This window comes from Propionimicrobium lymphophilum DSM 4903 (assembly GCF_000423485.1).
Taxonomy (GTDB): Bacteria; Actinomycetota; Actinomycetes; order Propionibacteriales; family Propionibacteriaceae; genus Propionimicrobium; species Propionimicrobium lymphophilum.
On record NZ_AUIB01000001.1, the window covers coordinates 173,015 to 230,685 of the forward strand.

General features: G+C 59.5%; 48 protein-coding genes, 2 tRNA genes, 1 other RNA gene and 1 pseudogene (2 of these 52 running past the window's edge). 32 read left to right on the forward strand and 20 right to left on the reverse strand.

All coding sequences use genetic code 11. The annotated features are described in order from the left end of the window. The 3 genes in view from G556_RS0100760 to G556_RS0100770 are tightly spaced (at most 41 nt apart) and all read right to left on the reverse strand, a layout consistent with a single transcriptional unit that may run on beyond the window. Positions 1 to 1,224: the 5' portion of a 2-oxoacid:acceptor oxidoreductase subunit alpha gene (locus tag G556_RS0100760; RefSeq protein WP_028821409.1), read on the reverse strand. The gene continues 639 nt to the left of window position 1, outside the view; the window shows 1,224 of its 1,863 coding nt (coding positions 1–1,224); its start codon is at positions 1,222 to 1,224; its stop codon lies off the left edge, out of view. Positions 1,225 to 1,265: 41 nt separating this feature from the next. After that, entirely contained in the window at positions 1,266 to 3,092 is a 1,827-nt protein-coding gene (locus tag G556_RS0100765; protein WP_028821410.1) for an NAD-binding protein, read from the reverse strand. 11 nt (positions 3,093 to 3,103) lie between these two features. Continuing rightward, positions 3,104 to 3,487: a DUF6394 family protein gene (locus tag G556_RS0100770; protein ID WP_016456781.1), complete on the reverse strand. Its 384-nt coding sequence runs from the start codon at positions 3,485 to 3,487 to the stop codon at positions 3,104 to 3,106. 191 nt (positions 3,488 to 3,678) lie between these two features. On the opposite strand from G556_RS0100770, the gene G556_RS09700 reads away from it, so the two are divergent. Continuing rightward, a complete protein-coding gene (locus tag G556_RS09700; protein ID WP_051176506.1) occupies positions 3,679 to 4,311 on the forward strand; it encodes a TIGR03085 family metal-binding protein in 633 nt (210 codons plus the stop codon). Between the two features lie 37 nt (positions 4,312 to 4,348). Here the strand turns inward: G556_RS09700 and G556_RS09705 are convergent, their stop codons facing one another. Next, positions 4,349 to 5,875 carry an alpha-amylase family glycosyl hydrolase gene (locus G556_RS09705; RefSeq protein ID WP_051176507.1) on the reverse strand — a complete coding sequence of 509 codons (1,527 nt, stop codon included), beginning with the start codon at positions 5,873 to 5,875 and terminating at the stop codon, positions 4,349 to 4,351. 276 nt (positions 5,876 to 6,151) lie between these two features. Here G556_RS09705 and G556_RS0100785 point away from each other — a divergent pair, with 276 nt between their 5' ends. Next, complete coding sequence (locus G556_RS0100785) at positions 6,152 to 7,465, forward strand: M20/M25/M40 family metallo-hydrolase (protein WP_016456778.1); 1,314 nt, start codon at positions 6,152 to 6,154, stop codon at positions 7,463 to 7,465. A gap of 295 nt (positions 7,466 to 7,760) precedes the next feature. On the opposite strand, the gene G556_RS0100790 is transcribed toward G556_RS0100785, so the two are convergent. Together G556_RS0100790 and G556_RS0100795 are read right to left on the reverse strand one after the other, a co-directional pair. Continuing rightward, positions 7,761 to 8,075 (reverse strand): DMT family transporter, encoded by a 315-nt coding sequence (locus G556_RS0100790; protein WP_016456777.1) that lies wholly within the window; start codon positions 8,073 to 8,075, stop codon positions 7,761 to 7,763. 115 nt (positions 8,076 to 8,190) lie between these two features. After that, a tRNA-Ser gene (locus G556_RS0100795) sits at positions 8,191 to 8,278 on the reverse strand. 82 nt (positions 8,279 to 8,360) lie between these two features. Between G556_RS0100795 and ffs the strand changes: the two genes are divergently transcribed. From ffs to recR, 4 genes are all read left to right on the forward strand, one after another. Further along, positions 8,361 to 8,457: signal recognition particle sRNA small type (gene ffs / locus G556_RS11170), an RNA gene on the forward strand. A 243-nt stretch (positions 8,458 to 8,700) separates the two neighbouring features. After that, the gene (locus G556_RS0100800; RefSeq protein WP_036915334.1) at positions 8,701 to 11,052 is read left to right on the forward strand and encodes a DNA polymerase III subunit gamma and tau; all 2,352 of its coding nucleotides are present in this window, start codon (positions 8,701 to 8,703) and stop codon (positions 11,050 to 11,052) included. Between the two features lie 45 nt (positions 11,053 to 11,097). After that, entirely contained in the window at positions 11,098 to 11,406 is a 309-nt protein-coding gene (locus G556_RS0100805; RefSeq protein WP_016456775.1) for a YbaB/EbfC family nucleoid-associated protein, read from the forward strand. A gap of 3 nt (positions 11,407 to 11,409) precedes the next feature. Next, entirely contained in the window at positions 11,410 to 12,012 is a 603-nt protein-coding gene (recR, locus tag G556_RS0100810) for a recombination mediator RecR (protein ID WP_024111409.1), read from the forward strand. A gap of 60 nt (positions 12,013 to 12,072) precedes the next feature. Here the strand turns inward: recR and G556_RS10880 are convergent, their stop codons facing one another. The 3 genes from G556_RS10880 to G556_RS09715 are packed head-to-tail and all read right to left on the reverse strand — an operon-like array spanning position 12,073 to position 14,293. Next, positions 12,073 to 12,693 carry a DUF1707 SHOCT-like domain-containing protein gene (locus tag G556_RS10880; protein WP_028821412.1) on the reverse strand — a complete coding sequence of 207 codons (621 nt, stop codon included), beginning with the start codon at positions 12,691 to 12,693 and terminating at the stop codon, positions 12,073 to 12,075. A gap of 24 nt (positions 12,694 to 12,717) precedes the next feature. After that, on the reverse strand, positions 12,718 to 13,797 hold the full coding sequence (locus tag G556_RS11350) for a hypothetical protein (protein ID WP_028821413.1): 1,080 nt from the start codon (positions 13,795 to 13,797) through the stop codon (positions 12,718 to 12,720). Next, complete coding sequence (locus G556_RS09715; protein ID WP_036915345.1) at positions 13,790 to 14,293, reverse strand: RNA polymerase sigma factor; 504 nt, start codon at positions 14,291 to 14,293, stop codon at positions 13,790 to 13,792. The genes G556_RS11350 and G556_RS09715 overlap by 8 nt, the downstream gene beginning before the upstream one ends. 564 nt (positions 14,294 to 14,857) lie before the next feature. Between G556_RS09715 and ileS the strand changes: the two genes are divergently transcribed. The 8 genes from ileS (at position 14,858) to murJ (ending at position 27,378) form a co-directional block, all read left to right on the forward strand. Then, positions 14,858 to 18,046, forward strand: a complete 3,189-nt coding sequence (ileS, locus tag G556_RS0100830; RefSeq protein ID WP_028821414.1) for an isoleucine--tRNA ligase — start codon at positions 14,858 to 14,860, stop codon at positions 18,044 to 18,046. A gap of 236 nt (positions 18,047 to 18,282) precedes the next feature. After that, positions 18,283 to 19,791, forward strand: a complete 1,509-nt coding sequence (gene putP / locus G556_RS0100835) for a sodium/proline symporter PutP (RefSeq protein WP_028821415.1) — start codon at positions 18,283 to 18,285, stop codon at positions 19,789 to 19,791. Positions 19,792 to 19,808: 17 nt separating this feature from the next. Further along, positions 19,809 to 20,555: a GNAT family N-acetyltransferase gene (locus G556_RS0100840; protein WP_028821416.1), complete on the forward strand. Its 747-nt coding sequence runs from the start codon at positions 19,809 to 19,811 to the stop codon at positions 20,553 to 20,555. A gap of 89 nt (positions 20,556 to 20,644) precedes the next feature. After that, on the forward strand, positions 20,645 to 21,346 hold the full coding sequence (locus G556_RS0100845) for a succinate dehydrogenase cytochrome b subunit (protein WP_016456767.1): 702 nt from the start codon (positions 20,645 to 20,647) through the stop codon (positions 21,344 to 21,346). Further along, positions 21,343 to 23,394: a fumarate reductase/succinate dehydrogenase flavoprotein subunit gene (locus tag G556_RS0100850; RefSeq protein ID WP_028821418.1), complete on the forward strand. Its 2,052-nt coding sequence runs from the start codon at positions 21,343 to 21,345 to the stop codon at positions 23,392 to 23,394. Before G556_RS0100845 ends, G556_RS0100850 begins: the two co-directional genes overlap by 4 nt. After that, positions 23,391 to 24,140 carry a succinate dehydrogenase/fumarate reductase iron-sulfur subunit gene (locus G556_RS0100855; RefSeq protein WP_028821419.1) on the forward strand — a complete coding sequence of 250 codons (750 nt, stop codon included), beginning with the start codon at positions 23,391 to 23,393 and terminating at the stop codon, positions 24,138 to 24,140. Before G556_RS0100850 ends, G556_RS0100855 begins: the two co-directional genes overlap by 4 nt. Positions 24,141 to 24,439: 299 nt before the next feature. Next, positions 24,440 to 25,732: an aspartate kinase gene (locus tag G556_RS0100860; protein ID WP_036915539.1), complete on the forward strand. Its 1,293-nt coding sequence runs from the start codon at positions 24,440 to 24,442 to the stop codon at positions 25,730 to 25,732. After that, positions 25,729 to 27,378, forward strand: a complete 1,650-nt coding sequence (gene murJ / locus G556_RS09720; RefSeq protein ID WP_051176508.1) for a murein biosynthesis integral membrane protein MurJ — start codon at positions 25,729 to 25,731, stop codon at positions 27,376 to 27,378. Before G556_RS0100860 ends, murJ begins: the two co-directional genes overlap by 4 nt. A 59-nt stretch (positions 27,379 to 27,437) precedes the next feature. Here the strand turns inward: murJ and G556_RS0100870 are convergent, their stop codons facing one another. The 7 genes from G556_RS0100870 to G556_RS09725 all read right to left on the reverse strand — a co-directional run bounded on the left by G556_RS0100870 (position 27,438) and on the right by G556_RS09725 (position 37,163). After that, entirely contained in the window at positions 27,438 to 30,125 is a 2,688-nt protein-coding gene (locus G556_RS0100870; protein WP_028821421.1) for a Cna B-type domain-containing protein, read from the reverse strand. A 144-nt stretch (positions 30,126 to 30,269) separates the two neighbouring features. Then, entirely contained in the window at positions 30,270 to 31,226 is a 957-nt protein-coding gene (locus G556_RS0100875; RefSeq protein ID WP_028821422.1) for a DUF4272 domain-containing protein, read from the reverse strand. A 71-nt stretch (positions 31,227 to 31,297) separates the two neighbouring features. After that, positions 31,298 to 33,214 carry an OPT family oligopeptide transporter gene (locus G556_RS0100880; protein WP_211219424.1) on the reverse strand — a complete coding sequence of 639 codons (1,917 nt, stop codon included), beginning with the start codon at positions 33,212 to 33,214 and terminating at the stop codon, positions 31,298 to 31,300. Positions 33,215 to 33,580: 366 nt separating this feature from the next. Then, positions 33,581 to 33,654: transfer RNA gene (locus G556_RS0100885), tRNA-Pro, on the reverse strand. 108 nt (positions 33,655 to 33,762) lie between these two features. Next, positions 33,763 to 33,996 (reverse strand): hypothetical protein, encoded by a 234-nt coding sequence (locus G556_RS0100890; protein WP_028821424.1) that lies wholly within the window; start codon positions 33,994 to 33,996, stop codon positions 33,763 to 33,765. Between the two features lie 18 nt (positions 33,997 to 34,014). Continuing rightward, positions 34,015 to 34,917, reverse strand: coding sequence for a metallophosphoesterase (locus G556_RS0100895; protein ID WP_028821425.1), 903 nt, complete (start codon positions 34,915 to 34,917; stop codon positions 34,015 to 34,017). Then, entirely contained in the window at positions 34,917 to 37,163 is a 2,247-nt protein-coding gene (locus tag G556_RS09725; RefSeq protein ID WP_233418155.1) for a transglycosylase domain-containing protein, read from the reverse strand. Before G556_RS09725 ends, G556_RS0100895 begins: the two co-directional genes overlap by 1 nt. A gap of 343 nt (positions 37,164 to 37,506) precedes the next feature. Here G556_RS09725 and G556_RS11185 point away from each other — a divergent pair. From G556_RS11185 to G556_RS0100920, 4 genes and pseudogenes are all read left to right on the forward strand, one after another. Beyond that, a pseudogene (locus G556_RS11185) lies at positions 37,507 to 37,798 on the forward strand (WhiB family transcriptional regulator); the annotation flags it as partial. Positions 37,799 to 38,003: 205 nt separating this feature from the next. Further along, positions 38,004 to 38,177: a Sp36 family protein gene (locus tag G556_RS09735; protein ID WP_233418163.1), complete on the forward strand. Its 174-nt coding sequence runs from the start codon at positions 38,004 to 38,006 to the stop codon at positions 38,175 to 38,177. Then, positions 38,170 to 38,631 (forward strand): RidA family protein, encoded by a 462-nt coding sequence (locus tag G556_RS0100915; RefSeq protein WP_024111553.1) that lies wholly within the window; start codon positions 38,170 to 38,172, stop codon positions 38,629 to 38,631. The genes G556_RS09735 and G556_RS0100915 overlap by 8 nt, the downstream gene beginning before the upstream one ends. A gap of 6 nt (positions 38,632 to 38,637) precedes the next feature. Continuing rightward, complete coding sequence (locus G556_RS0100920; protein WP_051176509.1) at positions 38,638 to 39,276, forward strand: NUDIX hydrolase; 639 nt, start codon at positions 38,638 to 38,640, stop codon at positions 39,274 to 39,276. 70 nt (positions 39,277 to 39,346) lie between these two features. Here the strand turns inward: G556_RS0100920 and G556_RS0100925 are convergent, their stop codons facing one another. After that, positions 39,347 to 39,811 (reverse strand): phage holin family protein, encoded by a 465-nt coding sequence (locus tag G556_RS0100925; protein ID WP_028821427.1) that lies wholly within the window; start codon positions 39,809 to 39,811, stop codon positions 39,347 to 39,349. Positions 39,812 to 39,893: 82 nt separating this feature from the next. After that, positions 39,894 to 40,664, reverse strand: a complete 771-nt coding sequence (locus G556_RS0100930) for a class I SAM-dependent methyltransferase (RefSeq protein ID WP_155941705.1) — start codon at positions 40,662 to 40,664, stop codon at positions 39,894 to 39,896. Positions 40,665 to 40,774: 110 nt separating this feature from the next. Here G556_RS0100930 and ssd point away from each other — a divergent pair, with 110 nt between their 5' ends. The 7 genes from ssd to G556_RS0100965 all read left to right on the forward strand — a co-directional run bounded on the left by ssd (position 40,775) and on the right by G556_RS0100965 (position 45,734). Further along, positions 40,775 to 41,806, forward strand: a complete 1,032-nt coding sequence (ssd, locus tag G556_RS09740; RefSeq protein WP_028821429.1) for a septum site-determining protein Ssd — start codon at positions 40,775 to 40,777, stop codon at positions 41,804 to 41,806. Next, entirely contained in the window at positions 41,799 to 42,986 is a 1,188-nt protein-coding gene (locus G556_RS0100940; RefSeq protein ID WP_036915350.1) for a TadA family conjugal transfer-associated ATPase, read from the forward strand. The genes ssd and G556_RS0100940 overlap by 8 nt, the downstream gene beginning before the upstream one ends. Continuing rightward, positions 42,983 to 43,774 carry a type II secretion system F family protein gene (locus G556_RS10885; RefSeq protein WP_051176510.1) on the forward strand — a complete coding sequence of 264 codons (792 nt, stop codon included), beginning with the start codon at positions 42,983 to 42,985 and terminating at the stop codon, positions 43,772 to 43,774. Before G556_RS0100940 ends, G556_RS10885 begins: the two co-directional genes overlap by 4 nt. 128 nt (positions 43,775 to 43,902) lie before the next feature. Continuing rightward, a complete protein-coding gene (locus G556_RS0100950; RefSeq protein WP_162139738.1) occupies positions 43,903 to 44,469 on the forward strand; it encodes a type II secretion system F family protein in 567 nt (188 codons plus the stop codon). Between the two features lie 138 nt (positions 44,470 to 44,607). Beyond that, on the forward strand, positions 44,608 to 44,958 hold the full coding sequence (locus G556_RS11650; RefSeq protein ID WP_016456745.1) for a DUF4244 domain-containing protein: 351 nt from the start codon (positions 44,608 to 44,610) through the stop codon (positions 44,956 to 44,958). Between the two features lie 46 nt (positions 44,959 to 45,004). Beyond that, positions 45,005 to 45,340 carry a TadE family type IV pilus minor pilin gene (locus G556_RS0100960; RefSeq protein ID WP_051176512.1) on the forward strand — a complete coding sequence of 112 codons (336 nt, stop codon included), beginning with the start codon at positions 45,005 to 45,007 and terminating at the stop codon, positions 45,338 to 45,340. Position 45,341: 1 nt separating this feature from the next. Beyond that, entirely contained in the window at positions 45,342 to 45,734 is a 393-nt protein-coding gene (locus G556_RS0100965) for an Rv3654c family TadE-like protein (protein ID WP_028821433.1), read from the forward strand. Positions 45,735 to 45,744: 10 nt separating this feature from the next. Here G556_RS0100965 and G556_RS0100970 read toward each other — a convergent pair whose 3' ends face one another. Continuing rightward, the gene (locus G556_RS0100970; protein ID WP_036915354.1) at positions 45,745 to 48,000 is read right to left on the reverse strand and encodes a DEAD/DEAH box helicase; all 2,256 of its coding nucleotides are present in this window, start codon (positions 47,998 to 48,000) and stop codon (positions 45,745 to 45,747) included. Between the two features lie 188 nt (positions 48,001 to 48,188). Here G556_RS0100970 and topA point away from each other — a divergent pair, with 188 nt between their 5' ends. The 7 genes from topA to G556_RS0101005 all read left to right on the forward strand — a co-directional run bounded on the left by topA (position 48,189) and on the right by G556_RS0101005 (position 57,322). Beyond that, positions 48,189 to 50,864, forward strand: coding sequence for a type I DNA topoisomerase (gene topA, locus G556_RS0100975; protein ID WP_028821435.1), 2,676 nt, complete (start codon positions 48,189 to 48,191; stop codon positions 50,862 to 50,864). 83 nt (positions 50,865 to 50,947) lie between these two features. Next, positions 50,948 to 51,571 carry a dTMP kinase gene (tmk, locus tag G556_RS0100980; RefSeq protein WP_028821436.1) on the forward strand — a complete coding sequence of 208 codons (624 nt, stop codon included), beginning with the start codon at positions 50,948 to 50,950 and terminating at the stop codon, positions 51,569 to 51,571. Next, a complete protein-coding gene (locus tag G556_RS0100985; protein ID WP_028821437.1) occupies positions 51,568 to 52,740 on the forward strand; it encodes a DNA polymerase III subunit delta' in 1,173 nt (390 codons plus the stop codon). The genes tmk and G556_RS0100985 overlap by 4 nt, the downstream gene beginning before the upstream one ends. 97 nt (positions 52,741 to 52,837) lie before the next feature. Continuing rightward, positions 52,838 to 53,527 carry a DoxX family protein gene (locus G556_RS0100990; RefSeq protein WP_028821438.1) on the forward strand — a complete coding sequence of 230 codons (690 nt, stop codon included), beginning with the start codon at positions 52,838 to 52,840 and terminating at the stop codon, positions 53,525 to 53,527. A 109-nt stretch (positions 53,528 to 53,636) separates the two neighbouring features. After that, positions 53,637 to 54,308: a PSP1 domain-containing protein gene (locus G556_RS09755; protein ID WP_051176513.1), complete on the forward strand. Its 672-nt coding sequence runs from the start codon at positions 53,637 to 53,639 to the stop codon at positions 54,306 to 54,308. Further along, positions 54,309 to 55,904, forward strand: coding sequence for an alpha/beta fold hydrolase (locus tag G556_RS0101000; protein WP_028821439.1), 1,596 nt, complete (start codon positions 54,309 to 54,311; stop codon positions 55,902 to 55,904). A 62-nt stretch (positions 55,905 to 55,966) separates the two neighbouring features. Beyond that, a complete protein-coding gene (locus G556_RS0101005) occupies positions 55,967 to 57,322 on the forward strand; it encodes a flavin monoamine oxidase family protein (RefSeq protein ID WP_024111387.1) in 1,356 nt (451 codons plus the stop codon). On the opposite strand, the gene G556_RS0101010 is transcribed toward G556_RS0101005, so the two are convergent. Beyond that, positions 57,319 to 57,671 carry the end of a hypothetical protein gene (locus G556_RS0101010; protein WP_028821441.1) on the reverse strand. It continues 622 nt past the right edge of the window, so the window shows 353 of its 975 coding nt (coding positions 623–975); the start codon falls outside the window, past its right edge — the gene reads right to left on this strand; its stop codon occupies positions 57,319 to 57,321. The two genes, G556_RS0101005 and G556_RS0101010, sit on opposite strands and share 4 nt — an antisense overlap.

The window sequence follows — 57,671 nt, forward strand, 5'->3', positions numbered from 1 at the left end:
CACCAGCAGCACGACTGGCGTGCGCGCCTCGAGCGCCACCTTGCAGGCCTGGAAAGCAGCGCGGAAGCAGTCCGACGGGGTGCGCGCGGCGAAAACCGGCAACGGGGATTCGCCCGAGCGGCCCCACATCGCGTCCAACAGGTCGGACTGCTCGGTTTTGGTGGGCATGCCCGTCGATGGGCCCGCCCGCATGACGTCGACGATCACCAGCGGCAGCTCTGTCATGACGGCCAGATTCACGACCTCTTGTTTGAGCACGAACCCCGGCCCCGAAGTGGAGGTGACGCCCAGCGCGCCGCCGTAGCTTGCGCCCAGCGCAGCCCCCGCCGCGGCGATCTCGTCCTCGGCCTGGAACGTCATGACGCCCTGCGCTTTGCGCTTGGCCATGTCCTGCAGCAGATCGGTGGCGGGAGTGATCGGGTAGGCGCTGAAGAACAGCTGGCGGCCAGACTTGTTCGCCGCTGCCAATAGACCAAGCGCCAGGGCCTGCGTGCCACTGACCTGTCGGTAGCGCCCGGGCGGCAGATTGGCCTGCTCGACGCGATAGCGAACCGCGAAAGCCTCTACGGTTTCGCCGTAGGCGTGGCCGGCTCTAAGCGCGGCAACGTTGGCGTCCCTAACCGCCGGATTCTTGGAAAATTTTTCCCCAAGCCATGCTTCCGTTGGCTTGTTTGGACGACTGTAGAGCCAGTTGACCAGGCCAAGCGCAAACATGTTCCTGCACCGGTCCGCGCCCTTGCGGCCCAGCTCGAACTGCTCGACAGCGCCCCTGGTCAGGGAAGTGATGTCCACCTCAACCAGCTGGTAATTGGCCAACGATCCGTCGGTGCGCGGATCGGCGTTGTAACCCGCATTCTTGATGTTGCGTGCGGTGAACTCCGACTTGTCGACGATCACCAGCCCACCGCGCTTCACAAGGTCGAAGCTCTTCTTCAACGCCGCCGGGTTCATGGCAACCAGCGCGTCGGCGGTTTCACCAGGCGTCGAGATGTCGGTGCTGGCGAATTGAAGCTGGAAACTAGAGACCCCGCCGATCGTGCCGCGCGGGGCGCGGATCTCGGCCGGATAGTCGGGGAGCGTGACGATGTCGTTACCCAGCCTCGCCGACTCGACACCGAAACGGTTGCCCGTCAACTGCATTCCGTCACCGGAATCGCCTGCGAACCTGATGACTACGCGTTCGAGCTCCTTGGTGGGCTGCGCATCTTGGTAAGTCAAAACCACTCCCTACGTCACGACTATCAAGGGTAGCCGGTTACTAAAAGCTATTCGTCGTCCCTGATTACCCCGAGCTCCCCGGTGGTCAGATCTTCGTCGATGTCGATCTCGTCCTCGGTGTCCTTTTTGACCGTGTCGTTCTTTTTGGTGCGCAAGCCGGCGAGCTTGCCCCACAGCCAGCCGCCGGAGCGGTCGACGCCGGTTTGAATGTACGCAAGTTCCATCGGGTTAGTAAGACCAACTTCTGTGTCTATCTTCGCCCGCGAAGAGCCCGCCAGCAGAACGCGGTCGCCCGGTTGAAACTCGTAGTCGAATTCCGGAAGCACAATGTTCTGTGTGCCCCGGCGAACGAATAACACCATCGCATCGGAAAGTTCTTCTCGGTTGTGCGGGTCTGTGAGCAGGTGACGCACTGTGAACGGGCGGTCTTGTTGCATCGCCTCGAAGACAGCAGGGGTGCGACGGTTGGAGATGACAAGATCCCAGATTTCGGGGATCCTGCCGTGGTCGAGCAGAAGCAGCTTTTCCGTCAGCTTGTGACATTCGGCTTCGGAAAGCTGCGGGAAGAAACGCAGGAACCTGCTCAGCAGCGGGGTAGTGATTCTGGCCAGGAACTCTTGAGCGACGATACGGCTCGGCTCCATGACAACGTTCGTCGCGAACGCGTCGAAAAGCGGCTTGTTGGCCCGGAGATTCTGCCTGGTGACGATGAACAAGTCGTGTCGTAGCGCCCTGGCCGTCACACCGATCGCCAGGTTTCGGGTGTCCGAATCGCTACCGGCAACCAGACCGAGGGCGTGGTCAATACCTGCCTTCTTCAGGTCGTCGCTCTTGGTGCCGGTGCCGTTAACATCAACCCCGCCATCCTCGAAGTATTGGCTGTCGACGACGGTCACCGTCACACCAACCACGCGCAGGCTATCGGTCATCTCGCGGCCAAACCGTCCGTAGCTGCAGACGATCCAGTGGCCGGCGGGCGGGTAGTGGATCTGGCTGATCGGGTCGCCGGTTAGGCCTGTGAGTGTGGTGCGCAGGCGATAACGCTCGGGCGTCGTGATGGCGGACGCCAGATTGTCGCTGAAACGTTCGAACGGGTTGATGACCAGGTCGCCGCCGAACACACCCAAGTGCGTTTCGGTCTCGGCGTTGCGGATTCGAGCCAAGACGGCCACCTTCGGAGCCAAAAGGCGGACGGTGACGGCAATTGCCTGGTTAACCGAGTCGTCCTCCGCAAGCGCAACCACACCCTTGCAGTAGCGGCTCATCAGACCTGCCGAAACAAGCGCATCCGGTTTGGAGGCGTCGCCGGTCAAAGCAGGAAAATCCACGGAGAAATCCTCCAGGCGCAGCCGGCTAATTTTCTCTTCCTGCTTATCAATGACGACGAAACGTAGGTTCAGGTGGTCGAGGCCGTGCATCACCAGGATGCCGGTCTCTCCAACACCACAAACGATATAAAACGGTTCCCTAATGGCCTTTACCCTGCGGCTGAAACGTGCAGCCCGTAGCGTCTCGCCAAACGCCTTATCCTGCAGCAGCCCGATGATCGCAAACAGCGAATACGTCCAACAGCTAACAGTCAGCAACACCGTGAACAGCGTCCACATTCGCTGGGCCGCGTTGAACGGAATCGGGATTTCACCGAAGCCGATCGTGGTTGCCGTGTAAACCACGACGTAGAAGGCCTCGAACGGGTTCAGCGGATCCACCAGGTTGCCAAGCTCATCCGTGCTCGGAATGATCGTGTAACCGGCAGTGGCTACAGCAAAAGCTGCGATCAGCAACAGGATGGGGAATCGCATCCTGCGCATGACGAGGTAGAAAACGTCAGATATGACGCCCTGCTTCCTCAAATCGCGATCGTGAGTCTGCATATCTTTGAGCGCTACCTGCGTGCTTGCAACAATTCGCCGACCATCAAAACTACTGAGACCGCGTTGGCCAGCATCGCGCCTGCAGACAGCGAAACTACGACGGAGATGTGCGTTGACGTCAGACCGGTGGTGGTCATCTCAGAGCAGATCACCCAGACGATTACGCCAACAATTAGCTGCAGGTCGGCAACCAGGCTGGTTGACAGGTGCACCGCGCCGAGCTGGGTTCGATCGCCGAACTTGAGCACCGTGGCGATCAAGCTCGTCACCAAAGCGGCCATCAGCTCAGCGCCATTGTGCATCGCCGGCTCGGAAATCGGCCCGTACCAGAATCCGAAGTTGAGGGCCGCAGCCATAGTGATGAAGAAACCAAACACCACTTTTTCGAGGTTCATCAGATTGTCCTTGCTAATCGAAACTTCTCTAGCCGCTGGCCTTTCGTCCAGTCGGAACTAAAAGGGACACTAACCCTACTCTGGAGTCCCTGACTATTTAACATAATCTAGCCCTCTGACAATTTTTATTTCTCTTTGGGCACCTTTTGTTTTTCTTACGCCTCAGTTGCCCGGCTGGATAGCGTGGAGATATGAGTTTGGCGAATTCTGAACGCAAGAAACTGGCCGACACGCTGCACGCCGTCGGCCCGGATGCAGCGACACTTTGCGATGGCTGGTCTGCCCATGACCTGCTTGCCCATCTTTGGCTGCGCGAAACCGACCCGATCGCGGTTGTCGGCATGTTTTTTCCGCCGTTGGCCAAGCAGACCATCAGAAAAATGGAGGAGGTCAAAAGAAGCTACGACTTCGACGACCTCGTCGATAAGTACGCCGCTGGCCCACGCGGGGTCTTCAAGATTTCCAAGGTAAACGAACTTGGTAACACGCTGGAGTGCTTCGTCCACCACGAGGACTTGCGACGCGGCGACGGCGACAACGATCCCCGAACCTTGCCCAAAGATCTCGACGACGCGCTCTGGTCGGCAGTCAAAAAACTTGCGAAAGTAAGGCTCAGAGGTTTCAAGAGGGGCCTGATCCTGCACCGAGAGGGCCAGTGGGGAGGGGCCTCCGAGTCCGTTTCGCTTGGCGAAAACCCGATGACGATCTCCGGTGAGCCGGGCGAACTCGTCATGCTGTTCTTCGGACGCGGCCACGCGGCTAACCTCGACTTTGACCCAGAAGACACGAAGTCCGAGCTCGAAAAACTGAAACTTTCCGTATAGATAAAGGGTGGTGCCCAAAGGTCCCGCCCTTTATCCTTTAGTGGATTCGCTTATACGGCGAGTAGCCGTCAACCGGCTCGACCAGCGGCGTCAACACCGCAACCTGGCCCGGCTCCAACGTGATGTCGACCATCGAACGCATGATCTCGAGGCGCTGTCCGGTGAACTCGTCGAGCAGCAGCGCGTGATCCATCAGTTTCGAGTTGGCGAGCAGAACCGTCTCGGTAACCGTCTCCTTGCCGGGGTTGGCGATGACGAAGACCGAATCCTTAACGCGGTTCGTGCGGCGCTCGAAGCCCAGCAGCTTCTCGGCAACCAGCCAGTTCAGATCGCCGATGCGCAGCGCGCGGTGTTCGCGACGCAGTTTGATCAAGTCGCGGTATAGGGCGAGCGTCTGGTTGGAATCGTTCGCCAGATCCCAGCGCATCGGGGCTCGGGACTCAGGCTCTTCGCCGCCGGTCATGCCGAGCTCCGTGCCGTAGTAGAGGTTCACCGACCCTGGCAGCGTGAACTGCAGGAAAATCGCCAGGCGACGCTCCCGCTCGTTCGGCAACACGTGCGTGATGCGGGCGGTGTCGTGATTGTCCAGGTAAACCCACGACTTGAGCATGTGCTCGAAATCGCATTCGTCGAACATGCGCTCCATCATCCGCTGACCCTGTGCTGAGCTGATGCGACCGTCGGCAACGCGAATGATTATCTCGCGCAGCGGGAAATTCAGCACTCCGTCCAATTCGGGGAACCATTCGGCCGGCCAGTTAGGCATCTCGCCGAGAACCAGCGACTTTGGCTTTTCTTGGTGCGCGGCCTGGGTGATCTTGCCCAAGAAATACATGCCCAGCTCGTAGGACACATCCAGGCGCCACCCGTCCGCGCCCTCGCGCAGCCACGAACGCACCACCGAATCCGCGCCCGACCACAGATGCTTCGCAACCGCAGGATTCTCCAAAACCAGCTCCGGAAGGTTTCGCACATTCGCCCAGTTCCGTGAGCCATCGGGCAGGTTCGGGTCGATCTCGAACCAGCTGCGGCTCGCGTTATCGGGGTTTGGCTGTTCCTGAAAAGCCAGCGACTTGCGTCCCAAGTGGTTGAAGACGCCGTCTAGAATCAGCCGCAGATTGTTGTCGTGTAGATCTTTAGCCAGCGCGCGGAAATCGTCCATGGTGCCGTATTCATTGCGGACGCCCCGGTAGCTGATTCCGTCGTAGCCGTGATTGGTCCAGGCCGGGTTAATCGGGGTGGTGTAGAGGACGTCGACGTCCAAAAACTTAAGATAATCGATGCGGCTGCGGGTGCTCTGCAGGTCGCCACCCCAGAAATCTAGCTCGTGGTTCCACACCTCGTGCTCGTGCAGGTAGTGGCCCTTCCGGGGTTCCTCCGACCAGTCGTGCAGCTGCTTCGGGCGCTCATACAGATGCCTCTTGGCGTCAAGATTGGCCGCAGGGACGAACCTGTCCACGATGATCTGATAGATACACGCGCCGTTTCGCCAGTCCGACTCGCGTTCCTCAAATTTGCGCCAGTAGGTTAGATCCCGAGTGTTCGAGTAGTCCAGGAAAGACATCCGTAACCGCTTTCTGAAAATGCCTAGAAATGTGAATTTAATTTTATAGGCGAACGCTAATAAAACGCTCAAGGCGCATATGCCAGAGACTAAAAAGTTATGCGCACTAAATTGTGCAGACCGAACAAATTAACCCTCTTTGTTACGCTGGCTGCGCTCGTTCGACCCCCTTCTTCCGCTCAAAGCGTGAAAGGAAAACCTCAAAAAGCGCTAACAAAATTTTTTCCAGACGAAATTTTCGAAGAAGATGGAAATAGTCCAAACCGAAGGGATGAGATGGAAAACACGGATCTAATCGAATTATGCGAAGAGGCGATTCGCTTCACGCAAGAATTGATCAGGATTGACACCTCAAACTACGGCGACGGCACCGGCCCAGGAGAAGAAGAGGCCGCGCAATACGTTCTAGACCGCCTGGCGGAGGTGGGGCTGAGCGGAGAGACTTTCGTTGCAGCACCCAAACGCCACAGCGTCGTCGTGCAGATCGCCGGGAAATCCCGTGACGGTCTGCTCGTCCACGGCCACCTCGATGCGGTTCCCGCAGACCCGCACGACTGGAGCGTCGACCCGTTCAGCGGCGAAATAAAAGACGGTTGCATTTGGGGCAGGGGAGCGGTCGACATGAAGGAGATGGTTGGCATGATGCTGGCCATCGTCCGCAAAATTGCCCGTGACGAGATCGTGCCCAGCCGCGACCTCGTCTTCGCCTTCCTCGCAGACGAGGAGGCCGGTGGCTGGAACGGTGCGCGCTGGCTAGTGCGCAACCATCCGGAACTTTTCGCCGGCTGCAATCAGGCCATCAGCGAGGTCGGTGGCTACTCAGTTTCGCTGCCCACACCCGACGGCGACAGCAAACGTGCCTACCTGCTGCAGACCGCCGAGAAGGGTTTCCACTGGGCCACCATCAAGGCGACGGGCACCGCCGGCCACGGGTCCCTTAGGAACGACGACAACGCCATCGCCAAGCTGTCTCGCGCCCTGACTCGCATCGCCGAATACTCCTGGCCGCAGGAATACGTAACCACCGTCAGGTCCATGTTTGACGGCCTGACTGAGATAACCGGAATCGACGATCCCGCCCAAGTGCTCGGGCTTCTCGGTGCCGCCAAGCCGTTTGTCGAGGCCACGCTGTCCAACACATCGAACCTCACCAGTCTGAGCGCCGGCGACCTCGGAAACGTCATACCTTCTGTAGCCACCGCGCAGATCGACTGCAGATTCCTGCCCGGCCACCAGGAAAGCTCCCTCGACAAAATCCGCGAGCTATGCGGCGACGACGCCCAACTGATCGTCAACAAAACCGGCACCGCAGTCGAGGCGCCTATCGATACGCCATTTGTTCAAGAAATGGCCGACGCGCTTTCCGCCGAAGATCCCGGCGCCCGACTCGTTCCCTACTGCATGTCCGCAGGCACCGACAACAAGTCGTTCTCTTGGCTGGGCATCTCCGGCTACGGCTTCGTCCCGCTCAAACTGCCAGAAGGCTACGAGTTCGCGCGCATGTTCCACGGCGTAGACGAGCGCGTCCCCGTCGAATCCGTAGAGTTCGGCACCCGAGTGCTCTGGAACCTGATCGTCAAAACTGATTAACGGGTGCAGGAAAGTTCATAGTCGGACCTTTTGGTTCTCTTTAATTTCCGACGCATTAGCGGGAACCGAAAAGCTTGTAGTCAGATCTTTTGGTTCCCGCTAACTTGAGAATTTTTAACGGGTGCATAAAAGCTCGTCTACGGACTTTTCCGTCCCCGTTGTTTTTCGTCGACGTCGTTGTAGGTCTGGACGTTCTCGGTTGGTGGTTGGCCTGGACGTTCAAGGTCGGCTGCTGACCCGACTGCTTCGGGGCGGTTGCTGGTCTGGCAGCTAATGGAGGTTGTGGGATTCGGGATTAGTGGAACAGCTGCAGCCCGACGATTCCCGTCACAATTAACGCTAGGCACACGATGCGGGCGACGGTTACGGGTTCGCTGAGGAAGATGATTCCGACGAGGGTGGTGGTGATCGCTCCGCAGCCGGCCCAGACGGCATAGCCAGTGCCGACGGGGATCGCGCGGAGGGCGTAGGCGAGCCCGCCCATCGACGCACCGCAGGCGGCGAGAAAGACGGAACTCCAGAGCAGCTTGTTGCCTTGGGACAACTGGGAGAGCGCGGTGGCCCAGACGGATTCGAGCATTCCGGAGACGATCAGTATTAACCAGTGCATGATTTTCTTCTGCCTCGACCGTCGTCAGATCCGGGTACGGCGGGCCACTCGTCCGGTGAGGCGGACGCCTCGGCTAGAAAAAGTGAAAGCCCCCAGACGGGGGCTTCAACTCGAATGGCGGAGGATACGAGATTCGAACTCGTGAGGGCGTGAACCCAACCCGCTTTCCAAGCGAGCGCCATAGGCCTCTAGGCGAATCCTCCGCGGACCATCTTAACGGATAGGTGCGCGGGTTAGTCAAATGAGTGGATGCGGTAGGTATGTATTTGATGTGCTAACCTTTATCAAGGTTCTCCGCGCGGCGGAATCTCGCCCAACTCCCCCAGGGTCGGAAGGCAGCAAGGGTAAGTGAGCTCTACCGGGTGCGCGGGGAACCCCTTTTTATGCCTAAAACCCTCTGACTGTAGTCCTTTGAACTTTGGGTTTTATTTTGGCGGGTTCCGACAAGACGTGGTCTGTCAGGGCCAGTCTTTCTTGCTTCCTTTTGTAAAGTGCCTAGCCAGAAGGTTTTATTGCGCCGCATTGCCAGATTTTTATAGTTAGCGGCCATGTTTTGTCACACAGTTCGTGGGTGCCTACCTGGGCGGGACGGGATTTTGCCCAACTTTTCAGAGCGATATCGAAAATGTCAGTGGGGGACTCTAGGCTTTATGACGTGATTGACTCCGACCCCGAATACGACGACTACGGCACCCAACCGGAAGCCGAACTGCCCGATAATTTCTTTGAGCAGGACGGTCCGGGGCTTTTTGACGCCCCCCAACCTCCGGTGAACCACGAGCCGCCTGCCGAGGTTGCTCAGCTGTCGCAAGAAGAGCAGGTCGTCCCGATCGACGAGGACGAGGAGCCCGCTCCTCCGGATCAGGTGACCGAGATGGTCGAGAAAACCGAGCTGCAGAACCAGGTTGAGGCCGTCGCCGATGAGGAAGACGACGCACACTTGGCGCTGTATCGGCGTTACCGCCCGGACTCGTTCGAGGAAGTCATCGGTCAGGATCACGTCACCAAACCTTTGATGAGGGCGATCGAAAATAACAAGGTCAATCACGCATATCTGTTCAGCGGCCCCCGCGGTTGCGGTAAAACCACGTCCGCGCGAATCTTGGCCCGCTGTCTTAACTGCGAACAGGGCCCGACTGCGCACCCGTGTGGCGTCTGCCAGTCTTGTGTAGATCTGGCGACGGGCGGGCCAGGCTCCATTGACGTCATCGAGATCGACGCGGCTAGCCACGGCGGTGTGGACGACGCCCGTGAGCTTCGCGAACGCGCATTTTTTGCCCCGGTCGCCAGCCGCTACAAGGTTTACATCGTCGACGAGGCCCATATGGTCACGCCGCAGGGCTTCAACGCTCTGCTGAAGCTGGTTGAGGAGCCGCCGCCGCACGTCAAGTTCATTTTCGCCACCACCGAGCCGGAGAAGGTCATCGGCACGATTCGTTCGCGAACCCACCACTATCCGTTCCGGCTGGTTCCGCCGCGAATTCTGACCAGCTACCTTGAGGAGATCTGTGAGGCCGAGAACGTCCAGGTGGAGAAGGGCGTCCTGCCGCTGGTTGTCCGCGCGGGTGCGGGCTCGGTTCGTGACGCGCTTTCTGTGCTCGACCAGTTGCTCGGCGCTGCCGATAAGGGTGAGGTTAGCTATCAGCAGGCGGCGGGTCTGCTCGGCTACACGCCCGATGCCCTGCTCGATGAGATCGTCGACGCCTTCGCCGCCGGCGACGGTAAGGGCGTGTTCAAGACCATCGACAAGGTGATCGAGGTCGGTCAGGATCCCAGGCGGTTCGCCGAGGATCTGTTGCAGCGAATGCGCGATTTGGTGATCGTCGCTCAGGTGCCCGACGCCATCAGCTCCGGCCTTATCGACGTTTCCGACGATCAAGCCCAGCGGTTGACGTCTCAGGCGGGTGCGCTGGGTGCCGGCGAGGTGACTCGCGCGGCCGAGGTTTTCGCAACCGGTTTGACGCAGATTCGCGGCACCACCGCGCCCAGGCTCAACCTGGAATTGGTCTGCGCGCGGGTTTTGTTGCCGGCCGCCGATAACGACGACGCGGGAATCAACGCCAGGCTGGATCGCATTGAACGCAGGCTGGACATGCCGCAGATGCCGGCGCGCAGTGGAGGCAGGCACTCCGAGCCGCAGCATGCTCAGCAGGCGCAGCCAGATCAGAGGAAGTCTCCGCAGGGTGCCGCCCAGCCAGTGCAGCAGAGGCTAGCCCAGCACCGTCCTGCTCAACAGACCCCGGTTCAGCAAAGGCCCGCGGCCGCCGAAGGTTCCCAGCCACCCGCGCAGCAACGACCTGCCCAGCAGCGGCCAGCGCAGCAGCGCCCGGCCCCCGAGCAGGCGGCGCCACAGCAACGACCTGCCCCCCAGCAGGCAGCTCCGCAACCAGATTTGGATTCAGCGCACCGGGGCAATCAGGGTCAGCCTGCACAGCAGCAGGCTCCGCAGCAGCGTCCGGCGCCCCAACAGCATTCGGCAGAGCAGGCCGCTCAGCAACCATCTGGCGCTAGGCCCGACGGAGAGCCGCTGAGCGTGGTGGACGTGCGCCGGCTTTGGCCGAATGTCCTCGAAGAGGTGAAGCGCCGCAAGCGGTTCACGCACGCACTGCTGAGCCAGAACGCGTCCGTTGTGGCGTTGGAGGGTGGCGTTTTGACGCTGGGCTTCAACTCGCCGGGCACGCTAGAAACATACGAGCGTGGCGAGAGCCAAGAGGTTCTTCTCGAGGCGCTGAAGTCCGTCATCGGGGCGGATCTGCAAATAAAAACGGTCACCAACGACGGTCAGCAGCATTCGCCTAGGCAAGAGTCCGAAGAGGAAGATGCGGAGCCAGTCTCCGAAGCGGTCGTCGAAGGCGTGTCCCTAGACGACGAAGTCATCGACGACCCAACCGTCAGCGTCGACCAGCTGATCACCTCCAAGCTGGGTGGCAAGTTGATCTTCGACGATTCGGACCCAGACAACAACCAGGTAAGCTAAATAGCCGGCACGAAACCGCGCCGGAGAAGATTTTAAGGGGATTGGATGTTACCCGAAGGCATGGACATGAACGCGCTTCTGCAGCAGGCGCAGGCAATGCAGGCCCAGCTTGAGCAGGCCCAGCAACAGCTGGCCGAGTCGACGTTTACCGGCACGGCCGGCGGAGATCTCGTCATCGCAACCGTAAGCGGCCAGGGCATGTTGACCGACCTGAAAATTTCTCCAGAAGCAGTCGACGTAGACGATCTGGACTCGCTGTCTGACCTGATCATCGCAGCTGTCCGCGACGCCGCCAGCCAGGTCACCGAGCGCGCACAGTCCCTGATGCCGGACCTCGGCGGTATGGGGCTCTAAGACTTGTACGACGGACCAGTTCAAGACCTAATCGACGAGCTTGGGCGGCTGCCAGGCATCGGCCCGAAGAGCGCCCAGCGCATCGCCTTCTGGCTGCTAGACCAGCCCAAAGAGGACGTCGAAGCGCTAGCCAGCGCCCTTGTCGTGGTGAAGGAGCAGGTGCACTTCTGCGAGATCTGCTTCAACGTCACAGACCAGGAAGTGTGCCGAATCTGTCGCGACGACCGCCGCGACCGCACGAAAATCTGTGTGGTGGAGGAGAGCAAAGACGTCGTCGCCATCGAGCGCACGCACGAGTTCCGTGGGCTCTACCACGTGCTTGGCGGTTCCATCAGCCCGATCGACGGCCGCGGCCCCGGCGACCTGCACATCGCCGAGTTGCTCAAGAGGCTGTCCGACACTAACGTCACCGAGATCATTCTGGCCACCAACCCGAACCTTGAGGGGGAGGCAACCGCCACCTTCCTGACCAGGCTGCTCGCCGAAACACCCGGCGTTCAGGTCAGCAGGCTGGCATCCGGCCTGCCCGTTGGTGGCGATCTTGAATACGCCGACGAGGTTACGTTGGGGAGGGCGTTCAGCGGCCGCCGCGTCGCACAAAGCTAGCGATGGGCCTCGCACAAAGCTAGCGCTACTGCCGCGCTCTGTCCTTCGGGAACGTGACAGTTAACGTTCTTTTCGGATTACCTCGACGCCAGCCATCAAAGCCAGACCGGTGATCGTGATTCGGGGAGAGCCCTCCGGCGTTTCCCGCCACGGCGAGGCCATCTGCGGCTTCTTCCAGCCGAAACCGCCCATGATCCCGAAGCCTTTGATGCTGACCTGCATCTCCGGGGGAACCGTGATCTCTGTGCCACCCATCAGATTCAAACACGAAATCTCGACCTCTTGCGACTGAAACTTCGCGTAACGCAGGTCTATTTCGCAGCCGCCCATGACGGAAACCGTGACGTGCCTCGAAGGGCAAACCCAGGGCCCAACCATCTCTTGACCGCTTAAAATGCCAACAGAAAATTCCCTGCCGGCCTCACCAGGCTTCGAAGAATAACTGATAGGGACACCATAGTTTTTGCTAACAACCTCGTCGGCGCGGTGAGAATCTTGAACTAGCGGCCATTGATAGCCCTGGTTGAGGTCACTGATCAGAAACGCCAACTCGGCAGAGTCCTGCGTGCCCCAAACCCGTTCAACCCTGCGGTTGAAATCTTCGTCGCTTAACATTTTGTTCGCATAGGCGGCAGACAGTTTTGCCTGGGCGTCGCGGCGTTCATCTTCGCTGATTGGCATGGATAAAGAATAACAAGGCGAAGGCTAGCGGAGCGTAGTCGTGATCTCCGGATTCTTCCGGTCGTCGTCAGGCTTGGAATTGGTCCAGAAATAGGCCCGGAAATTGCTGGATTCTGCCGAATCGATTTTGCTGAAAACCAGGTCGGCGCGAAACTCGTATTCGCCACCGGCCGCCACTAGCGGTTTCTCGTTGACGCCTCGCCAGACCCTCTCGTGGCTGATCTGTCTATCGCCATCCGGGTCGTGACGCGTCCATTTCAGGTAAGCGCGAATGTTAGTGTCGATCACGCATTCGACGTCGGAATTGTTCTTGAACGTCAGCCCCCATTCAACCAGTCCGGTTTCGGAGTTATCCCTGATGAACGGCGAGAAAGCACCGTCAACCTCAGAACACGACTTGGGTGCGCTGGGCACGCTCGGCTTCGGTTCGGGAGTGGGCACCGGAGTAGGATCTGGCGTTGGTTTCGGAGTCGGTGTCGGAGTGGGCTCCGGTGTCGGCGTCGGCTTAGGAGTGACGGACTTATCCGGGCTCGGTGCCGGGGTCTGCTCGGTCGAGGGCTTTACGCTCGGCGCAGGCTTGTGGCTGGGTGTGGCCGCAGGCGTGGACGGCTGCTCAGGAGCCGCAGTCGGGACATTCACCCGGGAAGCAGCATCGGGCAGCTCGCCCGCATTACGCGGGGCAACGCGCGGGCCATCAGAACCGTTCGAGTTCCGCGAAGAATTCTGTGTATCAGAACCGCCCACGTCCTGCGGCCTGACGACGGGCGCAGAAGCTGCCGAAGGCTCGGCTCCCGAAGGTTGGGCGTCCGCAGAACTAGCGGACGGGCTCGGCGTTGGGGTGGCGCTGGGCGTCACTGATCGAGACCGCGAGGCGGTCGGGCCAGGAGTGATGGCGATGTCGCCGTCGGAATCGGGCTGACCGCTCACCAGACCGAAGGCCAAGGCTGCGGCGATGCAGACGCCGGAAACGGTGGACAGCGCAATGACAACGTGATGCACGAGGTGCGCGTGGGTGGCCGACTTGTAGGCATTCGCGGCGAGCGCGTCAGTGAAAGCGGGCGGCTGGGCAGGGGTATTTTTGAGTTCTTCAAGCTTCTCAAGCATTAGTCTCACCCGCCTTCTCTGCTGTGCTGTCTAGCGAATTCAACTTCTGGAGGCTTCTGTGCGCGCTGACCCGCACCCAAGCCTCGGACTTGCCGAGCATGGAAGCGATCTGAGCGACCGGGAGGTCGTCAATATAGCGGCCAATAACCACTGCGCGTTCCAGTGGACTGAGCGTCGCTAAAGCCTTAGCGACGCTCAACTCTGTGTCGATTGACTCCCAAGGATCGACTTCCTCGGGGACAAAAACATTAACCGGGGTCTCCTGGTAGCCACGTTTACGGGCGAAGGAGAGGAAGATGTTCGTAAGGATCTGCTGGCAATAAGCGCCCGGAGTTTCAGCTGCCGAGACCTTTTTCCATTGCCTCAGCATTTTCTCTGCCGTTTCTTGCACGAGATCTTCGGCGAAATGCCAGTCGTGGCAAAGCAGGAGGGCACGACGAAACAGAGCTGGCGTCTCTTCCGCCAGCAACTGTTGGAAGTCTTCCCTGGTTGCCAACCGCTGACCTTTCTAAGGAAAACAGGTACAGGAAATGTGTATACGCCTCGCGCTGTGCGAGTTTCACATTTTACCATGCAGGCACCCGTTCTCATTTTTAAGCAGTGCAACCGAATCTTTTTCGTCTGGCCTCGGCGTCCCCAACACCGAGGCCAGAAGAGCGAAAACTGATCGAATAGATCGTCGACGAAAAATTCCCCATATTCGTCGCAAAAGTCACCCACGAAAATACCCATCCGGTAATTCTGGGAGACCCAGGAAGACTGTTTTCAGCGGCCTTCATTAGTACCGATGCGGTGAGGGTGTGGTTTCGTTACACAAAATAAAAAAATTTTTTCAGTCCAGATCGTGGAAGCTAATTGGCCAGTTTTTCCACCTCGACATATTGTGTGTGTTGCAAGGCGCTGATGAGGCAATCACCTCGGAGCCGCCGGAAGAACGGCGAAAACCAAGTAGAACCGGCAGCAACAATAAAATTAAGCGGGCAGCTATCTGCCAATTAAGGGTGGTACCGCGGCGGTGACGTCGTCCCTTTCGTTAGTGACAATCGCTAGAGAGGGATAAATGAGCGAAACGCCTAAGGCCCGCACCTATGCCGAGGTCCCGGCGCAGATCGATCTCGCCGAGATGGACCACGAGGTTCTCGACTTCTGGGCTAAAAACGACACATTCACGAAAAGCTGGGAGGCAACCTCCGACGGCCAGACGTGGACATTTTTCGAGGGCCCGCCGACGGCCAATGGACACCCGGGAACTCACCACATTGAGGCCCGCGTATTCAAAGACATTTTCCCTCGCTTCAAGACCATGCAGGGCTTCCGCGTCGACCGCAAGGCCGGCTGGGACTGTCACGGTCTGCCGGTTGAGCTCGCCGTAGAGAAGGAGCTCGGCTTCGATCACAAGGACCAGATCGAGGAATACGGCATCGAGAAGTTCAACAACAAGTGCCGCGACTCGGTTCAGCAGTACGTGGGCGAGTTCAAAGACCTGACCGAGCGCATGGGCTACTGGGTCAACCTGGACGAGGCATATTGGACCATGAAGCCCAGCTACGTCGAGAGCGAATGGTGGGCGCTGAAGAAGATCTTCGACGACGGCCGCCTGGTGGAGGACTACCGCGTTACGCCGTACTGCCCAAAGGATCAGACAGCGCTCAGCGACCACGAGGTTTCGCAGGGGTATAAGGACGTCACCGAACCGTCCATCTATGTGCGCATGAAGCTCGCCAGCGGCCCGTGGGAAGGCGCGGACCTGATCGTCTGGACCACCACGCCCTGGACACTGGTTTCCAACACCGCTGTTGCCGTGCATCCCGAGGTCGAATATGTGCTGGCGCAGCGCGGCGACGACCGCGTCGTGGTTGCCGAGCCGCTGGCAGAAAAGATCCTTGCCGTTGGTGAGGACGAAGAGGCATGGCAGATCGTCGAAAAGACGGTCGGCGCAAAGATGGAGCGCTGGAACTATCAGCGCCCGCTGGAGCTGGTCGATTTCGCCGACTACTCCGATGAGCCGGCAAACTACATTCTGCTCGCCGATTACGTCACCACCGAGGACGGCACGGGACTCGTCCACCAGGCTCCGGCCTTCGGCGCTGAGGACATGGCAACCTGCCGCGGATACGGGCTGCCGTTCGTTAACCCGATTGGCCCCGACGGCGTTTTCGACGCTTCCTTGGACCTCGTTGGCGGCCTCTTCTTTAAAGACGCCGACAAGCCGGTCATCGACAACCTGCTCGAGCGCGGGCTGATGTGGAAGATTCAGAACTACACCCACTCGTACCCGCACTGCTGGCGCTGTGACACCCCGCTGATCTACTACGCGCAGCCTAGCTGGTACATCCGCACCACCCAGATCAAGGATGAGTTGCTGCGCGAAAACGAAGCAACCAACTGGTTCCCCGAGCACATCAAGCACGGCCGCTATGGCGACTGGCTGAACAACAACATCGACTGGGCGCTGTCGCGTAACCGCTACTGGGGCACGCCGCTGCCGATCTGGCGCAACGACGAGGACCCGACCAAGTTGATCTGTGTCGGTTCCCGCAAGGAGCTCGGTGAGCTGGCGGGCAAGGACCTCACCGATCTGGACCCGCACCGCCCGTTCGTCGACGACATCACCTTCACCATCGACGGCACGCCCGGCACCTACCGCAGGGTTCCGGAAGTCATTGATGCCTGGTTCGATTCGGGTTCGATGCCGTTCGCGCAGTGGGGCTACCCCTATGTCGAGGGCTCGAAGGAAGCCTTCGAGGAGCACTACCCGGCGGACTTCATCTGCGAGGCAATCGACCAGACCCGCGGCTGGTTCTACACGCTGATGGCGGTCGGCACACTGGTGTTCGACCAGAGCTCATATAAGAACGTGCTCTGCCTCGGCCACATCCTCGCCGAGGACGGCCGCAAGATGAGCAAGCACCTGGGCAACATTCTCGAGCCGATCCCGCTGCTGGACAAGCACGGTGCCGACGCGGTTCGCTGGTTCATGGCCTGCTCAGGTTCGCCATGGGCGTCTCGTCGAGTCGGTCACACCACGCTGCAAGAGACTGTCCGCAAGGTGCTGCTGACCTTGTGGAACACGGTTTCTTTCCAGGCGCTCTATGCGCACGCCAACGACTGGACCCCGGCTGAAGGCCAGGCCCCCGAGCTGGCCGATCGCCACGTTCTGGATCGCTGGCTGAAATCCGCCACCCAGCGTCTGGTTAAGGACGTGACCGCAGACCTCGAAAGCTTCGACACTCAGCACGCAGGCATCCTGATCCAAGAATTCGTCGACGACCTGTCCAACTGGTACGTGCGTCGCAGCCGTCGCCGCTTCTGGGCCGGCGAGCCGAGCGCGTTGTGGACCCTGCACGAGACCCTCGAGACGCTGGCGCGCGTCATGGCTCCGATCACCCCATTCATCGCAGAGAAGGTCTGGCAGTCGCTGATCGTGTCGACCAATCCGCAGGCGGCCGAGTCCGTGCACCTGACCAGCTGGCCCGTCGTCGACGAGTCCGTCCTCGACGACAAGCTCGAGTCGGCCATGAAGCTGACCCGCACTCTCGTCGAGCTGGGCCGCGCGGCCCGCGCCGAGGCGCAAATCAAGACTCGTCAACCGCTGTCTCGCGCCCTGGTCAGCTCCGCAGCCCACGATCAGCTGACCGACGAGTTGGTTGGAGAGATCCTGGCCGAGCTCAACGTTCGCGCGGTCGAATCGTTCCGCGCGGCGGGGGATCTGGTTGACTACAGCGCCAAGGCCAACTTCCGCGCGCTGGGTAAGAGGTTCGCCAAGCAGACCCCGATCGTCGCCAAAGCGGTTGCCGAGGCGGACGCGTCCGCCCTGGCAGTCAAGATCCACGCGGGACAGAGCGTCACAATCGACGTCCCCGAGGTGGGCGCTGTCGAGCTCGGCCCCGACGACGTCTTGATCACCGAGCGCCCGCGCGAGGGCTGGAGCGTCATGGAGGGTGACGGACAGACGATCGCCCTGGACCTGAATCTGACCGACGATCTGGTTCGCGCAGGACTTGCCCGTGACGCCGTCCGCTTCATCCAAGAGACCCGCAAATCTAGCGGGCTGGACGTCTCCGACCGCATCTCGCTGCGCTGGGAGGCCGCCGATCGCATGCTGAAGCAGGCCATCGAGGAACACTCCGAGATGATCGCCGGTGAGGTGCTCGCAGTTGAAATGCGCGAGGCCGAGGCCGGAATGGATTGGGCCTGCGACGACGACCTGGGCCTCCAGGTTGCCGTAGCGAAGGTTGATACAAACTAGCCCTTGGCAAATCATGGTTAAAGAGGCTGGCCAATCGGCCAGCCTCTTCTATTTTGCCTAGTCAGAGCGTCTTGTTGCTTTTCGCAAAGGAGCTTCCGGGCTCGCCGACCACGTTTGTCACGGCTTCGCTTTTCATGCCGCTCGCGAATATCCTGAAACGTCCACGAAATAGGACGCTTTTTCGACCGCCTCTTGTTGTGCCAATATTTGAGCCGAGTTTGAAGGCGAGGCATTAATTGAGCGATACAAACTGGCAAGCCATTGCCATGATCGTATATTTCGTGGCGATGATCTCGATTGGGCTTTGGGCCTACACGCGCACGAAGAATCTTGACGACTACATGCTTGGCGGTCGAGACCTGAATCCGACGGTCGCCGCGCTGTCTGCCGGCGCCGCTGACATGTCCGGCTGGTTGCTTATGGGGCTGCCTGGCGCCTTGTACCTTTCCGGGTTGGTCGAGGGCTGGATCGCTGTCGGCCTAACCATAGGCGTGTGGGCGAACTGGAAAATCACCGCGCCGAGGCTGCGCTCCTACACACAGATTGCCGGCAACTCGATCACTCTGCCGTCGTTCTTCGGTAATCGAATGCATGATGAATCCAAGTTGCTGCGCGTCGTAGCGGGGCTGATCATCTTCGTCTTCTTCACTTTCTATGTTTCCTCCGGAATGGTGGCCGGCGGCACATTCTTCGAGACGGCGTTCGGTGTCGAATACCACGTCGGCATGACGATCGTCGCGGGCGTTGTGGTGCTTTACACGCTAGTTGGCGGATTCTTGGCCGTATCCTGGACGGACATGGTGCAGGGCATAATGATGGTTTTCTCACTGGTAGCTGTTCCAATCTTCGGCGTGATCGCCCTCGGCGGACCGGCCAAGGTGGTGCAGGGCGTTGCTGCGGTGAACCCCGATTTCATTTCGCCTTTCGGCGGGGCGACGGTGATCGGCGTGTTAAGTTCGCTGGCCTGGGGCCTCGGCTACTTTGGTCAGCCGCACGTCATAGTCAGGTTCATGGCTATGCGCAGCCCGGAAGAGGCCAAGCCAGCGCGCAGAATCGGCGTCGGCTGGATGATCTTCTCTGTGCTCGGTGCCTGCGGCACGGCCATCGTCGCGATCGCCGCAAACTGGGCGGGAATAATCAATGTGGGCGAGAACCAACACGAGTCGGTCTTCATTTTGATGGGGCAGTCGCTGTTCCCGGCAATCGTCGCTGGCTTCATGCTCGCCGCGATTCTTGCCGCGATCATGTCGACGATTTCTTCCCAGCTGTTGGTTACTTCGTCGGCGGTGGTCGAGGACATCTACCGAGGTGTCAGCAGGCGCGAGCTGACCGATTCCGCCGGCGTCAATTTAGGGCGTTTGGCCGTACTCTCGGTCTCCGTGCTGGCGGCGATCTTCGCCTGGTTCCGCACGGATTCGATCCTGGCACTAGTTAGCTTCGCATGGGCGGGCTTCGGTTCGTCATTCGGCCCGATCGTCATCCTGTCCCTCTACTGGAGAAAACTGACCACCCAAGGAGCGCTGACCGGCATGCTCGTGGGAGCTGTGACGGTGGGCGTCTGGGGCACCGCGGGCTGGTTCGGCCTCTACGAGATCATCCCCGGTTTCGGGCTTTGCCTGCTTTCGGCGATCGTCGTCTCAAAGCTCACCTACAAGCACAACCCGGCGATCGACCGTGAGTTCGACGCAGCCGCCCGTCTTGCGAACGCTTCGCGCGAGGAAATCGACGAACACTGCGCCAGCTAGGGGTAGCCTGGAAAATCATGAAGGTCATCAATCGTGCTCAGCTGTTGGCGGAGGTTGGCGACCCGCTCGTCGCCTATCAGGCGGGGCCCGACGATATCTGCCTGCTGGCAGACAACTATTGGGCGACTATTTCAGCCGAAGACGGGGTGCTTTCCGGCGCGCTTGCGGTGCTTAAAGGTTCGGTTGACGGCGCCGAGCTGATCGGCGAGCTCGAGTCGGTCAGCCAAGAAAATGGCCTGGAGCTAAGTTGGCTTTCTGTCGACGGCAAGCTCGACATCGCAGCCAGGCCGGAGTGGAAATATCGTTCCGATTGGGTCTGGATGTGGGCCCAGCGCGTCGTGGGCGGCGAAGGCTACGACCTGGTCAATCTCGACGATCTGTCCGACGCCGAAGAAATCAACAATTTCGCAATTCCGCTCAATCCGCTTTTCGAGGGCTCACCGGGGCACGGCATGAATCTGTTTTGGGTCGGCGCCCGAGGCGACGACGGCGGTTTGATCGGCTGCGGCACGGTTCGCGAAACCCAGGCTGGCTTCGGGCACATCGCTGGCGTCATCGTCGATCCCGAACACCGTGGCAGGGGATTGGGCAGCGCGATCGTCGCCGAGCTCAGCCGCAAAATGCTCGAGCGCGACCCGGCCGTAACCATCAGCGCCTACGCGGAAAATGAAAATGCCATCTTCGTCTACGAAAAGCTCGGTTTCAAGCTGGCCCACAGGTTCTCGGCGTGGGCGACTAATCCGCGTCCGGCCGAGCCCAAGTAAGACCTTGAGACGAATTCCTTGGGCGAACTACTTCCTGAGAAATAGGGGTTGGGCGCGTGAGCTAGTACCGCAGCCGGTATCCTAGCCACATGACTGTCGCGTTAGTAGAGAGCGGACGGACAGCCAAACGGCACCGTCTTTCGTCGATCCTGCTCAAACAGGTGATGGCTATCACGGGGGTCATCTTTGTCTCTTTCGTGTTCATCCACATGTTTGGCAACCTCAAGGTCTATCAAGGCCCCGAGGCGTTCAACCACTACGCGGGCTGGCTGCGCGAAGTCGGCTACCCGCTGATCCCGAAGAAGGGCGTGCTGTGGGCCCTGCGAATAACGCTCGCGGTCTCTTTCGTCCTGCACATCGTCAGCGGTCTGATGATCTACTTCAGGGGCCGCAAGGCGCGCGGCAAGAAACGGCTGCGGCTTTCCAGGATGGGCAATAACGCCCGCCTGATGGTGCCGACCGGCTTGATCATCGGCGTCTTCGTCATCGTGCACCTGCTCGACCTGACCATCGGCAAGGTCTGCGCGCCCGAAATGTTTGTCTCCGGCGACGCCTATGGCAACCTCGTGCGTAGTTTCTCGCGCCCAGGCATGGCCACCTTCTACGTCTTCACAATGCTTTTGATCGCGCTGCACATCGGTCACGGCGCGCGCACAATGCTGCAGGACTTCGGTGTGACGGCGCTGCGCACCAGGAAGGTCTGGGCGCTGATTGGTTCGCTGCTAGCCATTCTTATTTTGCTCGGCAACGCGGCCATCCCCGTGATGGTTCAGGCAGGAGTTGTGTCATGAGTTTTCTGAAGAAGCTGCAGGCAGTTTTTGCCCAGGCCGAGACGCTGGAAACCGAACCGGACAAGCCTGTGACCGCCAAACGCGCGCTGAACGTTTCCGTTACTCCCGAGGCGTCCAAGCAGCGCACCAGCCACGAGGGGCTGGACGCGCACGTGCCCAACGGCGATCCCCGCACGGCTTGGCAGCGGCGCAAATCCGAGTACAAACTGGTCAACCCGGCCAACCGCAAGAAGATGAAGATCATCGTCGTCGGCACCGGCCTGGCGGGAAGCGGCGCGGCTGCCGCACTCGGCGAGCTCGGCTACCAGGTGGACGTTTTCACCTTCCACGATTCTCCGCGACGCGCCCACTCGGTTGCTGCGCAGGGTGGCATCAACGCGGCCCGCGCCCGCAAGGTGGATGGCGACTCCATCAAGCGCTTCGTCGTCGACACCGTCAAGGGCGGCGACTTCCGCGCCCGCGAGGCCGACGTGGTTCGGCTTGCCGAGGAATCGATCCGCGTCATCGACCACATGCAGGCCATCGGGGCGCCCTTCGCCCGCGAATATGGCGGTCAGCTCGCCACCCGTAGCTTTGGTGGCGTGCAGGTTTCGCGCACCTATTACACGCGCGGCCAGACCGGTCAGCAGTTGCAGATCAACAGCGCCCAGGCGCTGCAGCGTCAGGTGTCTCGCGGCACGGTCAAGCTGCACACGCGCACCGAGATGCTCGACCTGATCGTCGCTGATGGCAAGGCCCAGGGCATCGTCACCCGCAACCTGGTGAGCGGCGAGGTGAAAACCTGGACGGCGCACGCCGTCATCCTGGCCACGGGCGGCTACGGCAGCGTCTTCTTCCACTCGACGCTGGCCATGAACTCCAATGCCAGCGCCACCTGGCGCGCGCACAAGCGAGGCGCCTACTTCGCTTCACCCGCGTTCGTTCAGTTCCACCCGACGGCGCTGCCCGTCTCCAGCTATTGGCAGTCCAAGACCACCTTGATGAGCGAATCGCTGCGTAACGACGGACGAATCTGGGTGCCCAAGGACGCCGACGACGCCCGAGCGCCCAACGATATTCCCGAGGTGGACCGCGACTATTATCTGGAGCGGCGCTACCCGGCCTACGGCAACTTGACCCCGCGCGACGTCGCCTCCAGAGCTGCCCGCGTCGAGATCGAGGCTGGTCGAGGCGTCGGACCACTGAAGAACTCGGTGTACCTGGATTTCCGCGACGCAATTGCCTCGCTCGGCAAGGACGTCATCGCGGAGCGCTACGGCAACCTGTTCGACATGTACCGTGACGCCACCGGCGAGGACCCGTACGTCCAGCCGATGCGCATCGCCCCCGGAGCTCACTTCTCGATGGGTGGCCTGTGGGCGGACTTCGATCAGATGACGTCCATCCCCGGCCTGTTCGTCGGCGGCGAGGCCGGCAACAACTACCACGGTGCCAACCGCCTGGGGGCCAACTCGCTGCTTTCCGCCTGTGTCGACGGCTGGTTCACGCTGCCGCTTTCGGTGCCAAACTACCTCGCCGACCTGGTTGGCCAGGACGTGCTCAGCCAGGACGCACCCGAGGTGGCCCAGGCCAAACAGGAGACGGTTTCCCGCATCGACAAGCTGGTGAACAACCCGGGCAAGACCCGCCCGGCCACTTTCCACCGTCGCTTGGGTGAAATTCTTTATCAACACTGCGGGGTTTCGCGCAACGAGGCGAGCCTTCGCGAGGGCCTGACCAAGGTGCGAATTCTGCGAGATGAGTTTCACCGCGACGTTCTGGTGATGGGCGAAGACAACCGCCTAAACCAAGAGCTGGAGAAGGCCGGCCGCGTCTCGGACTTCCTCGAGTTGGCAGAACTGATCATCCTCGACGCACTCGAGCGCGACGAATCCTGTGGCGCCCACTATCGCGAGGAATACGCGCTACCGGACGGCGAGGCCGCAAGAAACGACGAACAGTGGTGCAACGTCTCGGCGTGGGAAACCACCCCGAACGGCAACCACATCCGCCACAGCGAGGAGCTGCGCTTCGAGCTGGTTCCGCTACAGGTTAGGAATTACCGATGAGGATCGAGCTAGAGGTCTGGCGCCAGGCCGGGCCGAACGAAAAGGGCCGTTTCGAGAGCTACGTGCTCGACGACGCCACCCCCGAGATGAGCCTGCTTGAGCTTCTCGACAGGCTCAATCAGAAGCTATTCGACGAGGGTATCGAGCCCATCGCTTTCGAGTCGGACTGCCGTGAGGGTGTCTGCGGCGCCTGCGGCGTTAGCGTCAACGACCGCCCGCACGGGCCTGTACCCAACACGCCGAGCTGCCGCCAGCACCTGCGCGCATTCGGCGACACGAAGAAGCTTCGCATCGAACCGTTCAGGGCTGCGGGATTCTCGGTGGTTCGCGACCTGATCGTCGACCGCAGCAGGCTCGATGACGTCATCCGCGCCGCCGGCACCGTTTCTGTAGATGCGGGCACCGCCCCCGACGCCGACGACCTGCTCGTCTCGCACGAACAAGCCGAGAAAGCGCTGGACTTTGCAGCCTGTATCGGCTGCGGGGCTTGCGTCGCGGCCTGCCCGAACGGCGCAGCCTACCTGTTTGGGGGAGCGAAGCTGACGCATCTGGCGATGATTCCGCACGGCGTCAAGGAGCGCGGGCTGCGGGCCAAGAAGGCGGCCCAGGTTTTGGACGCCGAGTTCGGCCCGTGCTCCAGCTACGGAGAATGCGTCGAAGTCTGTCCGGCCGGCATCCCGCTGACGGCCGTAGCCGCGGTCAATAAGGAGCGGCTGCGCTCGTTCTTCCGAAATAAAGCAGATTAAGCATTTTTTCGGGTTAACCCCACCCCCGTGCACGGACGTAAAACTTCGTTGGTATAAATGGCTTCATAACCGTTTGAATCAGGGGTGGGTCAGACGGGATCGCGAAAGCGACTGGGGCGAGTTCAACGGCGAACTCGCCTCGTTCATTTTGTCGGTTTCAGCAGTATTGGGACATTATGTGACAACTAAGGCTGTTCGACTAGAGTAAACGCGTCGAATGAAAGGCGTTAATGGTGAACAACGACACCTCATTTCAATCCACACCGCTGGCTCACTCTTGTGCGAAAGATCGCGAGCTGGTGCCTAACCGCATAGTCGCCAAATTTGGTGGTTCGTCGGTCGCGGACGCCGAGTCGATTAAGCGTGTTGCGGCACGCATTGCTCAGGCTCAGCGCAGCGGTAAGCAGGTCGTTATCGTTATTTCTGCGATGGGTGACACCACGGACGATCTGATGGATCTGGCTCTGCAGGTCAGTCCCCAGCCCCGTCCGCGCGAGTTGGACATGCTGCTGACTACGGGTGAACGCCAGTCGGCCGCGCTGCTGGCCATGGCGCTCAACGATCTGGGCGTGGAGGCCTTGAGCTACACGGGCTCGCAGGCTGGTGTCATCACCACCAATACCCACGGCGACGCGCGAATTCTGGATATCACCCCGCGTCGAGTTGCGGAATCCCTCGAGGAGGGCATGGTTGTCATCGTCGCCGGTTTCCAGGGCGTCAGCTACGACACCAAGGACGTTACTACGTTGGGCCGTGGCGCATCAGATACCACGGCAGTTGCTCTTGCGTCCGCGCTGGGCGCCGAGGTCTGCGAGATCTACACCGACGTTGACGGCGTTTTCACCGCCGATCCGCGCATCGCTAAGGGTGCCCGAAAGATCGACGAGATCACCTACGAGGAGATGCTAGAGATGGCGGCTAACGGCGCCAAGGTGCTGCATCTTCGCTGCGTCGAGTACGCCCGACGCGAGAACGTGGCCATCCACGTCCGCAGTTCTTTCACCGACAAGCCAGGCACGATTGTGCGAGGAAGTATCGAAGACGGCGATTTGACCGCCGCAGAGGAGCAACGAATGGAACAGGTTTTAATCAGCGGCATCGCGCACGATCGCTCCCAGTCGAAGATCACCGTGCAGGGCGTGCCCGACCAGATCGGCAAGGCCGCGCGCATCTTCTCGCTGATCGCGGCGAATAACATCAACATCGACATGATCGTGCAGAACATCTCTGAGGTGTCCACGGGCGCCACGGATATCACCTTCACGCTGCCCAGCGAGGATACTGATCGTGCGATGAGCGCTCTCAAGGATGCCCAGGAAGAGATCGGCTTCACCGGTCTGCTTTTCGACGAGCAGGTCGGCAAGATCTCGGTGATAGGCGTCGGAATGCGTTCGAACCCAGGGGTGACCGCGAAGTTCTTCGAGGCGCTCGCTGACAACGAAATTAATATTCAGATGATCAGCACTTCCGAGATTCGCATTTCGGTTGTCGTCGACATCGACCAACTCAACGACGCGGTCCGCGTCGCACACTCGGCCTTCGATCTGGACGCCGACACGGAAGCTATCGTCTACGCGGGGACTGGCCGTTGAATAAAGGCGGGTTCAGCGCTGAGGCCGACGATTCGGAACGCCATAGCGTCGGCCGAAATAGCGCGGTGATGGCGTCGGGCACTCTGGTTTCCAGGGTGCTCGGCCTGGTTAGGACGTCCCTCACGGGAGCCGCTATCGGCCTCGGCGTCGTTGGTGACGCGTTCAACGGCGCAAACCAGCTGCCGAACTACATCTATCTGCTGATCTCCGGCGGCCTGTTGGAGCCGGTTATCGTCCCGCAGATCGCTAAAGCCGCCAAGCGCGAGGATTCCAAGAAGTACATTGATCAGCTGGTGACGATTTCCCTGCTGATGCTGGCCGTGGTCACCATCGCGGTGACGGTCGCCGCGCCTTGGTTGTTCTCACTGCTACAGCTGACACCCGAGGCGCAAAAGCTCGGCACGATATTCGCGTTCATCTGCCTGCCGCAGGTGTTCTTCTACGGTGTCTACACGGTGTTGAGCCAGGTGCTTAACGCCAGGGGTTCCTATGGGGCTCCGATGTGGGCGCCCGCGCTGAATAACGTCGTTTCGATCGCCGGTCTGGCTGCGTTCATTGCGCTCTATGGCTTCGGACAGAACGACGCGGGCACGTGGACGTCCGCGATGATTTGGCTGTTCGCAGGCACGGCGACGCTTGGCATCGTGGCTCAAGGCCTGATCCTGATCCCACCGCTCATCATGGACGGCTTCAGATGGCGCCCGAGGTGGGGCTTTCCGCGCGCGGAGTTCGCCCATCTTTCTAAGTACACGTTCTGGACGTTCCTGGCGCTCGGCGTCTCAACGATTTCCGGTCTGGTCATTTTGTCCGTGACGTCGATGATGCCTACCATCGCCATAGAGCACGGCATCGAGGGTTTTGTCGCCGGAAACAACATCATGAATTACGCGTTCATGATCTTCATGCTTCCGCAATCCATCATCGGGGTCAGCGTCATCACCGCGCTGTTCCCGCCGATGACGCGCGCCTGGCAGTCGAAGAACATGCCGGCCATGCGCAGACTGCTGAAGCAGGGCCTGGAATTGCCCGCGGTGTTCATGATCCCGGCCACCGTGGCCATTATGGTTCTGGCTTCGCCGCTGGTTCGGGTCATTTTCCCCGGCAACACGCCTGAAGAGCTGGACGCCTTGGCGCCGGTCCTGATCGTCATGGCCACAGGCATGTTCCCACTGGCAGTTATGACGCTGCAGCAGCGCTACTGCTTCGCTTCCGAGCAGGGCAAGACGAACCTGGTGTTCCAAGCGTTCGTCGCGGGAGTGCAGCTTTTGGCGGCGCTGTTGGCCGCCGAGTTCGCAGACCCGCGCTACGGCGTGTTGATCGTCGCCCTCGGCCAGTCGGTCGCTTACGTGCTGGGCACGATCTCGTTCGTGCTGTTTGCCCGCCATCAGGTGCGTCAGCTTTCGCTCGGCGGCACGTTTCGTCTATACGTGCGGCTGCTGATCGCTTCCGCGCTGGCCGGGTTCTGCGCCTGGGGCAGCGCCGAGCTTGTGCTGATGATCGGCACCGGTTGGCTGATGCAGGTCGTCGCGCTGGGCATTGGCTGCCTGGTTTTCATCGCGATCCTTACGGTGTGCGCGAAGGTCATGCGCATCACCGCTTACTTCGATCTGGTGACGAGCATAATCGGACGTTTCCGCAGGAATTAATAGAGCAAGAAGAGAGGGGCGGGGGAGTGTGAAGTGTTCCCCGCCCCTCTCTTTCACATTTAGTTCTTTCTCCTTCGGGCCGCCAGCACGGTAGCCGTAACTGCTGCCAGTCCAATCAGGGCCACCAGGCCGCTGCCGTCGCCGGTTCTCGGAAGTCCGGGCACCGGGGGCTTAGACGGGGTAGGAGTAGGCGTGATCGCCGGAGGCGGAGGCGTCTCGCTCGGCGTGGGAGTGGGCGTAGGTGTTGGGGTAGGCGTCGGCTTTACCTTGGTGTTCTTCGCCTTCACAACCAACCCGGCGTCGGTCTTTTCGTAAGCCACTTCCGAGGTGAACCCGTCAAGCGCGGTCTCTTCGACCGTGTAGGTGATCTCGTTTCCGTCGACGTCTGTCTTCGGCAGCCCGGTGAATTCGTGGGCCCAACCGTTAGCTGCGTTCAACTTCACCGGATCTGAGACCTTGATCTTCTCGCCGTCCTTGATGGCAGCGAAAAGCTGGAAGCTGACGTCTGCCACGGGAATCTTGTCGTCGGCAAGGGGAGTTCCCTCGTGGTCCACCCACTGCTTGCTGAGGGACACGGAGACAGTTTCGGGGTTGATCTCGTTGGACAGCGAAGTCGAAATCTTCTCGAGCTGATCGTTCGCAGTGAAAGCATCGGTGTACTTGTACTCTGGCTTGTCCGCGGTGCCGATGTTCTCGCGGATCTTGTATGTGATCGGGTTACCGTCGGAATCCTTTGCCAGCAGCCTCTTGAAGCTGGCCTTCCAATCGGTCTTGGCGCTCATCTCGGCCTTTTCCAGGACGAATTCGTCACTGTCGTTAACCCGAACTAGCTCTAGGTCAATCACCTTGTCCTTGGTTAGCTTTGCCAACGCGTCGGGGGAGTTGTAGCCGCCGATTGTCGTGTTGTTGAAGTCCTCGGCGAACACCCAATCCTTGGTCAGGTCGACGTCGAAGGTGCCGCCTTCTTCGCCAAACACGACATTGCCGTTAGTTCCGACACCGCCGCCTCGCTGAGCTGTGTTCTTCCTAATGATCAGCTTGGCATCTTTATGCGCGGTGGCCTTACTGTCATCGGTGTAGTCCGAAATCATTCCAGCGTTGCTGAGCTTTATGGTTTTTCCTGCGTGGTTATCCCCAGGGTTAGCTGCGTCGTAACGCGGCTTTTGTGGGTCGCCGCCGTCGTCGAACCAGTCGATTTTGCCGCCGCCAAGCATCCGGGGCTCGAGCTTGAATTCGGGAGAGCCGGCGCTGCCGTAGTTATCGTGCGCTATCGCGTCGCCGTAGCGCTTAGCCTTATTATCGGCGAGAACCGCCACACCCTTATTTATGTTTATTTTGACCGAGCCGGTGGGGCAGCTCCAGATGCCGCCGCCGATATAGCTGGAACTGTTCTCGGTTAATAGGGCGTTATTGATGTGCGCGGTGTATGTTGCAGTTGCGACGTAGACGCCGCCACCTTGGGGCGCGTAGTTTCCTTCGATCAGCCCCGCGTTAAGAACCACCTTGTTGGAAACTACGTTCACACCACCCCCTGTGTTAGATGCGGTGTTGTTGACTATCTCTCCGCCGTTCATGGTGAAAGCGGCGGGTACGTATTCGCCCCACTCTTGATCCGAGAGCTTAGCTTTTTGATTCTCCCCGGGTTTTTTATCATCTGGGTAAGCGCCGCCAAATACATTCGTGTCCATCGCGTTAACGCCGCCACCATTAGGTGCGCTGTTGCCTGCGATTTTTCCGCCATTCATTGTGGCTTCCGTGTCGCCAAAAAGGCTGATCGCGGCACCACCAAAACCGGCCTGGTTGTTGGAGATCTCTCCGCCATTAACCACCAGCCTTGCGCGATTAACGAATCCGGCTTCTTTCTCCTTCTCAAGTTCTTCAAGAGAGGGACTCCAAAGCCAGCGCATCAAAAGGATGCCACCTGCCCAGCCTTGGTTCTCGGAGATCTTGCCACCATTGATCTCTGCGGTCCCGCCTTCGCCGACCCTGATGCCGCCGGCCTCACCGTATGATGCCCCGCTAGTAGCGGAACCACGTCCGTGTGTGATTTCTCCGCCGTTCATGACGAGCTTGCCGCCATTCGACACGGCCACGTTTCCTGCGCCGTATTGCGTGCTACCGGGGTCCTGCCGGCGCCAGTTATCGGTGATCTCGCCGCCATTCATGGTCAGCAGACCGCCGTTAGTAACGGTCACCGCGCCTACATTGGAACCGCTCAGGCCCCGTGCACCGCTGATGGACGAGCCGTCATTAAGCGCCATTTCGCCCTGCACCAAAACAACAGGCGAGGAACTCGGAACCCATTCCCCGCGGCTAACAATTAGCATGTCTCCGCCCTGCGTTCCGCTCAACGTAAGTTTCGCGCCCTTCTCAACGTGGACCATAGTCCCCGTGAATCCGTCTTCACGGTTCAGACGACCGTCGCCGAGCCAGTCTTTGTACTTGGTGCCGTCGACGAGCTCGATATCCGCACCTGCGGGAATCACCAGTGTCTTGGTGAGCAAGGTTTCGCTACCCAAGTGAATACGAGTGGGCGTGGTGCCCGCCTCATTTATGGTCTGGGCAAGCTTCTCTTCCGGGCAGGTCAGGTCGTTCGGCAGATTCATGCACGTGGTCTCTTGCCTGTTCTCTTCCGCCTTAGCCGCAGACAGCCTGGGCAAAAAAGTGATGCACAAAACCATGGCAAGCAGAACCGCCAGCCACTTGGCAAAAACAGAATTTTCGCGCAACCGGATACGCTCAAACATTAAATTTCGTCCTTATATGTGGGGGTGAAGGCCGTAAAATCCGAACAAATAGCCCGGAATGTCTTCAGCTTATCTGAATCTAGACGTTAATGGATAAAGGTATTAGACCCCTCGGAAAACCGTTGCCTGGGCGAGGCAGAAAGGTTAAAACGCCAAAGACGGGTTCAGATAGATCTCGTCCCAGCCGTATACCCGATTGAGCAGCCAGGTGATGGTTGCGAGCCTGGGAAAGACGATGGTCTCATCCGCGCCAATCTCCTGCTCATTACTCATGGCCCAAGCCAAAGACGCCATGCGCTCTTGCTCGTCTAAAAGTTCTTCGACGCTGCGTAGCTTGGTGTTGGCGACGAACTTATCCTCGCTACCCAGCAGAAGCGGGCCGGCGAGTTCAAGCCCGTCGACGGGGCTGTCCGGCCAGTCGATGTGTACACGCCTTGTCGCCCACAGCAACTCTTTGAGCGCTTCCGCAGAATCTAAAGGTGCTGACTTAGGGTAGTTTTCGCGTTCGCCCTGCGTCATCGCGGCGATCGCCCTGGGAAACAAGAAGTTGTCGGGGGCGTCCAGATTCTCGGACGTCAGGTATTCGCCCATAACGCACAGCGCGAGTGAGAGCGTGCGTAGCCCAACCACCTGATCTGTCTGCGGGGTTACCTCGCCGGCAGCGCGAACCGGACGAACAGTGTCGGGCACTTCGACAGACCTGGTCTGTAGGAATTTCCGCCATTTCTTAGCTCGCTCCAAGCGCTCATCCAGAACTGGCACCGATGCCTCGTCGGATGCCAGCGAATACCCGCTCGGGTCCAGCAGCTTTCCGCCGGCAAGCAGTATCGAACTGGTCTGGCGCGCCCAAGCCTCCAATTGCCCGGCCTCTGATTCCGACACTTCGATAAAGTAAACCCGCTGCACGGAACGCAGGTGGTCGAGCACGTCGGCACGGTTAGTTCCGAGGGTCGATGACGCGGTCACGGAAAGATCGTGAATGTTCTGAAAAATCTGGGTGTTTTTAGCTTCGCCATCCCACACCGTCAAAGACTCTTGAATCGTGGTAGCAAAGTTCGGTTCCACGAGGCTTCGGCGGGTGGCATAAGCAATGACGAGCATGGATAAAAGATTAGCCAAAAAAATTTGCCCGCAGCAGGACACGTCTGGTGCGGGCATATATCTATGAGAAATTATTTAACAGTCTCGGTCTTCTTACCGGCCCAGCGGTAGAGGGCGACGATCATCGCGATGAACACGATCACGCCCAGCCAGGGGGCAACCGGCGCAAATCCGTCGGGCATGATCGCCAACGGATCGTCAGTGCCGGAGGTGCCTACGATGGCAGCATAAGCCACGCCCCACAGGCTCTCGCCGACGATCAGGCCGGTGGCCAGCAGCGTGCCCATTCGCTTCGCGCGCTTGGGGTCGGACAGCTTGTCGCACCAACGGTTGTAAATGGTGCCGATTACCGCGCCGAGCGGAATCATGATGTTCAGAGAGATCGGCAGGTACATACCCATGCCAACCGCGATCGGGGGCAGCGACAGGCGCTTCGTCTTGCGACACAGAACCTCGTCGATGGCTATGACCACAGCGCCGATCAGCGCGCCCAGACCCAACAGGCTCCAGTCGATCGAACCGCCGAAGACGCCGGTAACGAGCGACGAAATCAGCGATGCCTGGGGTGCAGCCAGCGCGTTAGGGCCGGCGTTCGGGTCGCCCATGAAACCGAATGCGTTGTTCATCAGCTGCAGCACCGGAGGAATGACCAGGGAGCCGAAGATAACGCCAATGATCAGAGCGACCTGCTGCTTCCACGGGGTGGAGCCGACCAGCTGGCCGGTTTTCAGGTCCTGCAGGTTGTCGTTCGAGATCGTGCCGATGCCGAAGACGACGGCTGCGGTGAACAGCGTGTAAGCGATGAGCGTGGCGGTGTCGCCGGAGCTCGAGTAAACGGTCTTAATCAAGAGAGCCGTGGTGATCGCGACCAGAATTCCAACGCCGGAGATCGGGGAGTTGGACGCGCCGATTAGACCAGCCATGTAGCCGCAGACCGAGGCGACGGCCAGACCGACCAGTAGCACGTAGAGGATGCTGATGGCCACGAGACCCATGGTGTGGTGGGCGAGGGGAGTGTCGTGCAGGAACAGCCAAAGCAGCACACCGATCGGCAGCATCGATGCCAGCGTGACGCCAACAACCACCTTCATGGACAGGTCGCGTTCGGTGAGCGGAACCTGGTTGCCGTCGTGACGGTTCTTGCTGGCCGCCAGCGATTCGCGCATGCCCTTGACGATCGGGCCGATGATCATAAGGAAAGTCCAAATAGCCGCGATAGCGATTGCGCCTGCGCCGATGAAGCGAACCTCGTTCTGGAAGATCGAGCTGATGGTATCGTCGGCGTCGGCACCTTCTAGGCGTCCGAAGGTGCGGATAGGCAGCAAGATGCCGTGGCTGATCACCAGTCCGGTGAACATGGCGATGCCGACGCTCAAACCGACGAGGTGGCCGATGCCGATCAATGCCATCGACAGGCTCGAGCCGAAGAGCGTGCCGGCCTTACCGAATTTAAAGAACGCCGAGATCGAGTTGGACACGACCTTGAGTGAGGACAGCAGGCTCATTCCTGCGGACGCGATGCTACCGAAGATGATGACGTGCAGGCCGTGCTTGTTCTCCTCCGCGCCAGCACTGGTATCCCCAACCTTCAGCACCTCTGCGGCGGCCACGCCTTCCGGGTAAGGCAGGTCGGAGCCGGTCACCAGAGCGCGGCGAAGCGGAATCGAGTAGGTGACGCCGAGGATGCCGCCCAGCGCACAAACCGCCACGGTGGTCCAATACGGGAAGCCGCTCCACCAGCCGATGATGATCAGGCCGGGAAGTACGAAAATGATCGCCGATAGCGTTCCTGCTGCAGACGCGATGGTCTGGACGATGTTGTTCTCCTGAACCGTGTGGTTCTTAAAGTAACGCAGAATGCCCATCGAGATGACGGCCGCCGGAATCGACGTCGCGAAAGTCAGTCCCACCTTCAGACCGAGATAAACATTGGCCGCGGTGAAGATTAGCGTGATCACGCCGCCAATCAGAACACCTCTAAGCGTCAACTCACGCACTGGTTCTCGAGTCTTAGGCATAAATTTCCCCCATTATATTTACAGATCCACGGTGAGGATACGCCTAAAAACTCTCAAAGGATAATAAATATCGGCTTGGGGTGAAAGAAATCGAAAAAATGTCTATGCATGCGACAAACTGTCGATATATTCGGGAAACGGTGACGGGCGACTAGAGAAAGCGAGACGGGCAGCTGGGCTGGCAGGGCATAGCACTGGAGGGCTGCACAAGTGGGTAAACAAAAAGCGGAGATGTTTGCTCCGCTAACTCTTAGTCGGGGTTATCGCCCTTACGGGCTACACAACCTCTACATAAATTTGGTGGGTACGCAATGCTGCGTACCCACCAAATACTTGTCGGGGTGACAGGATTTGAACCTGCGACCTCTTCGTCCCGAACGAAGCGCGCTACCAAGCTGCGCCACACCCCGAATATGTAATTTTCCCGACCGTTTTAAGGGCCGACGCCTATATTAACTCAACACCAGTCCAATCTGGCAAATCGGTGACTCAAACCACCGATTTGCCAGCCAAAAGACTTAAAGCTCGGGGTCTTTCAACTCGACGGTCGTCGCATCCATCTTTTCCGCCTGAGGCCTCAGCCTGAATAGGAAGAAGCAGGCGAGGAAGATGATCACATCAAGCGCGGCGCAAAAGATCAGGTGACGGTTGATGTTTGCTGGCATGTTCGCCAAGGTCGTCAAAACCTGGCTAATGATGACGATCAGCGTGACCAGGAGAGCCGACGGGAGCGCCTTACGGTAATAAAACATGATTCTCCTAAAGATCGATTATTTTTTAGCGACCAGCGTCAACAGCGTCGCCTCTGGTCTACAAAACAGCCTAATAGGTGCATAGGGGCTAGTTCCCAGACCGGCAGAAACATGCAGCGGAACGGTCTTTCTGTTGTTGGTCCACTCGCTTACGCCGCTAGCCTGTGATAGCGGAATGTCGCAGTTAGCCACCAGCGCCCGGTTCACGGGCAGGCAGATCTGTCCGCCATGGGTGTGGCCGGCGAAGATCATGTCCATGTCGTCGTCTACGAAGCTGTTCAAAACTCGCTGATAGGGTGCGTGGGTGACGGCGAAACTCGCGTCGCAATCGTCATTTCGGGGCCCCGCGACGAGATCGTAGCGGTCGATGTTCGCGTGTGCGTCCGCGGTGCCCCGAAGTTCGATCGTGCGGTTACCGACCTTCACCGTTCCTGACGCGTTATCCAGATCCACCCAGCCGTGATCCTCGAATTCCCTGCGAAACCTGCGCCAGGGCAGCGGATCGCGCTGCTTGGGTTGATCTGTGCTCGAATCCCTGACCAAGTACTTAAACGGGTTCGTGGGGAGCGGCGAAAACATGTCGTTGGTGCCGAAAACGAAGCCGCCTGGCACGTCCATCAAAGGCCCGAGGGACTCAATCAGCGGCTCGATCGAATCGGCAGATGAGATGTTGTCTCCCGTGTTAATCACGAGGTCTGGCTTAGTCTCGTGCAGCCTTGAGATGAAGCTCAGCTTTTGCCTCTGGTAGGGCATCAGGTGGATGTCCGAGATATGCAGAATGCGCAGCGGCTTCTGGCCAGGTTTTAACGCCTCTACTTCCGCCTCGCGGAGGACGAAACCCATTCCGGCCTCAAGAATCGCGCCACCCAAAAGTCCGATGCCCAACCCAGTGCCGAGCTTAAGGCAAGTCGTCAATCGCATTACTCTTCTTCCTCCTCGTACTCTTCCTCTTCAACTTCCTCGGCCGGTTCAGCACGTCGCTGAGGCGGAGGAGCAGGACGGGCCGTCGAGTTGTTCCAAGTAGGAATTGGCTCAGTCGGGGGAACCCAGGGCTCGAACTTGGACTTCGGCATTCCCTCCATCGCTGTTTCCATCATCGGACGCCAAATGTCTTGGCCATTCGTCCAGCCGAGCGCCCTGCCAAGCGGAGACGCGTGATAGGTACGCATGTTTCTGGCGGCTTCGGGCGTCGACTTCCAGTGCTCAGACTCGCGGTCAGCGGCAATAACGACGGCCGTGGAGAGATCGGGGGTGTAGCCGGCGAACGCGTAAGTACCGCTCGAATCGTCGGCAGTACCGGTCTTAGAAGCCTGGTCGATACCGTTCGGAATGTTCGACCTAGCCGAGAGGCCATCGGTGTGCGTCTTGTGCAGTACATAGTTAACGCCGTCGGCGATCTTCGGGTCGATCTTCTGCTCGCACTCCGCGCTCGGCACCGCGATGTCCTCGCCCGTCTTCGTTTTAACGCTATCCAGCAGAATCGGCTTGCAGTGCGTGCCCCTGTTAGCGAAAGTGCCGTAGCTTGAAGCCAAAGAAAGTACCGTGACGAAAGGTGCACCAAGAACCAGGGAGGGAGCCGAACCCCAGTCTTTCAACTCATCGCCGAAGCCGTTCTTGTCAGCGACGGGATTGGCCAACTCGATGCCCGACAGCTCCGCCATCTCGGCGGTCTTGCAAGGGCCGTTGTCCAGGTTCAGGTTCACCCAGTAGTTGTTAACCGACCACATCATGCCGGTGACCATGTTGAACTGGCCCGCGGTGTGTCCGGTTGTCACGTTCTGGGTCACCCAAGGCGGATTGTCATTGATTATGCGGGTATTGCCCTCGCAGTCCTTATAAGTTCTGCCGTTCCAGTTCTGCGACTGGCCGACCGTGTAATAAGTGGTATCCGGATATCTGCCCTCTGCGATTCCGGCTGCCGCTGCGAAGGTTTTGAACGTCGAACCCATCATGAAACCGTCGTTACCGCCGTATGCCAGCGGAACCGAGTAGTTCCAATAGGTTTCGCCCGCCTCTTTGTTGTCGCCCATGACTGGACGGCTCTGCGCCATTGCCAGAATCTTGCCGGTCTTCGGGTCGACGGTGTCTGCCACCGCGATCAGATCGTCTGTAGGGGCAACTACGCCCTCGATCGCCTTCTGGGCGGCATCCTGGATTCGCGGATCGATGTTCAGCTTGATGGTTAAACCCGCGCGTCGAAGCGTGTCCTCTCGTTCCTTAGGCGTGGAACCCAAGCCTGGCATCTGGTCGCTAGTCAAAATGTTTTCTGCGTACTGGCAGATGAACGGGTACCTGGTGCCAACGCAGCCGTTTGGCTTGACGGAAACCTTCGAGGCGTCAAACGGTGTTTCAGAAGCCTTATCGGCCTCCTCCCGGGGCAGGCCCTGGTATTCGACCATTGCGTTCAACACCGCGTCGCGACGAGCCAGCGCCGCATCGAGGTTGTTGACCGGGTCGCTCGTCGAGGGATTCTGCACCAGGCCGGCAAGCAACGCGGACTGGGCTAGGTCGAGCTCCGATGCGTTGACGCCAAAGTAGTGTTGGGCGGCAGCCTGTATCCCGTACGCGCGATCTCCGTAATACGCGATGTTCAGGTAGCGCTCGAGGATCTCCTTCTTGGAGAGTTTCTGCTCCAGTGCAACCGCGTAGCGCATCTCTAAAATCTTGCGGTCGAACTTCGGGGCGGTCACCTCGGCAATACACGAAGGCTCGTTGTTGCACATTTGCTGGCGGACTAGTTTTACGTATTGCTGGGTAAGCGTCGAACCACCGCCGCTCACGCCACCAGCCGCGGCATTACCGAGCGCCGCGCGCAAAACGGACTGCAAATCTAGAGCGCCGTGTTCGAAGAACCGGTGGTCCTCAATAGCTATCTGGGCTTGCTGCATCGTTTCGGAAATCTGATCCAGCGGGACGTACTGCCTGTTCTCCTCAAAAAAGTCCGTGAGGATGGAGCCATCAGCAAGCAGAACTCTGGAACTTTCGCGCTGTGGCGGCACCGTCAATTCTGCCGGCACCTGGCTGAGCGCAGCTGATGCCGTCTTTGTCAATCCGATACCTAACGCGCTTACGGGCACGGTTATGCCCGCGACCAACACACCCATCAGGGCGCTGATCGTCACGAACATCAGGATCGAAACCCTGTTCTTAGGACGAGGAGAACGCATGACTACAAGAGTACGCGAGGCAACCGACAAAAATGGATATCACCACTTGGAAGAAAGCAAAACTTTGGGACAGAGAAAAAATTTTGGCTCCTCCGCGAATCTGCTAAAAACCTCAAACCGGAGGCTTTTGGGCTAGTAGGGGAAAGATTTTCTCCGCTTGGGGGCAAAAAACTTTCATGATAGCGACTCAATTGATGGGAGGGGGGGGGCTGTTGTAAATTTTAGTTAGGGTGTAATTTGGGAAGCGGTTGTCAGTGCTACATCTGGCTGTGGACAAACAGGGGTCCAAGCGATGAACCTTTTTATGAAAGGTTTCACCGGCGTAGCCAAGGAAGGAGCGGTGATGATAGCCACCCTGGAAGATTGGCAGCTACTTGCTAAATGCCGAGGACTAAACGACGCATTATTCCCCGAAGGCAAAGATCAGAAACGCGCGAAAGCCATTTGCAGCGGATGCCCAGTGCGGATGGAATGTCTAGCAGAGGCGCTAGATAACCGCATCGAGTGGGGCGTCTGGGGCGGAATGACGGAGCGCGAGAGGCGACAGGTTCTGCGTGCCCGGCCGGACATCAAATCCTGGTCTAAGGTGCTGCAGGCTGCGGTCGATGCTCAGCAAGGCGGCGTTCGCGTCATCGATCGACGCTTCGACCGTCCCGACGGTTCAAGCTACATCGAGACACACGTCGCGGTCATCGGAGAAGAGTCCGAATCGACGTCAGTAAAGTCAATTACTGAATAAAATTGATGCCCGGAGGCCCCAGGTTTCCGGGCATTTTCATGTTTGGCATCGGCTAATAATTGTCAGTGCTAAGTGCGATACTTGAAGGCATGAGTCAACAGATCACCAAGTGGGAATATTTCACCGCACCTATTCTGAGCCACGTTGCCCAGCAGATTCTGAACAATTTCGGGGCAGAGGGCTGGGAGCTAGTTCAGCTCGCGCCCGGTCCCAACCCGGATTCTCTCGTCGGCTACTTCAAGCGTCCGCTAGTTGATGAGGGCTCCAATGACTAACGCAGTATCTTCAAAGCTCTTAGAGCTCGGCATTGAGTTGCCCGAGGTCATCAAGCCGTTGGGCTCGTACGTGCCTGCCAAGGCATTTGGGGCGCAGATAGTAACTTCCGGCCAGCTACCCATCTTCGAGGGCAAACTCGTCGAGGGACGTCTGGGCGAAGATTTGGATGTGGCTCAGGGGTGCCAGGCGGCCAGATACGCTGCAATCAATGCCCTTGCAGCCGCTGCCGATGTCGCAGGAGGCGTGGACAAAATCGCAAGCGTCGACAAGGTGCTGGTCTTCGTGAACAGCGCACCGACATTTACTGGGCAGGCCGATGTGGCCAACGGCGCATCCGACGTGCTGGGCGAAATCTTCAGCGAGGCAGGCCGACACGCCCGCAGCGCAGTAGGGGTGGCCGTGCTTCCTAAGAACGCTGCCGTCGAGGTCGAATTGACCGTTACGGTGGCCTAGCCAGGCGTGTTCGACGAGCTAGTTTCAAATCTGCTTGCGCCTAGGCAGTGCTCCGCAGCACACGAGACAGCGAAGAAGCACGAGTCTAAGCGGTTCGCTGCGGTGATGGCGCTCATTAGCGACCAGCCTGAACCCGATCTGCTGTTCACCGAAAGATCCTCGAAGCTGAATAACCATGCCGGGCAGATATCTTTCCCGGGAGGCAGCAAAGATCCCGCTGACGGAAACCCGTTAGTGACGGCGCTCCGCGAGACCGGCGAGGAGATCGGGCTAGGCTCGGAACTGGTCGAACCGCTGGGCGCGCTGCCCGCGGGCGACGTCCCTGTAAGTTCTTTCCACGTGTGCCCGATCGTCGGGCTCTGGTCTGGTTTCGAGACGCTGACGCCGAACCTGGCCGAAGTCAAGGCCGTATACCGGTGGAAGATAGAAGATTTGCGGAATCCTAACGATCGCGTAACCTGGGCTCTCGACGGTCGGCTAGGTGGGCCGGCATGGGTATTTGGGGAGCTATTTTTGTGGGGCTTTACCGCTGGCGTTGTTGACGCGATCCTGAAGGCTGGCGGTTGGAGTCAGCCCTGGGATGACGGGCGAGTCATGGAGGTGCCGGAGAGATTCGGCCATCCACGAGCCTCGCGACGGAGCTGAACGGGCAAACGAAACTCGAGACACAAAAGATGGGCGAACGAAATCGCTCGCCCATCTTTCCTTTTAATGCTTACTCGTCCAGCGCCCTCTTCAGCGGGTCGGACCGGGAATCCTTGTTCAGTCCAGTGCTGATTGCGGTTCCGATGGCGCTCAGGCTTGCCTTGGTCTCCGCGATGGTGGCCTTCGGGCTCTGAACCTTCTTGAAGAAGCGCAGCGCAAGCAGAACCAGCAGGACGACGATGATCAGCGAAAGAATGAAGAGCGTCAGGAAGCCCAGCGTCAGCGAAGTTACGGCGGACATGCCGATCGCCTGGTTGTAGATGATCGAAAGCGCGAAACCGATGGTCAGGAGTGCGATCAGCAGCGCTACAGAACCGATGACCGCGACCGCGCCAATGATTCCCGCGCCCAGGCCAGCGTTTTTGGTGGCCGGTTTCAACTCCGACTTCGCGAGCTCAGCAATTTGGCTAAACATCTTCGGGGCGTTGTTCTTGATCTGGTTGATCGCCGTTGCAATCGACTGGCGTTTGGCCATTTAGATCTCCTTAGTGTTAAGCCATCACTTTTCACAGCTTAGTTTGGTTCGCTACGAAATTTTGCGTCGCTACTGATTAATCCTACTTCAGACTAAACCAGGGGGCCTCTGTATCAAGACTCACCGGGATAGTAATCTCGGCGCGATCGACGTATGCCCGCCAACAATTGAGGACGAATGGCAGGCGAAGGTCGCCGCCGATTGCCGCTTCGTCGTAGATCTTGGCCGCCTGCGCTAGCAGCTCATCGCGTGCCTCTTGGGTAAGCGCGCTGACTGAGTGGTGGGTTTCGACCATCTTGAGCATGTCGACACGGCTGATGGGTATCCACAGTCGGAAATTGTGGCTGTCGGTGCTCGGGAAGTATTTGTTTTCGAGTAGCCGCTCGTGGTTTTTGTTGGTGAAATCGCCGGTCATCGCGGTTTCGTCTATGCCGCGCAGCAGTTTCGTGAGGCGTCGCACCCACGGCACGGTGTCGTCACGGCTCATGTTGTTTCCTGTCACCCAGCCAGTGTCGGTGAGGACATTTGCCAGCTCGGTGCATGCCTTGTGCAGATCGATGTTGGCGTTCAGCGACTTGTTGACAATCGCCACATCGATGCTTTTGGGCAGCAGCGGTAGGTGCTCGATGCTGCCGGCAATCAAAATCAGTCTGCGCTCTTGGTAGGCCTGCCAAAATCTCTGCTGGAGACGAGCAATAGCCTCGTGGTCAGGGTCGATGGCGACGACGAAATGGCCGGAGCTTAGGAGACGGGAAACCATCGCTGGTGCCGCCCCAAGGTTGAGCACTGTGGACGCGGTTGTACCCAGCTGCCAGTTGAAGGCGCTGGAGGGAAACACACGTCTAGTAGCCACAAATTAAAGCTTAGGGCACTATCCAAGTCGTGCCAGAGGAAGGCTCGAGTTCGACTAAAAATCTTTTGGCGAATGCGGTTTTTTCTGCGTTGGTTGTCAATAGTGCATATGTGAAAGCGACTCTGATAACCCGTGATGCTTCGGTTCGTGATGCCGTCTCGTCGGTTTCGGCTGCCGTCGGCGCCAACTTGAGCGTTGCCGGAGACTCGGAAACGATCCGCAAGTGTTGGCGCTCGAGCGACCTTGTTCTGGTCGGAGCAGACCTGGCATCGTTGGTGGTCGGTCTCGGGCTCGCGGAACGCGGTGACGTCCATTTGGTCGGCGAGGACGCCTCTGAGCTGCTCGCCTGGTCGGTGCCATTATCTGCGCCTGCGCTGGAGCTGCCAGCCCAGACGGGGTTCCTCAGCTCTTTGCTTTCGGGCCCAGCCAATCTGTCCGAGTCTGATTCTCTAACCATTCAGGTCTTCGGCGGCAGCGGCGGGGTGGGTGCGTCGACGCTGGCCGCTGGCATGGCTCAAAGATCTGCGGCTCTTCAGGCCAGGACCGCGCTGGTAGAGCTGGACGAATTCGGCGGCGGCATAGACCTGACTTTTGGTGCCGAAAAGCAGCCTGGCTGGCGCTGGGGAGAGCTTTCATCAGCAACAGGTTATGTGCGCGACATCGGCGATCAGCTGCCCAGCATCGATGGAGTCGATCTGGTGAGCATGGGGCGCAGCGACGTCGGGCTGCCGTCGACTCAGGCCGTTCGCGCGGTGACCAGATCTTTGCAGCGAAGCCACGAAATGGTGATTCTAGATTCGGGCCTCGCGGAGGATTCGCCGGTCGATGCGAACCTGAATCTAATCGTGGTTGCCGCGGACGTTAAGGCAGTGCTCGCAGCCAGGGCTCGGATCAAGGCACACAGCCTCCAAGACGCCGACTTGGTTGTGCGAAAATCTCCGGTCTGGAGTCTGGATCCGCAACTGGTTGGCGAGACTCTCGGGATGCCGGTTTGCGCGGTCGTGCCCACCGACGCACGCATGGCAGCTGCGGCTGCCCGAGGAGGCGCTCCCGGAGGCAGCGGCAGGGGAGCTTTCGTCAAAGCGTGCGACAAAATTTTGAATGAGTTGGTCTTTTCTAGCGCTGGGGGCACAAATGGTTAAAACGCTCCAACTGGATGAGGAAAAGCTCGAGGCCGTTCGAGTGGTGCTAGCGGGTTTGGGCAGGCCGTGGACGCCGCAGGACGTCGCAGACGCGTTGAAGGACGTCGGCATGGTGGTGAGCGACGCAGCCGTCTTGCTGACCGTGGAAGAGCTTAAACGAACTAGCATGGGCGTCGGACGTTTGGAGCCGCTCCTCGAGCTTCCCGGACTCACCGACATCATCGTAGACGGTCCCGGCAGGGTGCTGGTCGATTGTGGCCACGGTCTGCGCGCCACCGAAGTGAAGTTTGATTCGGACGCCCAGGTCCGCCAACTAGCCGTCCGGTTAGCGGCTAGCGTGGGCAGGAGGCTAGACGATTCGAGCCCCTACGCCGATGCTCGGTTGGCTGACGGGATTCGCTTCCACGCGGTTTTGTCGCCGATTTCTGCCCCCGGCACCTGCATCAGCTTGAGGGTGCCCGCTAGGGCTGGTTTCACCCTAGAAAACTGGGTCGAGAATGGCTCGATCAGCCATGCCACCGCCGAGCTGTTGAGGCGGATTGTTTCGAAGAAGGTCGCCTTCCTGATCAGCGGAGGCACCGGTTCGGGCAAGACAACTTTGTTGGCGGGGTTGCTGGGCATCGTGCCGCAGAACGAGCGGATCTTAATCGTCGAGGACTCCCGAGAGCTTGAGCCCGAGCACGATTTTTGCGTCAGGCTAGAGAGCCGTCCTGCCAATTCGGAGGGCGCTGGCGCGGTGACCATGACCGATCTGGTTCGCCAGGCTTTACGCATGCGCCCAGATCGGGTGGTGGTGGGCGAGATCCGTGGGGCAGAGCTCTGCGATTTGTTGAGGGCCCTAAATACCGGCCACGAGGGTGGGTGCGGAACCGTCCACGCCAACTCCGCCGTCGATGTGCCCGCCCGGCTCGAAGCGTTGGCGGCCCTTGGCGGGCTGTCGCGCCAAGCGTGCAATTCCCAAGTCGCCTCGGCAATCCAAGTGGTCATCCACGTAAAACGGCTTGCCAGCGGGAGGAGGCAAGTGGCCCAAATCGGCCTGCTGCGCCCACGTCAAAACGGGATGGTCGAGGTCGTCCCAGCCCTCGAAGCTGAGGCCTCCGATCCCTCCCGGCTGAAGCCGCGAGCCGCTTATGCCCAGTTGGTCGAGCTGCTGGACCTGCCTAGGGTCGCGGCGGCATGAGCGCAGTGTTCTCCGCCATCTTCGCCGGGCTGGCTGCATTCTTACTCGCTCCGGCTTCGGGCGAAACTCGGATACGGCAGTGCCAGGCGCGTCGCGGTAGAAGCCTGAATATGCGTTTGGTTGGGCTCGTTGCCGTCAACCTGATTGTTTTTCTCCTTGCCCCAAAGGCCGTCTGTTGGGCGCTCATCTTGAGCGTCGCTTACACCTGCTTCACGTGGGTGTTGGCGCTAAATCGGCAAGCTACACGCAGAAGGGCAGCTAGCAAGCAGGTGCTCCATGGCTGCAATGTTTTGGTTGGCCAGCTGAAGACCGGGACGATACCCGCGCGAGCCATCAGGGTAGCCGCGCAAGAGTGTCCACAGCTCGAAAGCATCGTGCTTGCTCAGGCCGTCGGCGCAAACGTAGCTGACGCAATGCGCAGGGCAGCCGAATGTGACGGCGCAAAAGGCTTCGCGCGCCTTGCCGGTGCCTGGCAGTTGTGCCAGCGCACGGGTGCGCCGGTTGCGCCGGCAGTCGAACAGGTTGTCGCTGGGCTCAGACGCACGGAACGCACTGACCAAACTGTGGCCACGGAGCTCTCGTCGGCCAAGGCTACCGGTCGGTTGTTGGCGTGCTTGCCTGTCGTGGGGCTGGCTTTCGGCTTCGCTGCAGGCGGCAATCCGATCAAATTTCTGGCTGGGACCACAGCCGGTAACGTCTGCCTGACCCTATCCGTCTTGCTGGCGTGTGCGGGCGTCGTTTGGACGGAGAAGCTCGCGATGAGAGTCGAAAGAAGGGCTAACAGTTGATCGCAGCGGCTTTCTCTGCACTATTTGCTGCTTGCTTTTGCTGGTTGATCTTCCCCGTGCAACGAAGGCCAACTCAGCAAGACAAAAAGGTTAAAAAGACTAAAAACCTGCGTTTTGTATCGTTCGGGGTGGCCGGTGCACTCTTCGGCTACGTTGCCTTCGGTGACGTCGTCGTCGCCGCGATAGGTGCTGTTGTTTCTATCTGTGTGCTCACATTTTGCGACGCAGAGAAAAGACAGGAAACCAAAAGGCGCCAAGAACTGAGGGAACAGCTGCCGTCGACGCTAGAGCTTCTGGCGTCTTGCCTTAGCTCTGGAGCGCCAGTCAGCCAGGCAGTGCGCGAGGTGGCCGAGATCAGCCCGCCAGCCACCGCAGATCTGCTCAATTCCTACTGTCGCAATTTGGACGTCGGCCGCAGCCAGATCCAGGCGTGGAAGTCATTGGCCAAGGAACCTGTCTGGGAGCCAGTTGCGACGGACATATCCGCACTAGTGGCGTCTGGGTCGGCGATGAGCAAGCTGCTGCTGACGCACGCAAAAGATGCCAGAGAAGCCTGCGCGAGCGAATTGGAAACGGCCGCGAAAACTTTGGCAGTTAAATCCGTTCTTCCCCTGATGTGTTGCTTTTTACCAATCTTTATTTTGGTTGGAGTGGTGCCGATTATCGCCGGTGTGATTTCCTCCGGAATCCTATAAAACCGGCAGTTATCAACCGAAAAAGCTTTTTATCAACAGATATATCCACAAGGTGTTGTCCGGATGAATTTTTTCGAATCGGAGATCAATGATGTTTGTGCATCAGAAAACGAGAAAGCTTAAAGAAAGGAAACTCTCGTGGAATCTGCAATTTCGGTATTAAACAAGGAAGAAACCTGCCTTGGGTCTGGCGATATCCAGAATGTTCAGGATTATTGGCAGGACGCCGCGGAGGCTGAAGCGGAGCGCATGAGGCTGAGCGTAGACGAACAGCTTGAATGCCTAAATGCGATTGAAATCAAAGAAAAAGGCAAGTTAGCTAAGGCTTTCGAAAGAGGAATGGCGACAGCTGAATATGCAGTAGGAATCTTGGCTGCGGTCGCTATGGCTCTTGTGCTTTTGAAGATCATCACAGGAAAAGACTTTTTCGGGGCGATGCTTAAATTCGTGGTTTCCCTAATTGCGAAGGTCGGCGCCCAGTTGCCCTAAAGACGGCTGAGAAGTGTTTTGAATTTTAGGCGAATTGTCAAGTGAAATGAACTCTGTAAAGCATTCGCGCGGGATGGTTACTGCGGAATTGGCCATTTCTATAATGGCCGCAACCATCGTCGCAGCCTTATTAGCCTGGTCGATTGGTTTAGTCGCAACTCAGGCGCGCTGCGAAGAGATAGCTGCCAGGGTCGCCCGGTTCGAATCGAGGGGAGACGAGGAATCCGCGGAAAAGGCCCGCGCGAATGCGCCTGAAGGGGCCGATGTTCAGGTGACGGAGTACCCGGACAGGGTGCAGGTTTCGGTGACTAAAGACGCCTACTTCGGGCGATTTGGCCCGGTCGCGCTAAAAGCCGCTGCGGTGGTTCCCAAGGAGGGCTGAGATGCGTAACGAACGTGGTTCCGGGACGATGCTCGGCGCATCGATGCTCATCGTCTTGCTGGTGATGGCGTTCCTCGCCTTCCTGCTGTCGGGTTGGCTGTCGTCATGCCGGAAGGTGCGGAGCGAGGCCGACCTGGTGGCGCTGACGGCTGCCAGGGCACAGGCCGCAGGCAGGTCAGCTTGCGAAGCGGCCAAAGCGGCGGTAACCGCGAACAACAAAACCGCGTCTGGCCAAACACGCCTAGAAAACTGTGATGTCGAGACCGGGTTCGGAGAATTCGCCGTCACCGTCGAGCTCAGAAAAGAGCCCACACCTCGCTTGCCGGGTGGCCTGGGCGAAGTAAAGGCCCGTGCCAAAGCAGGAATAATCGAGAATCTCGAGTCCGCGGAGTGAATCTGGAGGCTTATGAAAGGTAGTTGCTCAGCAGAACGATGGCGGCCTGCTTGTCCAACGTTTGATTAGCGTTGCCGCATTTCGGGGAAACTATGCACGAAGGGCAGCCGGCAGCGCAGGGGCAATTCTTCAGGCGCTCCAAGGTGGCGTTCAGCCACTCATCGGCGATCTGGTAGCCATACTCGGCGAACCCTGCTCCGCCGGGCGCGCCGTCGTGGACGAACACCGTCAGGGCATTCGTGTCTGGGTGACAGAGAGTCGATAGGCCGCCGATGTCCCAGCGGTCGCAGGTCGCGAACGCGGGCAGTAGCCCGATCGAGGTGTGCTCGGCGGCATGGGCTGCGCAAGCTAGTTCTTGGGGCTTCAATCCCAAGCCTTCGCAGAATTCCTCTGGTACGGTCCACCAAACCGCGTGCGTGCGATAGGTCCTTACAGGCAGCTGCAACGGCGTCTCGTCCCAGACTTCACTCGATGAGCTATCCCTGCGCAGATACGCGACAACTTGGCTGGCGATCTCTACCTCTCCGTGGCCTAGCAAACCGTGTCCGAATTTGTGCTCCTCGTCCCTGGTGCAGATCCTAAGATCGCTGACGGATTTAGCCTGGGTGTAATACGACGGGTCACCTGCATGGACTAGAGCGGTCGATTCCTGGGGGGAGTATTCGCTTACCAGCCAATGCTCGCCCTTGTGCAGGTAGACGGCACCCTTGTGCACCGTTCTGTCCGCGGTCGACGCGTCCGCCGTCCCAATCACGGCCCCGGATGCTTCGTCGACGATGTTTATCTGCCTGTTGCCAGAGCCCCGAAGGCTGATGGAATCCACGGCCCGATCCGGACGCACCCAGTACCAGCCGGTGGGACGCTTGCGCAGCAGCCCCGCTTCGGTCGCTTGATCGGCAAGACTTGCCATTGTGGGGCCGAAGTAGCGCCCGTCATCTTCGGTTAAAGGAACCTCTTGCGCCGCCGCTGCAATGTGAGGGCCCAGGACGTGAGTGTTGTATGGGTCGAAAATGCATGTCTCGGTTGGCTTATCGAACAGCAGGCTCGGGTTCTCGAAAAGATAGGCGTCCAACGGGTCCTCTTTTGCCAGCAGGACGCTTAGCGCCGGTCGATTTTTGCGACCCGCGCGCCCGGTCTGCTGACGGTAGGAGGCTAGCGTGCCGGGAAACCCCGAGATCAGAACCGCGTCGAGGCCCGCGATATCGATGCCGAGCTCCAGCGCGTTCGTTGCCGCCACTCCGCAAAGTTCTCCCTCGGATAGCGCCTTTTCGATACCACGTCGTTCGTCTGCGAGATAGCCGGCACGATAACTAGCGATGCCCGGAGCTTTGCGCCCCGCGCGTAGCGCCACCAGTTCGGCTTGGCTTCGACTTGGCGTGAACGTCAGAACCTGCATCCCGTCACGGACGAGTTCGGCCATCAGATCGGCCGCCTCGTGCGCGGGAGTGTCGATCGGCTGCCACAGCACATCGATGCGCTCGCCGTGCGGGGAAGCATCCTCGTCGACGACGGCTATCGGGGCCTGCTCTCCGATCAGCCGGGCGCCCCACTGCGTGATGCCCGTAGCAGTTGCAGAAGAAAGGATGAAAACCGGATGAGAACCGTAAAACTCGCATACCCTGCGCAACCGCCGTAGGACGTTGGCCACGTGTGAGCCGAAAACTCCGCGGTATCTGTGTGCCTCGTCGACTATGACGTAGCGCAGCCCGCCCAAGAACCGTTGGTATCTGCTGTGTGAGGGCAGGATGGAAAGGTGGAGCATGTCCGGATTAGTTAGGACGTAATTCGCCTGCTCCCTGGCGAACCTGCGCTCTGCCTGCGTAGAGTCGCCGTCCAAAGTCGTGCTCAACCAACCCTTAGGCGCTAGCGCGCGAGACTTCATGTATTGGTCGTGGGCGAGCGCCTTCGTGGGCGACAGATACAACGCGGTGTGGTTGGCTACTCCTAGCCTGGTGCGGAGATCGTCGTTGCCGGCTGGGGCCACAGCGCGAGAAGACTCGACCGCAGTCGCCGAAAGAACTGGTAAAAGATAAGCCAGGGTCTTTCCGGAGGCGGTCGGCGTTGCTATCGCGCAGTGTTCGCCTGCAACTGCGTGATTTGCGAGCTGCGCCTGATGCTCCCACAGCCGCTCGATGCCTCCGGCTTTTAGACTTTCCACCACTTCTGCCGGCACCCATGCCGGCCAGTCGACGGTGGTGCCCTCCGTTGCAGGGCGACGATTTACATGTCTAACCTGCGCACGATCAGTCAAGAGTCCAAAAGCCATAGCCCTATACTTGCAGCCCAAGGAAGGCTTGCGGTATCGGATATTGTGCGAAACTGAAAACATTCCGCATCGATTAGGCCTGGTAAGTAATGTAGCTGCCAGCGGTGCCCAGCAGACTAAAGTGGTAAATTGTTTGCCCGCCCGAACGCAGCCGCAGGATGTAAGCGGTGCCAGTTAAGGAGTTTATTGTGACCGGTAAGCGACGCCTGGTGATTGTTGAGTCGCCCACCAAGGCGACCAAGATTGCTAGCTATCTTGGCGACGGTTACGTCGTTGAATCGAGCCGCGGACACGTGCGAGATCTCCCGAACAATGCTGCTGAGGTGCCCGCCAAATATAAGGGACAGCCCTGGAGCCGGCTCGGTGTGAACATCGAAGAAGGCTTCTCGCCCCTCTACGTGGTCAACCCGGAAAAGCGCAGCACGATCAAGAAGCTCAAGGACGAGCTGAAGGACGTCGACGAACTCTTCCTGGCAACTGATGAGGATCGCGAAGGAGAGGCTATCGCCTGGCACCTGCTGCAGGAACTGAAGCCGAAGGTGCCGGTCAAGCGAATGGTCTTCCACGAGATCACCCCGGAGGCCATCAGGGCTGCTGTGGATAATCCGCGAGAGCTCGATCAAGACCTCGTCGACGCGCAGGAGACCCGCCGAATCCTCGACCGGCTGTACGGCTACGAGGTAAGCCCGGTGCTTTGGAAGAAGGTCATGCCGAAACTATCGGCAGGCCGCGTCCAATCCGTCGCCACTCGACTTGTGGTGGATCGCGAACGCGAGCGGATCGCTTTCGTGCCCGCCGAATACTGGGACCTGAACATCAAATTAGACGCGGGCGCCGACGCCGACGTCAGGCAGTTTCCGGCCAGGCTCGCTAACCTCGACGGCACCCGAATTGCGCGCGGTAATGATTTCGACGACGCCGGCAAGCTGACCTCCGGCGTCTTCGCACTGACCGAGAAGGACGCCACCGGCATCGCCGAGGCTCTAAAGAAGGCCGATATCTCGGTGGCAGACATCGAGAACAAGCCGTACCGGCGCAGGCCGGCGGCTCCGTTCAGGACCACCACACTTCAGCAGGAGGCGGGCCGCAAACTCGGTTTCAGCACCGACCGAACCATGCGCGTAGCCCAGCAGCTGTATGAATCCGGTTTCATCACGTATATGCGTACCGACTCGGTTTCGCTTTCCGGCGAAGCCATTAACGCGGCGCGCGCCCAGGCCGTCCAGCTGTATGGCAGCCAGTATGTGCCCGAGAAGCCGCGTTTCTATTCCAGCAAGGTGAAGAACGCGCAGGAGGCCCACGAGGCGATTCGTCCCGCTGGGTCCGACTTCCGTACCCCTGCGCAGGCCGGGCTTGCTGCCGACCAGTTCCGCCTTTACGAGTTGATCTGGCAGCGCACGATCGCCTCCCAGATGGCCGACGCCGAGGGCCAGACCGTCAGCGTCAAGATCGACGCCAAACTCGACGGGCAGGTTGCCTTGAGCTCTGAGGCAAAGGTCGGAGTTGCCGGGCTCGTCGCTTCTGGTCGTACCATTACTTTTCCGGGTTTCATGAAGGCTTACGTCGAGGCTGAGGGTGAGAAGAAGGAAACCAGGCTGCCGCAGCTGAACGTCGCTCAGGACCTGGGGCTCGTCAGCGCCGAGGCGGACGGACACCAGACCAAGCCGCCCGCCCGCTACACCGAGCCGAGCCTGATCGCGAAGCTAGAGGAACTGGAGATCGGCCGCCCGTCCACTTATGCGTCGATCATCCGCACGATCACCGCCCGCGATTACGTCTGGAAGCGCGGTTCGGCTTTGGTGCCGACGTGGCTTGCGTTCGCCGTCACTCGCTTGATGGAGGAACACTTCCCGCAGCTGGTGGACTACAAATTCACCGCGGACCTCGAGGATCGTCTTGACGAGATAGCCAATGGAAATCTGGATCGGCTGGAGGTGCTGCACAAGTTCTACAACGGCGACGGCGGTAACCAGGGCTTGGCAGTGCTGGTCGAGGATCTCGAGGACATCGACGCCCGCGCCAACAGCACTTTCCCGATTGGCGAGGATAGTGGCATCGTGCTGCGAGTCGGCCGCTACGGCCCCTACCTGGAGGATGCGAAGCAGGATCGGGCGAACGTGCCCGAGGATCTGGCACCCGACGAGCTCACTCTCGAGAAAGCTAAGGAGTTGTTGGTCACGCCGTCCGGCGCTGAGCGCGAACTTGGCCTAGATCCGGAGAAAAACGTGCCGATCGTGGTTCGTAATGGCCGCTATGGCCCGTACGTCACGGAGATTATCGAGGCCGAGGAGGGCAAGAAGAAGCCCAAGGCCCGCACCGCATCCTTGTTTAAGACAATGAGCCCGAACACGGTGACTCTTGAGGAAGCCCTGAAGCTTCTGAGCCTGCCTAGGTTGGTTGGAAAGGACGCTGAGGGCGTCGAGATCACAGCACAGAATGGTCCATATGGGCCATACCTGCGAAAGGGTAAGGACACCCGTCAGCTGTCCAGCGAAGAGGCGCTTTTCACTGTCACTTTGGAAGAGGCCGAAGAACTCTACAGCAAGCCCAAGACCAGGGGAGCGCGCTCTTCTGCGTTGCTTAGGGAGCTGGGAGAGGATAAGTCCACGGGCAAAAAAATGGTGATTAAGAACGGCCGCTTCGGCCCCTACATCACCGACGGCGAGACCAACCAGTCTCTGCCCAAGACGCTTCTTCCCGAGGACGTGACACCCGAGCAGGCCAGCGACATGCTGGCGGCCAAGCGAGCTAAGGGCCCCGCGCCTAAGCGCCGTGGGGCGGTTAAGAAATCTACCGCTAAAAAGACCACGGCAAAGAAGACGACGGCCAAAAAGTCGACTTCCAAGACCACTAAGAAGTCCTAGGGCATCAGCGAATCTTGTCAGTGGCCTCTGGCAAGATTTGTGACTGCTAGTTTTTCGAGGCCACTAGGCATTGAGGAGGTGCGATGGGCAAAGGCAGATTCATCGTCTTCGAGGGCGGGGATTGCGCAGGCAAGACCACCCAGGTCAACCGGCTCTCTCGCCGGTTGAGAGTGGCAGGAATCGAGCACATCGTCACCAGGCAGCCCGGTGGCACGAAAACTGGCGACGTGGTCCGCAGTCTATTGCTGGACACCGATCAAGAACTCGACTATCGCTGTGAGGCGCTGCTTTATTCCGCCGACAAGGCCCAGCATCTTGCCGAGGTGGTTCGTCCCGCGCTCGACCGCGGGGTGGTGGTGTTGTGTGATCGCTACGTGGATTCGATGCTCGCCTATCAAGGTTTTGGCCGAGGCATCGCCACCGACGAGCTGGAGGCCCTTGCCAGGTGGGCGACTTCCGATATGCGTCCGGATCTCACCGTCCTGCTCGATGTCGACCCATCGCAGGCAGTCGAGATCAAGGGCAAGAAGGATCGGCTGGAATCGGCCGGAAACGAATTCCACGCCCGGGTCCGTCAGGGCTTTTTGGATCTTGCCTCGCGCGATCCGCAGCGCTACCTGGTGTTGAACGCGCGCGACAGAATATCAACCATTTCCGATACGATTTCGGTTGAGGTGGCCAAGCTTTTGGAGCTGGAATCGCTATGAGCGTCTGGGATGAACTAGTCAGCCAGGAACCCACGATCGCGCTGCTCGCCGATGCAGTCGAAGCCGCGCATGGCCGCGGCGAAAATCAGCGCTCGATGACGCACGCTTGGCTGATCACCGGCCCCCCAGGGTCAGGACGATCTAATGCGGCTAGGGCTTTTGCTGCCGCCCTGCTGTGCCCGAATGGGGGCTGCGGCGAGTGTCAGTCGTGCCGGACGGTTGCGAACGGCTCACATCCCGACGTCACCGTGTTGAACACCCAGCAGCTTTCGATCGGCGTCGAGCAGGTCAGAGATATCGCGCTTCGGGCCGGCATGTCTCCGACGCTTGGCGCCTACCAGATCATCATTGTCGAGGACGCCGACCGTGTCACCGATAGGGGAGCGGATGCGCTGCTGAAGTCGTTGGAGGAGCCGCCGCCGCGGACTGTCTGGATGCTGTGCGCGCCCACCCCCGACGATGTCATCGTCACGATTCGTTCGCGCTGCCGTCAGGTTCATCTGCGCACGCCGTCGAATTCGGACGTCACGAATCTGTTGATCAGCCGCGACGGTATCGATCCGGAGACCGCGGGCCACGCAGCCAGGGCTGCGCAAGGGCACATCGGGCGCGCCCGTGGGCTGGCAAGGAACGAGAAATCTCGCGAGTCGCGTCGGCGCTGGCTGCAGGTGCCAGCACACCTCAAAGGGGTCTCCGATTGTCTACAGATAGCCCAGAGCCTGGTCGACGAGGCCACGAAGAACGCCAGCGAGGCCACCGTCAAATTGGACGAGGCCGAAACAGCTGAGCTGCGTCAGGCGCTCGGATTCGGCGCCAAGGGCACGCGCCCGAAGAATGCCCAGGCCGCGCTGAAGGATCTGGAGAAGCAACAGAAGATGCGGGCAAAGCGCTTCCAGCGCGATTCTTTGGATAGGGTGCTGACCGAACTTTCGACTTGGTATCGCGATGTCTTATCCATGCAGATCGGCGCCGTCGATATCGACGAGTCCACCGACGGGCTGATCAACAGTTCGATCGCGGATCAGATCAGGGCTGCCGCAGACGCAACCAACCCGAGCTCGACGATTAAAGCTATGTCGGCGATCATCGAGACCAGGCAGGCTCTCGACTTCAACGTCGCCCCGCTTCTCGCTTTCGAGTCGTTGATGTTAAAGCTTTATGAAGGTTGATCGGCGCTCCATTCTCGAATTTGGTGCGATGACTATAGACTTTTACATGAAAGATGAATGACTTCGAGTCGTTTCCCTCAATCCTCTAGGAGCAACCGTGAGCGAGAATGTGAATAGCGGGCTGTCCGGCGCTAGCCCGGCCAAGCCGAGAGATCCCGATGAGCTCCAAACGCCGGTGTCTGACCCCGAACCGATGCCGGAAAACGCCGCACTGGGTAATCCTGCCGCCGCTGCCTCCGACGAGCAGCTGGTCCGTGAGCTTGAAGATCGCGACAAGCTTCTGGGGAACGTCCGCCAGGATCCGGAGCCCGAGGTTGTCGTCGTAGAAAAGGAAGGGAAGAAGGTCACCGATAAGTTCTTCGGCTCGCTCGGTTTATTCCTGCTTCGTGTCGTCATGGCCGCGTTGCTGGCCGTCATCGGTTGGCAGGTGCTGGTCGACCAGGGTGGTTACGCTGACGCTTTGACCGGCGCTGGCGTTCCCGCGAACGTTTCTGGATGGCTCGCGCTCGCCGCTGGCATCGGTATGCTGCTGGCCTGCGTCCTGCTGCTGATTGGCTGGGGCACTCGAATCGTCGGTCTGTTGCTGACCGTTGCTGGAGTCGCGGTTTTGGCATTCTTCCGCTTCGGCCCATTCAATCCGATCATGGAGGGCCACACCGGTTTCTACGGAGACCGCGACCTGCTGTTCACCGTCTGCGCGTTCCTGATGTTCATGCTGGGTGCCGGCGGCTGGTCGGTCGATGCCGCTTACCGCAGGTCTCGCGATAAGCGTAAGAACCAGGACTAACGTCTAGGATTATGTAGCCGTCCGCCGCTGGCGGGCGGCTACTTTTATTTAGGGGAGGCTAAAGGTCTTAGCCCTTAAGCGCTTCGGGGTTAGGGCTAGTCTTGAGTCCATGAAGATTTTGGGCGTCGAGTTTGAGCGTTACGGTGAGTTGCACTACCTCTCCGTGGCGGGTGACGCCGACGATTTTAGGGTAGGTGACGACGTCCTCTACCCGACTTCGGGAGGGCCGGAGGTGGCCCGCGTGGTTTGGCGGGGCGAATCCGCGGCTGAGGGGTTTCCGGAGTGCCTGGGGCACGCCAGCGCCGAGGACCTGGCAAGGGACGTTCGTAACAGCGAGGACCGCGAGCGCGCCAAGGCCACGGCTATCGACTTGATCGAGCGTCACGGTCTGCCGATGAAGGTGCTGGGCGTCGATCTGATCGATCGCTCCGAGGATTTCGACAGGATGTACGCGATCTACTACACGGCTCCGCGCAGGGTGGATTTTCGCGCGCTCGTCCCGGATCTTGCATACACATTAAACGCGCGCATTGATCTGCGTCAGGTCGGGTCCCGTGACGCAGCTCAGCTGACTGGCGGCGTTGGCCGTTGTGGGCGTCAGCTTTGCTGCGTCTCTTTCCTTCCCGTGCTTGAACCGATCAGCCTGCGCACGCTCGATTCCCGTTCCGCTGCGATGCCGGCAACCGGCGTCTGTGGCCGGCTGCTCTGCTGCCTGCGCTACGAGGATTCCCCGATGTGCGATGCTAGCTCCTGCCCGGTTGCGGAGAACCTGAAGAGTTAGATGCGAAAGCAAATCGCGCTGTTGGCCGCAGGGTTGCTGCTTGCCGGTTGCTCGGCTGCCCCGAAAACTCAAAGCGATGCAACGCCCTCTCCTTCAGTTGCTTTCGATGTCGAACCGGTCGCTCTCGACGGAAGCGGACATAAGATGCCCTGGCCGAAGCGGGCTTGGGTAGTGGGCGAGAGTTCGGATCGGATGAAATATGTAGAGTCTCAGGCGCGTCCGCCGGGCGTCGTGGATCCGCCAGCGGGGCAGGGCTATGGCCGCTATTACGTGCAGCGCCTCGATTGGGCGCAGTGCGGCGAGTTCGAGTGCGCGAAGATGCTTGCCCCATTGGATTGGGAGAACCCGGACGGTTTGGCCGTCACGATCGCCTTGAAGCGTTCTGCCATTGACGATCCGCATGGCGTGCTTTTCGTCAATCCCGGCGGGCCGGGCGGCAGCGCGCTGGATTATGTGGACCAGTTCGGCGAGGAGCTGAGGTACGACATAGTCGGCATGGATCCGCGCGGCTCCGGCAAATCAACTCCCGTCGTCTGCTCGACGGGAGAGGAGCTGGACCGCTACCTGGACGTCGATGTCTCGCCCGATGATTCCGGCGAGGTGGCCGCGCTGATCGACGCGGAGCGGCGATTCGCCACCGACTGCAGGAAGAACTCCGGTGCGCTGCTGGACCACGTCAGCACCATCGACACCGTCTACGATTTCGACCTGGCCAGGAGGCTTCTCGGCCAGGAAAAATTCAACTTCCTCGGGGTCAGTTACGGCACTTTGTTGGGCGCCACATACGCAGAGCTTTTCCCGGATAGCACCGGAAAGGTCGTGCTGGATTCGGCCGTCAGCCTTGGACCGAGCGAGGAGGTTTCGCAGGCAGTCGGTTTCGAGAGGAACCTAAGCGAATTTGCGCGCTGGTGTGCGTCTAAAACGTCGTGCGAGCTTGGTTCGGACGAGCAGTCCGTGACGAAGAGCATTAAGGGTTTCCTTGATTCGTTGGACTCAAATTCTCTCAGCTCACCGGATGGTCGAATGCTGACCCAGTCGCGGGCCGTCGCTGGGCTGTTGCTTTTCTTCTACACCGGAGAATCGTTCTACGACGCAGCTGGAGAGGCCATTTCGAAGGCGATCGCAGGCGATCCTACGATGATTTTCCAGGCTTCGGACGCCATGACCGGCCGCGAACCTGGCGGCTACTCGTCGCTGATCGCCGCCGCCTCCGGGATTGGCTGCCTAGACCAGCCCGATTCCGGCTTGAAGGGTGCTTTTGCCCAGTGGAGCAAGCAAAAGGCCCAGGCCCCGGTCCTGGGGCACTTGATCGGCCCGGACACGCTCTGCCCGATTTGGACGAGTGCGCCGCGGCCAAGGATCGCGTTCAGCGGGGATACCGAAACCCCGGTGCTCGTGTTGGCAAACACCGAAGATTCTGCGACTCCCTACGAGCAGTCGGTGCTCGCAAACCGGATATTCAAAGACTCGATTCTGGTGACGAGAAAAGCACCCGGGCACGGGGTTTTCGGTAGCAGCAGGTGTGCAGACCGAATTGTCGCCGACTATTTCAACGAGTCGAAAATTCCTGAAACTAACCTTGAATGTGCTTCCTGAGGGCTATCTGGTGCCGTAAAGCTGGACTCCGTGCCGCCCCCTCCAGATGGTTAGGTAAACTTATGAAGGTGGTTGATTGCATAATTATCGGGGCAGGAATCGCTGGGCTCTTCGCCGCTCGCAAGCTGAAGGAAGCCGGTCGCAGCGTCGTCGTGCTCGAGGCTCGCGAACGCACAGGTGGCCGTATCCAGACCGTGATGGTCAAAGACCACGTCATCGAACATGGCGGTCAGTGGTTGGCGGGCGGTTTCGACATGATGGAGGAACTCGTCGCCGAGTTCGGCTTCGAGGAGATTCCGGCCGATACCGACAACGCAGTTATTCGCGCTGGTGGGCACCAATTCGTCTCAACCAAGGACGACAATCGCACTAAGGCACTCTCACCATTCGAGATCTCCGATCTGGGGCGCGGACTTGTCAGATTTAGCCGACTCGCTGAGTTGCTTGACAAGGACCATGCCTGGGCGCAATCAAACCACAGGTGGCTCGACCAGAGCCTGAAGCGCTGGACCCAGACCAATCTGCGTACTCCCGGCGCCAAGAAGGAATTCCTCTCGCTGGTTAGCCTCGCGATGCGAGAAAAGATCGAGGATCCTAACCTGCGTGATGCCCTCGGCTACTCTCCCGAGAGTATCGACATGGAGTCGATCTTCGCAGTCAACGGTGGCATCAGGCAGGTTCGTTTGCGCGGCGGCATGCAGCAGCTAACAGACAAGCTCGCAGACGAGCTGTCCGATGACGAGCTGTATCTGAACGCCGAGGTGACCAAGGTCGAGTGGAAAAACAATTCGGTGACCTGCTTCCTAGCCGACGGTCGTCAGTTCTCGGCACGCAAACTTTTGAACACCCTGCCGCCGTGGCTGGCGCAGCGGCTGGAATACTCTCCCAGGCTGCCGGCCTGGCGCGACGAGGTTGTGCAGAACACGCTGCCGGGCAACGTCATCAAGGCCCACATCATCTACGACAAGCCTTGGTGGCGCGAGAAGGGCCTTTCTGGCCAGGCTAGTTCCGACAGCGGCGCGGTTCGCGTCACGTTCGACACAACCGATGAGGGGCACGGCGTTGGCGTGATCATGGGATTCTTCACGGGGTCTGAGGCGGACACGTTGTGTAACCGCTCTGTCACTCTCCGCGATCGAATCTTCACGAAGGCACTCTCCGCGATGCTCGGCGAAGAAGCTAAGCAGCAGCACGATTACATCGATCTGCCTTGGGGCAAGGAGAAGTACAGCGAGGGCTGCCACGGCGCCCACTTCTCTCCCGGCATCTGGACTGCCGACGGCGTTCAGCTTGCCGAGCCGGTTGGTCCGATCCACTTCGCAGGCTGTGAGTACGCAGAGAAGTTCAACGGCTACATGGAGGGCGCGGTTCGCTCGGCCCTGGGCGAGGTCGAGAAGATCGATTCGGAACTGGCTTAGCAGCTCGGCCTAACGAATCCCTTAGCCTGGCTCGCAACCGTTTTGGCCAGCGTGGTCAGGGCGTCGCGGGTGGCTTCCTTGTCGCCGGTTTTGTTGTTGACCATTATCGTCACGGCGACGGGTGTGCCGTCTGAAAGATCGATCAGGCCGGTCTGGCGAAGCGAGAAGACGCCGTCTTTAGTGCCGTCGCCGCTCTTACTGAATGACCTGGGGATGGTCTGCAATCCGATCGGGGAATTCGTCGGCTCGTCCATTTTTGCCATGACTGGCACCGTGTGCACCCAATCGCATTGCACTTCGGCCATGAACTCCGATTGATTTTTTAGCGGCCAGAGGACCTGCCTATAGG

Excerpts from the sequence above, each read along its gene's own strand:
- G556_RS0100765 (WP_028821410.1), bottom strand. The coding sequence starts at position 3,092 with ATGCAGACTCACGATCGCGATTTGAGGAAGCAGGGCGTCATATCTGAC.
- G556_RS0100770 (WP_016456781.1), bottom strand. The coding sequence starts at position 3,487 with ATGAACCTCGAAAAAGTGGTGTTTGGTTTCTTCATCACTATGGCTGCG.
- G556_RS09700 (WP_051176506.1), top strand. The coding sequence starts at position 3,679 with ATGAGTTTGGCGAATTCTGAACGCAAGAAACTGGCCGACACGCTGCAC.
- G556_RS09705 (WP_051176507.1), bottom strand. The coding sequence starts at position 5,875 with ATGTCTTTCCTGGACTACTCGAACACTCGGGATCTAACCTACTGGCGC.
- G556_RS0100785 (WP_016456778.1), top strand. The coding sequence starts at position 6,152 with ATGGAAAACACGGATCTAATCGAATTATGCGAAGAGGCGATTCGCTTC.
- G556_RS0100790 (WP_016456777.1), bottom strand. The coding sequence starts at position 8,075 with ATGCACTGGTTAATACTGATCGTCTCCGGAATGCTCGAATCCGTCTGG.
- G556_RS0100800 (WP_036915334.1), top strand. The coding sequence starts at position 8,701 with ATGTCAGTGGGGGACTCTAGGCTTTATGACGTGATTGACTCCGACCCC.
- G556_RS0100805 (WP_016456775.1), top strand. The coding sequence starts at position 11,098 with ATGTTACCCGAAGGCATGGACATGAACGCGCTTCTGCAGCAGGCGCAG.
- G556_RS10880 (WP_028821412.1), bottom strand. The coding sequence starts at position 12,693 with ATGCCAATCAGCGAAGATGAACGCCGCGACGCCCAGGCAAAACTGTCT.
- G556_RS11350 (WP_028821413.1), bottom strand. The coding sequence starts at position 13,797 with ATGCTTGAGAAGCTTGAAGAACTCAAAAATACCCCTGCCCAGCCGCCC.
- ileS (WP_028821414.1), top strand. The coding sequence starts at position 14,858 with ATGAGCGAAACGCCTAAGGCCCGCACCTATGCCGAGGTCCCGGCGCAG.
- G556_RS0100840 (WP_028821416.1), top strand. The coding sequence starts at position 19,809 with ATGAAGGTCATCAATCGTGCTCAGCTGTTGGCGGAGGTTGGCGACCCG.
- G556_RS0100845 (WP_016456767.1), top strand. The coding sequence starts at position 20,645 with ATGACTGTCGCGTTAGTAGAGAGCGGACGGACAGCCAAACGGCACCGT.
- G556_RS0100850 (WP_028821418.1), top strand. The coding sequence starts at position 21,343 with ATGAGTTTTCTGAAGAAGCTGCAGGCAGTTTTTGCCCAGGCCGAGACG.
- G556_RS0100855 (WP_028821419.1), top strand. The coding sequence starts at position 23,391 with ATGAGGATCGAGCTAGAGGTCTGGCGCCAGGCCGGGCCGAACGAAAAG.
- G556_RS0100870 (WP_028821421.1), bottom strand. The coding sequence starts at position 30,125 with ATGTTTGAGCGTATCCGGTTGCGCGAAAATTCTGTTTTTGCCAAGTGG.
- G556_RS0100875 (WP_028821422.1), bottom strand. The coding sequence starts at position 31,226 with ATGCTCGTCATTGCTTATGCCACCCGCCGAAGCCTCGTGGAACCGAAC.
- G556_RS0100890 (WP_028821424.1), bottom strand. The coding sequence starts at position 33,996 with ATGTTTTATTACCGTAAGGCGCTCCCGTCGGCTCTCCTGGTCACGCTG.
- G556_RS0100895 (WP_028821425.1), bottom strand. The coding sequence starts at position 34,917 with ATGCGATTGACGACTTGCCTTAAGCTCGGCACTGGGTTGGGCATCGGA.
- G556_RS09725 (WP_233418155.1), bottom strand. The coding sequence starts at position 37,163 with ATGCGTTCTCCTCGTCCTAAGAACAGGGTTTCGATCCTGATGTTCGTG.
- G556_RS0100915 (WP_024111553.1), top strand. The coding sequence starts at position 38,170 with ATGACTAACGCAGTATCTTCAAAGCTCTTAGAGCTCGGCATTGAGTTG.
- G556_RS0100925 (WP_028821427.1), bottom strand. The coding sequence starts at position 39,811 with ATGGCCAAACGCCAGTCGATTGCAACGGCGATCAACCAGATCAAGAAC.
- G556_RS0100940 (WP_036915350.1), top strand. The coding sequence starts at position 41,799 with ATGGTTAAAACGCTCCAACTGGATGAGGAAAAGCTCGAGGCCGTTCGA.
- G556_RS10885 (WP_051176510.1), top strand. The coding sequence starts at position 42,983 with ATGAGCGCAGTGTTCTCCGCCATCTTCGCCGGGCTGGCTGCATTCTTA.
- G556_RS0100960 (WP_051176512.1), top strand. The coding sequence starts at position 45,005 with ATGAACTCTGTAAAGCATTCGCGCGGGATGGTTACTGCGGAATTGGCC.
- G556_RS0100965 (WP_028821433.1), top strand. The coding sequence starts at position 45,342 with ATGCGTAACGAACGTGGTTCCGGGACGATGCTCGGCGCATCGATGCTC.
- G556_RS0100970 (WP_036915354.1), bottom strand. The coding sequence starts at position 48,000 with ATGGCTTTTGGACTCTTGACTGATCGTGCGCAGGTTAGACATGTAAAT.
- tmk (WP_028821436.1), top strand. The coding sequence starts at position 50,948 with ATGGGCAAAGGCAGATTCATCGTCTTCGAGGGCGGGGATTGCGCAGGC.
- G556_RS0100985 (WP_028821437.1), top strand. The coding sequence starts at position 51,568 with ATGAGCGTCTGGGATGAACTAGTCAGCCAGGAACCCACGATCGCGCTG.
- G556_RS09755 (WP_051176513.1), top strand. The coding sequence starts at position 53,637 with ATGAAGATTTTGGGCGTCGAGTTTGAGCGTTACGGTGAGTTGCACTAC.
- G556_RS0101000 (WP_028821439.1), top strand. The coding sequence starts at position 54,309 with ATGCGAAAGCAAATCGCGCTGTTGGCCGCAGGGTTGCTGCTTGCCGGT.
- G556_RS0101005 (WP_024111387.1), top strand. The coding sequence starts at position 55,967 with ATGAAGGTGGTTGATTGCATAATTATCGGGGCAGGAATCGCTGGGCTC.